The sequence below is a fragment of the Jatrophihabitans sp. genome (genome assembly GCF_036388195.1).
GTDB lineage: Bacteria > Actinomycetota > Actinomycetes > Mycobacteriales > Jatrophihabitantaceae > Jatrophihabitans_A.
Genome location: NZ_DASVSG010000121.1, coordinates 55,696 through 99,901, shown reverse-complemented (window position 1 = coordinate 99,901; position 44,206 = coordinate 55,696). Strand labels below are relative to the sequence as shown.

46 protein-coding genes and 1 pseudogene (1 of these 47 cut by a window edge) are annotated in these 44,206 nt (G+C 69.3%); 32 read left to right on the top strand and 15 right to left on the bottom strand.

Annotated features, from left to right (window positions below):
- From VF612_RS12590 to VF612_RS12550, 9 genes are all read left to right on the top strand, one after another.
- Nucleotides 1–223, top strand: a 223-nt coding sequence (locus tag VF612_RS12590) for a hypothetical protein (protein WP_408660193.1), incomplete at its 5' end; no start/stop codon positions are given.
- The gene (locus tag VF612_RS12585) at nt 220–1,971 is read left to right on the top strand and encodes an AAA family ATPase (protein ID WP_408660192.1); all 1,752 of its coding nucleotides are present in this window, start codon (nt 220–222) and stop codon (nt 1,969–1,971) included. The genes VF612_RS12590 and VF612_RS12585, both read left to right, overlap by 4 nt.
- Nucleotides 1,972–2,063: 92 nt before the next feature.
- Complete coding sequence (locus VF612_RS12580; RefSeq protein WP_408660191.1) at nt 2,064–2,354, top strand: multiubiquitin domain-containing protein; 291 nt, start codon at nt 2,064–2,066, stop codon at nt 2,352–2,354.
- Nucleotides 2,355–2,356: 2 nt separating this feature from the next.
- Nucleotides 2,357–2,764: an E2/UBC family protein gene (locus tag VF612_RS12575; protein ID WP_408660190.1), complete on the top strand. Its 408-nt coding sequence runs from the start codon at nt 2,357–2,359 to the stop codon at nt 2,762–2,764.
- A 3-nt stretch (nt 2,765–2,767) separates the two neighbouring features.
- Nucleotides 2,768–4,135 (top strand): ThiF family adenylyltransferase, encoded by a 1,368-nt coding sequence (locus VF612_RS12570; RefSeq protein ID WP_408660189.1) that lies wholly within the window; start codon nt 2,768–2,770, stop codon nt 4,133–4,135.
- A gap of 139 nt (nt 4,136–4,274) precedes the next feature.
- Nucleotides 4,275–4,589: a hypothetical protein gene (locus VF612_RS12565; RefSeq protein WP_408660188.1), complete on the top strand. Its 315-nt coding sequence runs from the start codon at nt 4,275–4,277 to the stop codon at nt 4,587–4,589.
- 168 nt (nt 4,590–4,757) lie between these two features.
- Entirely contained in the window at nt 4,758–5,207 is a 450-nt protein-coding gene (locus VF612_RS12560) for a hypothetical protein (RefSeq protein WP_408660187.1), read from the top strand.
- Nucleotides 5,208–5,221: 14 nt separating this feature from the next.
- On the top strand, nt 5,222–5,425 hold the full coding sequence (locus VF612_RS12555) for a hypothetical protein (protein WP_408660186.1): 204 nt from the start codon (nt 5,222–5,224) through the stop codon (nt 5,423–5,425).
- 323 nt (nt 5,426–5,748) lie between these two features.
- On the top strand, nt 5,749–6,447 hold the full coding sequence (locus VF612_RS12550; RefSeq protein WP_408660185.1) for an SDR family oxidoreductase: 699 nt from the start codon (nt 5,749–5,751) through the stop codon (nt 6,445–6,447).
- Between the two features lie 8 nt (nt 6,448–6,455).
- On the opposite strand, the gene VF612_RS12545 is transcribed toward VF612_RS12550, so the two are convergent.
- The 3 genes from VF612_RS12545 to rfbD all read right to left on the bottom strand — a co-directional run bounded on the left by VF612_RS12545 (nt 6,456) and on the right by rfbD (nt 10,686).
- On the bottom strand, nt 6,456–7,442 hold the full coding sequence (locus VF612_RS12545; RefSeq protein ID WP_408660184.1) for a GDP-mannose 4,6-dehydratase: 987 nt from the start codon (nt 7,440–7,442) through the stop codon (nt 6,456–6,458).
- A 101-nt stretch (nt 7,443–7,543) separates the two neighbouring features.
- Nucleotides 7,544–9,505, bottom strand: coding sequence for a SpoIID/LytB domain-containing protein (locus VF612_RS12540; RefSeq protein ID WP_408660183.1), 1,962 nt, complete (start codon nt 9,503–9,505; stop codon nt 7,544–7,546).
- A gap of 281 nt (nt 9,506–9,786) precedes the next feature.
- On the bottom strand, nt 9,787–10,686 hold the full coding sequence (rfbD, locus tag VF612_RS12535) for a dTDP-4-dehydrorhamnose reductase (RefSeq protein WP_408660182.1): 900 nt from the start codon (nt 10,684–10,686) through the stop codon (nt 9,787–9,789).
- A gap of 285 nt (nt 10,687–10,971) precedes the next feature.
- Here rfbD and VF612_RS12530 point away from each other — a divergent pair, with 285 nt between their 5' ends.
- From VF612_RS12530 to VF612_RS12500, 7 genes are all read left to right on the top strand, one after another.
- On the top strand, nt 10,972–12,756 hold the full coding sequence (locus tag VF612_RS12530) for an LCP family protein (RefSeq protein WP_408660181.1): 1,785 nt from the start codon (nt 10,972–10,974) through the stop codon (nt 12,754–12,756).
- A 35-nt stretch (nt 12,757–12,791) separates the two neighbouring features.
- Entirely contained in the window at nt 12,792–13,514 is a 723-nt protein-coding gene (locus VF612_RS12525; protein ID WP_408660180.1) for a TIGR03089 family protein, read from the top strand.
- Nucleotides 13,515–13,616: 102 nt separating this feature from the next.
- Nucleotides 13,617–14,450 carry a CoA transferase subunit A gene (locus tag VF612_RS12520; RefSeq protein WP_408660179.1) on the top strand — a complete coding sequence of 278 codons (834 nt, stop codon included), beginning with the start codon at nt 13,617–13,619 and terminating at the stop codon, nt 14,448–14,450.
- 7 nt (nt 14,451–14,457) lie between these two features.
- Complete coding sequence (locus tag VF612_RS12515) at nt 14,458–15,102, top strand: CoA transferase subunit B (RefSeq protein WP_408660178.1); 645 nt, start codon at nt 14,458–14,460, stop codon at nt 15,100–15,102.
- Nucleotides 15,103–15,106: 4 nt separating this feature from the next.
- The gene (locus VF612_RS12510) at nt 15,107–16,036 is read left to right on the top strand and encodes a PAC2 family protein (RefSeq protein WP_408660177.1); all 930 of its coding nucleotides are present in this window, start codon (nt 15,107–15,109) and stop codon (nt 16,034–16,036) included.
- A 55-nt stretch (nt 16,037–16,091) separates the two neighbouring features.
- The gene (locus VF612_RS12505; RefSeq protein WP_408660176.1) at nt 16,092–16,631 is read left to right on the top strand and encodes a GNAT family N-acetyltransferase; all 540 of its coding nucleotides are present in this window, start codon (nt 16,092–16,094) and stop codon (nt 16,629–16,631) included.
- Nucleotides 16,632–16,730: 99 nt separating this feature from the next.
- Nucleotides 16,731–17,180 (top strand): lamin tail domain-containing protein, encoded by a 450-nt coding sequence (locus VF612_RS12500; RefSeq protein ID WP_408660175.1) that lies wholly within the window; start codon nt 16,731–16,733, stop codon nt 17,178–17,180.
- 130 nt (nt 17,181–17,310) lie between these two features.
- On the opposite strand, the gene VF612_RS12495 is transcribed toward VF612_RS12500, so the two are convergent.
- Nucleotides 17,311–17,694, bottom strand: a complete 384-nt coding sequence (locus VF612_RS12495) for a VOC family protein (protein ID WP_408660174.1) — start codon at nt 17,692–17,694, stop codon at nt 17,311–17,313.
- A gap of 259 nt (nt 17,695–17,953) precedes the next feature.
- Here VF612_RS12495 and VF612_RS12490 point away from each other — a divergent pair, with 259 nt between their 5' ends.
- From VF612_RS12490 to VF612_RS12465, 6 genes are all read left to right on the top strand, one after another.
- The gene (locus VF612_RS12490; protein ID WP_408660173.1) at nt 17,954–19,018 is read left to right on the top strand and encodes an HNH endonuclease signature motif containing protein; all 1,065 of its coding nucleotides are present in this window, start codon (nt 17,954–17,956) and stop codon (nt 19,016–19,018) included.
- 59 nt (nt 19,019–19,077) lie between these two features.
- A complete protein-coding gene (locus VF612_RS12485) occupies nt 19,078–20,259 on the top strand; it encodes an AAA family ATPase (RefSeq protein ID WP_408660172.1) in 1,182 nt (393 codons plus the stop codon).
- 32 nt (nt 20,260–20,291) lie between these two features.
- A complete protein-coding gene (locus tag VF612_RS12480; protein WP_408660171.1) occupies nt 20,292–20,834 on the top strand; it encodes a hypothetical protein in 543 nt (180 codons plus the stop codon).
- Nucleotides 20,835–20,911: 77 nt separating this feature from the next.
- Nucleotides 20,912–21,181 (top strand): hypothetical protein, encoded by a 270-nt coding sequence (locus VF612_RS12475; protein ID WP_408660170.1) that lies wholly within the window; start codon nt 20,912–20,914, stop codon nt 21,179–21,181.
- A gap of 124 nt (nt 21,182–21,305) precedes the next feature.
- Nucleotides 21,306–21,554 carry a helix-turn-helix transcriptional regulator gene (locus VF612_RS12470; RefSeq protein ID WP_408660169.1) on the top strand — a complete coding sequence of 83 codons (249 nt, stop codon included), beginning with the start codon at nt 21,306–21,308 and terminating at the stop codon, nt 21,552–21,554.
- Nucleotides 21,555–21,863: 309 nt separating this feature from the next.
- Nucleotides 21,864–22,631, top strand: a complete 768-nt coding sequence (locus VF612_RS12465) for a rolling circle replication-associated protein (RefSeq protein WP_408660168.1) — start codon at nt 21,864–21,866, stop codon at nt 22,629–22,631.
- A 226-nt stretch (nt 22,632–22,857) separates the two neighbouring features.
- Here VF612_RS12465 and VF612_RS12460 read toward each other — a convergent pair whose 3' ends face one another.
- Nucleotides 22,858–24,243 carry a recombinase family protein gene (locus tag VF612_RS12460; RefSeq protein ID WP_408660167.1) on the bottom strand — a complete coding sequence of 462 codons (1,386 nt, stop codon included), beginning with the start codon at nt 24,241–24,243 and terminating at the stop codon, nt 22,858–22,860.
- A gap of 603 nt (nt 24,244–24,846) precedes the next feature.
- Here VF612_RS12460 and VF612_RS12455 point away from each other — a divergent pair.
- The 3 genes from VF612_RS12455 (at nt 24,847) to VF612_RS12445 (ending at nt 29,820) form a co-directional block, all read left to right on the top strand.
- The gene (locus VF612_RS12455; RefSeq protein WP_408660166.1) at nt 24,847–26,175 is read left to right on the top strand and encodes an MFS transporter; all 1,329 of its coding nucleotides are present in this window, start codon (nt 24,847–24,849) and stop codon (nt 26,173–26,175) included.
- Nucleotides 26,172–28,052 carry an AMP-binding protein gene (locus VF612_RS12450; RefSeq protein ID WP_408660165.1) on the top strand — a complete coding sequence of 627 codons (1,881 nt, stop codon included), beginning with the start codon at nt 26,172–26,174 and terminating at the stop codon, nt 28,050–28,052. The genes VF612_RS12455 and VF612_RS12450 overlap by 4 nt, the downstream gene beginning before the upstream one ends.
- 91 nt (nt 28,053–28,143) lie before the next feature.
- Nucleotides 28,144–29,820, top strand: coding sequence for a Na+/H+ antiporter (locus VF612_RS12445; protein ID WP_408660164.1), 1,677 nt, complete (start codon nt 28,144–28,146; stop codon nt 29,818–29,820).
- 856 nt (nt 29,821–30,676) lie between these two features.
- Here the strand turns inward: VF612_RS12445 and VF612_RS12440 are convergent.
- Complete coding sequence (locus VF612_RS12440) at nt 30,677–30,793, bottom strand: GNAT family N-acetyltransferase (protein ID WP_408660163.1); 117 nt, start codon at nt 30,791–30,793, stop codon at nt 30,677–30,679.
- A gap of 555 nt (nt 30,794–31,348) precedes the next feature.
- Between VF612_RS12440 and VF612_RS12435 the strand changes: the two genes are divergently transcribed.
- On the top strand, nt 31,349–32,242 hold the full coding sequence (locus VF612_RS12435; protein ID WP_408660162.1) for a hypothetical protein: 894 nt from the start codon (nt 31,349–31,351) through the stop codon (nt 32,240–32,242).
- Between the two features lie 107 nt (nt 32,243–32,349).
- On the opposite strand, the gene VF612_RS12430 is transcribed toward VF612_RS12435, so the two are convergent.
- The 3 genes from VF612_RS12430 to VF612_RS12420 form a co-directional block, all read right to left on the bottom strand.
- A complete protein-coding gene (locus tag VF612_RS12430; protein WP_408660161.1) occupies nt 32,350–33,426 on the bottom strand; it encodes a hypothetical protein in 1,077 nt (358 codons plus the stop codon).
- Nucleotides 33,423–33,971: a sigma-70 family RNA polymerase sigma factor gene (locus VF612_RS12425; RefSeq protein ID WP_408660160.1), complete on the bottom strand. Its 549-nt coding sequence runs from the start codon at nt 33,969–33,971 to the stop codon at nt 33,423–33,425. The genes VF612_RS12430 and VF612_RS12425 overlap by 4 nt, the downstream gene beginning before the upstream one ends.
- A 185-nt stretch (nt 33,972–34,156) precedes the next feature.
- On the bottom strand, nt 34,157–34,834 hold the full coding sequence (locus VF612_RS12420; RefSeq protein ID WP_408660159.1) for a LuxR C-terminal-related transcriptional regulator: 678 nt from the start codon (nt 34,832–34,834) through the stop codon (nt 34,157–34,159).
- A 117-nt stretch (nt 34,835–34,951) separates the two neighbouring features.
- Between VF612_RS12420 and VF612_RS12415 the strand changes: the two genes are divergently transcribed.
- Nucleotides 34,952–35,107 carry a DUF6131 family protein gene (locus VF612_RS12415; protein WP_408660158.1) on the top strand — a complete coding sequence of 52 codons (156 nt, stop codon included), beginning with the start codon at nt 34,952–34,954 and terminating at the stop codon, nt 35,105–35,107.
- 50 nt (nt 35,108–35,157) lie between these two features.
- Nucleotides 35,158–35,475 carry a hypothetical protein gene (locus VF612_RS12410; RefSeq protein ID WP_408660157.1) on the top strand — a complete coding sequence of 106 codons (318 nt, stop codon included), beginning with the start codon at nt 35,158–35,160 and terminating at the stop codon, nt 35,473–35,475.
- 27 nt (nt 35,476–35,502) lie between these two features.
- Here VF612_RS12410 and VF612_RS12405 read toward each other — a convergent pair whose 3' ends face one another.
- From VF612_RS12405 to VF612_RS12390, 4 genes are all read right to left on the bottom strand, one after another.
- A complete protein-coding gene (locus VF612_RS12405) occupies nt 35,503–36,210 on the bottom strand; it encodes a GGDEF domain-containing protein (protein WP_408660156.1) in 708 nt (235 codons plus the stop codon).
- Between the two features lie 118 nt (nt 36,211–36,328).
- Nucleotides 36,329–36,565, bottom strand: a complete 237-nt coding sequence (locus VF612_RS12400) for a hypothetical protein (protein ID WP_408660155.1) — start codon at nt 36,563–36,565, stop codon at nt 36,329–36,331.
- Complete coding sequence (locus tag VF612_RS12395; RefSeq protein WP_408660154.1) at nt 36,562–37,452, bottom strand: SDR family oxidoreductase; 891 nt, start codon at nt 37,450–37,452, stop codon at nt 36,562–36,564. Before VF612_RS12395 ends, VF612_RS12400 begins: the two co-directional genes overlap by 4 nt.
- Nucleotides 37,449–37,880 carry a nuclear transport factor 2 family protein gene (locus tag VF612_RS12390; protein WP_408660153.1) on the bottom strand — a complete coding sequence of 144 codons (432 nt, stop codon included), beginning with the start codon at nt 37,878–37,880 and terminating at the stop codon, nt 37,449–37,451. Before VF612_RS12390 ends, VF612_RS12395 begins: the two co-directional genes overlap by 4 nt.
- Nucleotides 37,881–38,013: 133 nt before the next feature.
- On the opposite strand from VF612_RS12390, the gene VF612_RS12385 reads away from it, so the two are divergent.
- From VF612_RS12385 to VF612_RS12375, 3 genes are read left to right on the top strand one after another with little or no spacing between them, the layout of a single operon-like run.
- Nucleotides 38,014–38,610 carry a TetR/AcrR family transcriptional regulator gene (locus VF612_RS12385; protein ID WP_408660152.1) on the top strand — a complete coding sequence of 199 codons (597 nt, stop codon included), beginning with the start codon at nt 38,014–38,016 and terminating at the stop codon, nt 38,608–38,610.
- 42 nt (nt 38,611–38,652) lie between these two features.
- Nucleotides 38,653–40,098, top strand: a complete 1,446-nt coding sequence (locus VF612_RS12380; protein ID WP_408660151.1) for an eCIS core domain-containing protein — start codon at nt 38,653–38,655, stop codon at nt 40,096–40,098.
- A 50-nt stretch (nt 40,099–40,148) separates the two neighbouring features.
- Nucleotides 40,149–40,619, top strand: a complete 471-nt coding sequence (locus tag VF612_RS12375) for a group II truncated hemoglobin (protein WP_408660150.1) — start codon at nt 40,149–40,151, stop codon at nt 40,617–40,619.
- 11 nt (nt 40,620–40,630) lie between these two features.
- Here VF612_RS12375 and VF612_RS12370 read toward each other — a convergent pair whose 3' ends face one another.
- Both VF612_RS12370 and VF612_RS12365 read right to left on the bottom strand, forming a co-directional pair.
- Nucleotides 40,631–40,843 (bottom strand): antitoxin, encoded by a 213-nt coding sequence (locus VF612_RS12370; RefSeq protein ID WP_408660149.1) that lies wholly within the window; start codon nt 40,841–40,843, stop codon nt 40,631–40,633.
- Between the two features lie 100 nt (nt 40,844–40,943).
- A pseudogene (locus VF612_RS12365) lies at nt 40,944–41,099 on the bottom strand (hypothetical protein); the annotation flags it as partial.
- A 580-nt stretch (nt 41,100–41,679) separates the two neighbouring features.
- Between VF612_RS12365 and VF612_RS12360 the strand changes: the two are divergent.
- Nucleotides 41,680–44,206, top strand: the 5' portion of a protein-coding gene (locus VF612_RS12360) for a CARDB domain-containing protein (protein ID WP_408660148.1). It continues 1,226 nt past the right edge of the window; 2,527 of the gene's 3,753 nt are visible here — the first part of the coding sequence; its start codon is at nt 41,680–41,682; its stop codon lies beyond the right edge, outside the window.

Genomic DNA, 44,206 nt, shown 5'->3' with positions numbered 1-44,206 from the left:
CGGCGACGTGGGCGCGGACGCCGTCGCGGTCGCCGCGGCCGCGGTGGCCCGGGCCCGGCGGACCCGACCCCGGCTGCAGCACCGCCGCGACGCCGTCGCCGCGCTGAAGCTGCTCGACCCGTCCAGCATCGGGAATGTGGTGGCCGAGGTGCAGGCGGGCCGGCTGAGCGGCAACGCCCTGGTCAGCCGGCTGTCGGCCCTGGCCGAGGCGGTCGCGTCATGATCCGCCATATCCGCCTGCAGCGTTGGCGGGCCTACGAGGACCTGGACCTGTGGCTGACCTCTCCGGTGACGTTCTTCGTGGCGCCGAACGGGGTCGGCAAGACGTCCCTGGTCGAGGCGGTCCGCTGGTGCCTGCTGGGCGTGCCCGACGGCCGGGCGGCGGTCCGGGCGATCCGCAGCGGCCACGACACCGCGACGGCGCAGCTCGCGCTCGACCTGCCCGGCCACCCCGACGTCCGGATCAGCAGGTCGCTGTCGCGCACCGGCGCGTCCGCCTTCTCGGCGACCGTGGACGGCCAGGCCCTCGATGAGCGCGGCTTCCTCAGGCTGCTGGCCAAGGCATGGTCGGCCGACAGCGCGGTGATCGACGCGGTGGTGTTCGGCCTGCCACCGGCCGGCAAGGCCACCGCCTTCCCGATCCGGGACCACCTCGCGCAGGTGTTCGGTGTGCAGACGCTGCTGAACGCCGCGGCGGAGCTCGCCGAACGCCGCCAGGCGCTGGCCACCCAGATCCGGTCGCTGCGCGCGGACGTCGACGCCACCGACGAGGCGTTCACGGCCGCGACGCAGGCGGCAGCAGATCTGGAGGCAGCGCTCGCCGCCACGGCAGCGCAGCGGCAGCGGCTGGCCGACGAGATCGCCACCCTGGAGCCCGCGGCCCGGCTGGCCACCCGCTGGGAGCAGTACCGCGCCGAGGCCGCCGCGTACAACACGAAGGCGACCGCGCTGGCGACCCAGCTGGCCGACGTCGTCGACTTCGGCGACCGCGACCTGCTCACCGCGATCGACGAGACCCAGCAGGAGGTGTCCGCGGCGCTGGCCGACACCACCGCCGCGGCCTCGGCGGCCGAGGTCCGGATCGCCCAGTCGGCCTCGGCCGCCCAGCTGCTGGCCGGCGCAGCGGATCAGTGCCCGACCTGCCTGCGCCCGCTGAGCGAGCACGAGCGCGATGCCGCCCTGGCCGCGCACGGCCAGCTGGGCGCCGACACCGACACCGAGGTCCAGCGCCACCGGGAGGAGGCCCGGCAGCTGCGCGCCCGGCTGGCCGTGATCTCCCGGTTCACCACCGCCCTGACCAAGCTCCGGCCGCCGGCCGAGCCCGACGATCCCGATCCCGGCCCGTCCGCCACCGCGGCGCTCGCCGACGCCCGCCGCCGGGATGTCGAGCTTGCCGAGCGGCACGGCGCGATCACCGCCGAGCTCCGGGCCGCCCGGCAGCGGCTCGCCGACCTCGACACCGCCGCCGCCGACCAGGCCACCCTGACCGCGGCGGCCCGCGAGGACCTGATCCTCGAGGTGGCCCAGAACAGCATGACCACGCTGGCCGACCGCTATCTGACCCAGCGGATCAACCCGCTCGCCACCGAGATCAGCCACCGCTGGAAGCTGCTGTTCGGCTCGGAGGGGCTGCGCTTCGGCGCGTCCGGGCAGTTGACCTTCAGCGACGGCGGCCAGGACCTGCTGCTGGAGGACCTCAGCGGCGCCGAGCGGGCCACCGCCCTGCTGGTGACCCGGCTGCTGCTCGCCGCGTCGGCGACCCGGGCCTCGACGATCTGGTTCGACGAGCCGCTGGAGCACCTCGACCCGGCTCGGCGGGCCGCGGTCGCCCAGACCCTGGTCCGCGCCGCCCAGTCCGGAGCGATCGGCCAGATCCTGGTCACCACGTACGAAGAGGGCCTCGCCCGCCGGCTGCAGGCGACCGCGCCGGACACCGTGTCGCTGACGTACGCGCATACCACGACCCGCTGACAAATCCGTTTAGACACGCGGGGTTGCAGAGCAACTGATTCGTTCGACCTACCTGTGAGAGCCCGAGACGGGCGCCCATCAGGAGGATGACGATGACCCATTCGATCTTCGACAGCGGCGTTGGAAGCGTTGACCTCGAGCTGTCGAGCGGCCCGTTTCGCCCGCACGCCGCCTTCGGCTACGACGTCGACGGCACCAGCTACGAGTACGACCAGCCCACCATCACCGGCGCCCAGATCATGTTCACCGTCGGCATCTACCCGCAGCAGGGGCTGATCCAGGTGCTCAACGACGGGTCCCGGGTCACCGTCACCGCGGCCGAGACGGTCAACCTCACCTCCGGGGCCCACTTCAAGCGCCGTCCCCGGTTCAAGCGGGGCTGAGGATGCTGATACCGGCTGACCTGTGGCAGCGCCTGGCGCGGGAGGAGGCGTTGCTGCGCCGAGCGTTCCCCACCGCGACGATCGATGCCGAAGCCCTCGTCCTCACCCTCATCGACCACCGGCTGCCGCCGGGCTGGTCGCACGGACGCACCGAGGTGCTGATCCCCATCCCGGCCAACTACCCCGCCGGCCAGCCGGACAACGTCTGCGCCCGGCCGGACCTGACCCTGACCAGCGGCGCCCTGCCCGGCAACAACCAGGGCGTCCGGACCCATGCGGGCAGGCCCTGGCTGCAGCTGTCCTACCACGTCGATCCCGCCGACTGGCGTCCCCGGCTCGAGCCGGAAGCGGGCAGCAACCTGGCCGACTACCTCGCCGGGGCGCTCAGCCGCTTCGAGGAGGTGAGCTGATCCGTGAGCACCCTGAAGTTCACCGATTCCGATCACTGGCAGGGCATCGAGCGGCACCTGGCCCAGGTCAGCGGCGCGCGCTTCGCCTTCGCCTACACCCGCACCATCAGCAACACCGCCGCCGGGCCGGTGCTGGAGGTCGTGGAGACCCTCCTGGTCGACGAGCTGGACACCACCCGCGGCATCGACGGCTGGTACCTCAGCGACCAGGTGCTCGACCACGTCCACAACCACGCGCTGGCAACCGGCTACGGCATCGTCGAGTTCCACAACCACCACCACGGCCCGCCCGGGTTCTCCCACCTCGACGAGGACGCCCTGGCCCCGACCGTCGACTACTGCCTGAAGCTGCTCGGCGGCCGGCCCTACGGAGCCGCCGTCTGGGCCGACGGCGCCGTGCACGCCGACTGGTGGCGGCTCAACGGCCACGGCCGGGTCGAACGCGGGCAGTTCAGCACGCTGACCGTGCTCGGCGACCAGCTGCGGGTGCTGAACGCCACCCCCACCGCCGAGGAGCGCCTGGCGCGACAGGTGCCGCTGCTGGGCACCCGGGCCCAGGCCGCGATCGCCACCATGCGGGTCGCCGTCGTCGGGGTCGGCGGGGTCGGCTCGCACCTGGCCCAGGGGCTGGCGTACCTGGGCTTGCGCAACGTCCTGCTGATGGACGACGACCTGGTCGAGATCACCAACCTCAACCGGATGGTCACCGCCGGCTATGCCGACATCGGCCAGCCCAAGACCGCAGTGACCCGCAAGCGGATGCGCGCCATCGACCCGCTGGGCGCCGTGGCCACCGCCGGCGGCCTCACCGTGACCGGCGAGCATCCCGAGCTCGACGACGTGGACCTGATCATCGGCTGCGTCGACAACGACGGCCCGCGCAACCGGCTCAACCAGATCGCGGTCCGGACGAGGACGCCCTATATCGACATCGCGACCGGCGTCGACGACGCCACCGAGCCGTTCGCGCTGGGCGGCCGGGTCATCCTCACCGCGCCGCACGGGCCGTGCCTGACCTGCCTCGGCGAGCTGGACGCCGCGGAGATCGCCCGGTGGGCCAAGACCGCCGACCAGCGGGAGCTCGACCGCCTGCACGGGTACGGCAGCGGCAGCAAGAACCCGTCGGTGGTCTATCTCAACGGCCTGACCGTCAACGCCGCGCTGACCGAGCTGGCCGCGTGGCTCTCCGGCGCGCGGCCGCCCGCCCAGTGGCTGGACATCGACCTGATCGGCGATCCGTCCCGGCCGGGCACCCAGGTCGACCCCCGCCAGGTCGCCGGTCCGGATCCTGGCTGCATCACCTGCGCCGGGGGCAATCGCTGGCGGGAGGCCCACCGCCCGCAGCAGGCCGGAGCGGAGCTGAGCCAATGACGTGTCCCTACACCGATCTGCCGGCCTGGTGATGCGCCGTGCAATTGAGGGCAGATGGCTCTGGTCTAGCCGCCGCCCCGCGAACTATTATCGAACGTATGTTCGACCCCCTTCACCCGTCGCCCCCACGAGGTCCCTGATGGATAGCTCTCCCCTCCCCGCCTACGGCGCGGTCCGGTACTGCCCGGCCGGCCACTGGCAGCCCCGCCCGGGCCTGCACCCGCTAGGCAACGCCGTTCCGATGGCCGCCTACCGGGTCAGGCGCGATCCCAACCGCAAGCTCGAGCTCAACGGCCAGCTGACCGAATGGCCGGCCGACCAGCTCTTCGTCCGCCGGTGCACGAAGGTGGTGCGCACCGAGGATCCGAACACCGGACGGGCGGTGTCCATCCTGTGCGGCCAGGAGTGGGTGGAGTCGACCCACGGCTCCACCCAGTACTGGGCCGTCAGCTGAGCGTCATCCACAGGGATGACGCACGTCGCCCGTGGCTCGCTCTGGAGTTGGTAGTTTGCCCTGGTCCTTCGATGACGCCACCCACGCCATCACCGGGCTAGGACGATTAGCGCTACCCACCGGCGCGTCGAGGGAGATGAGTGGCCGTCTATGCAGCCGATGCAGTCCGTGGCCGAATCGCAGGTTCCATCGCTCAGCGTCATCGAGTCTGTTCTGGAGCGTGAAGACGGTTCCTACCGCGATCGAGGCAACAGCCTGGACACCAAAGCCGGGCTGATCCTGAGTGCTGCTGGCGTCATAGTGGCGCTGGTGGGGACGACTGCGAGCATCGCAGCCATCGTGGGGCAGGCTCTGGCCATAGCCGCGGGTGGCGCGGCAGTGTGGGTGATCCTTCCCCGTGTCGACAAGGTGATCGGCCCCAAGGAACTACGCGACCGGCACCTCTCCATGGATCCGGTGCGGACGCGCTTGATCGTCCTCAACACCCGGGTCGTGCTGCACGCGAAGAATGAGGCGCGCCTGGTCACCAAGGCCATTCGGCTGCGGTATGCCTCTGCGCTCTTGCTGGGATCCGCCGTCGCGATCCTGATGAGCGGTATCCTCAGGGCTGCCGGATGACAGGGGACCTCGTGATGAGTAGCGCACAGCCGGAGATCGCCGCGCCCGAGGAAGCGCCGCGGGAATTGCTGCTGCCTGAAGACATCGAGGCGTTGTTTCCTGCTGATCCAGACCTCATGGTGAGCCCGGAGGGCGACGCCCGGGGCCTGAGAGAAGTGAAGGCCGCGGCGCTGGCCCGTCGAGCCGAGCTGGCAGCACGCGCCCGAGCGAGGCGCTGATCCGCTCGGTCAGTTCGTTCCAGGTTCTGCATCCAATAACGGCCGTCCCTGCCGAGCCCGTCAGGCCGGGCGGCACCGAAAGTGGTGCCGAACCCATCGCTGGCTAGGGTGAAGGGGCAGGTCGACGCGTCGGCCCGCTCGGGTGAGCAGTCACCGCTGGGATCATCACGCACGAAGGACCGCTCCTGATGTCAGAACCCGACGGCCACACCACCCCGAACGACGAGATCGGGCAGCCCACCGCCGAGCCCACCGAGCAGCCGGACGAGGACGAGGAGCCCCAGGCCGGCTCCCCCAGCTGAGCCCCCCGGGAGGATCAGCTCGTGACCGGCGCGCTGGTGGTCGGTGGATCGAGCGAGATCGGCGCCGCGATCGGGCGGGAGCTGGCCGCTCTCGGTTTCGAGGTCCGGCTGTGGGGCCGCGACGTCCCCCGGCTGGACGCCGCGGTCGGCTCCATCCGCGCCGCCGGTGGCCGGGCCACCAGCGCCGTCGTCGACGTCAGCGATCGGGCGGCGCTGCGGGCGGCGGCCGAGCAGGCGCTGGCCGGGCCCCGGCTGGGTGCGGTGGTGTGGGCCGCCGGCCTCTTCGACTGGGCCGACGCCGACGTGGCCGAGCCGGACACCTGGGACCGGCTCCTCGACGTCAACCTCGCAGCCGCAGCGGCGGCGACCCGGCTGCTGCTGCCGGGTTTGCTGGCCGGCTCCCCCAGCTCGCTGATCTACCTCGGCTCGGCCGCGTCCCGGCAGCCGTTCCAGCACAACGCCGCCTACGTGGCCAGCAAGCACGGGCTGGCCGGGCTCGCCGGAGCGGTCTGGCTGGACGTGCGCGACCGCGGGGTCAAGGTGAGCCTGATCGCGCCTGGCCTGGTCGCGGCCGGCGCGGGCCTGCGGTCACCGCAGGGCCAGGCCGATCCCGAGCGGCTCCTGCAGCCGGGCGACATCGCGGCGGCGGTCCGGTTCGTGGTGACCTTTCCCGACCGGGGCTGCCCGACCGAGATCAGGCTGGAGCCTCAGGCCGGCTGAGCCCAGCCTCACTTACTGGCCAGCACCCGCTGCTCGGCGAGGTCGGCGTCGACCATCATCTCCACCAGCTCGGAGAAGCTCACCGTAGGCTCCCAGCCCAGCCGCTGGTGCGCCTTGGAAGGATCGCCGATCAGCATGTCGACCTCCGCCGGCCGGAGCAACCGCGGGTCGTGCTGGACGCAACCGGCCCAGTCGGTGATGCCCGCCCGGCGGAAGGCGATGCTGAGGAACTCCCGGATCGAGTGGGTCTGCCCGGTGGCCACCACGTAGTCGTCGCCGTCGTGCTGCTGCAGCATCCGCCACATCGCCTCGACGTAGTCGCCGGCGAAGCCCCAGTCACGCTTGGCGTCGATGTTGCCCAGCCAGATCTCCTTCTCCAGGCCGAGCGCGATCCGGGCCACCGCCATGCTGATCTTGCGGGTGACGTACTCCGGACCGCGCCGCGGTGATTCGTGGGTGAACAGGATCGCCGTGGAGGCGTGCAGGCCGTAGGACTCGCGGTAGTTGATGGTCATGTGGTGCCCGAACGCCTTGGCCACCCCGTACGGCGAGCGTGGCCACAGCAGCGTGGTCTCCCGTTGCGGAACCTCCTGGACCTTGCCGAACATCTCCGAGCTCGACGCCTGGCAGAAGCGCACCTTGGCGATGTCGTCGCCGGCGTAGAGCCGGATCGCCTCCAGCATGTTCAGCACGCCCATCCCGGTGACCTCCGACGTCAGCCGGGCGTTCTCCCACGAGTACGCCACGAACGACATCGCCGCGAGGTTGTAGACCTCATCCGGCTGGGCCTGCTCGTAGGCGCGGATCAGGCTGGACAGGTCGGTCAGGTCGCCGGTCAGCAGCCGGACGCCCGGCACCTCCTGCTCGACCAGGGCCCGCTTCGGGTTGTTCTGGCCGCGGATCAAGCCGTACACCCGGTAGCCCTTGGACAGCAGCAGCTCGGCCAGGTACATCCCGTCCTGCCCGGTGATTCCGGTGATCAGCGCGCTGGGCATGCGGACACCCTCCTCGGGTCGGAGCAGCCGGGCTGGCTGGCCGCTGTCCCCCGCGCCGCGAAGCCCGAGGAGAGGTTACCCGCGGCCGGGTGCTGAGAACATCAGTAATCGCGCCCGATTCCCACGGTGTCCTTGCCGTCGTGGTTCCAGTCACCGGCGATCGGCCGGTCACCCACGCTGCCGAACCGGGTGTACACCGACACCGGCCCGCCCAGGGTGTTCGCCAGCGCGAACCGGGCGACCTGGTAGACCCCGTAGCTGTCCGAGCCGTTGCCGTCCCAGTCGCCGGCCACCGGCTTGGTTCCGGTCATCACCGGACCGAAGACGTACCGCAGCTTCGGCGCGCCCGCCGCGAGCGAGTTCACCAGGTAGAACGTCGCGGTCTTGGGGTCATAGACACCGGGAGTGGCGGTCCGGTTGCCGTTCCAGTCACCGGCCAGCGGGTGCATGCCCGACCCGCCGAGCACCACCTGGATCGCCGGGGTGGTCGGCGGTGGGGTGTTGGTATTGAACAGGTAGAACGTCGCGTTCGAGGGACGGTAGACGCCGATGGTGTCGGTGCCGTTGCCGTCCCAGTCACCGCACACCGGCTTGTCACCCGGATGACCCAGCCGCACCTGGTACACCGTAGAGCCGGCGGCGAAGGAATTGCGGTGGTAGAAGGTGGCGGTGCTCGAGCGCAACACCCCGACGGTGTCGTAGCCGTCGCCGTTGAAGTCACAGGAGACCGGCTGGTCGCCCTTGATGCCGAAGCCGCTCACGACCGCGGTGGTGGGGGTGGTCAGGGAGTTGGTCAGGTGCAGGGTCGGCGCGGTGATCGGCTTGGCCACCACGAACCAGTCCGACTTCAGGCCGAGGGCGCTGCGGAACTGGTTGCCGGTGACGGTGACGGTGCGGCTGCTGCCCTTGATCTCGGCAGTGAGCACCCGGCCGCCGTCGGCGCCGAGGCGGTTGCCGGTGGTGGTGATCGACTGCAGGGTGCCGACCCCGAAGGCCGACGAGATCGTGCTGGCCGGGATCGAGGTGCTCCAGTTGTGGTTGGGCGAGGCGGTGTCACCGAGGTCCTGCACCGCCGGGAAGGTGCCACCTGCGGTCCAGCCACCGGTCGAGGAGCTGAACTCGGCGGACATGATCGTCCCCGAGGAGTTGACGATCACCTTGCCGGCCGTGGTGCTGATGGCGGTGTTGGTGCGGGAGTCCTCGGTGACGACGCCGTTCAGGCCGACCCCGCCGTAGACCTGGCAGGTCTGGGTGTCACAGGTCTTGGCCCAGCTGTACCGGTTCTGGGCCGCCGCGTAGGACCGGGCTGCGATCGCCTGGGCCTGCAACGCGGCCATCCCCTTGCCGCCGGCTGCGTCCCCCCAGGACGCCGGGGACTCCCGCGGGACGACGCCGCGCAGATAGTCCTCCATGCCGACCCAGTTCACCACCCGGGTCATGCCGCCGCCGTAGACCAGCGACAACGCGCCCCGGTAGGTGGTGCGGGTGGAGCCCGAGCAGATGCTCAGCATGGTCGACAGCGCGCCCGGGGTCACCGACGACTTGATCGCGCCGGAGGTCACCGGCTTGGCCGCCGACCACGGCTTGCCGCACCCGGCGCTGGTGAACAGCTGGTAGGAGCCGGCCGAGACGTAGCGCACCAGCGCCGCGCTGCCGCCCGGGATCGCGACCCCGCCGGCGGTGAACGGGCTGCCCGAGGTGACGACCACCTGGTTCTGGCCGCTGTAGGCGGTCAGGTCGACGCTCAGGGCGTTGAAGCTGCGGGTGGCCAGGGTGGTGCCGCCGTAGTAGTGGGACACGATCTGGGTGTAGGTCCAGCCGTAGTTGGTGGCGTAGCCGAAGGCGCCGTACTGGCCCATCCCGCGGCCGTGGCCGTACCCGTGGCCGGTGATCCCGACCATGCCGTTGGGCCAGGAGGCGGCGGCCGGCGCGGGGACCACGGCGGCCAGCGCCCCGAAGGCCAGCACTCCACCGAGGACGGCGGCGGTCGCTCCCCGTCGGGTGCGGATGCCGGCGAGCCGGCTATCGGAGTCGAGCCGGCTAGCTGATCGAATGCTGGTCATCTGAATGTCACCTCGGGTGACCGACCCGAAAGTGCGCTAGGCCGGAATGTCCGGATAAGGGCGGTGGATGCCGCCGGAGCTGTCTTTTCCTACGTAGTACCTATTGGCCGGTAGCCACGCGATCTGAGAGATGTGAGGACTGTAACCCCGCCACCCGGCGCAGCGCACCATATCGACGGCGGCTATTCGGCTGCTTTTCGGACTCAAATCTCCAAAGATTTCCGGGCTGATGCAACCTTGATACGTCTGGCGACTGGTAGGCCTTCGCTGACCGGGACGGCTCAGCCGGACGGCAGGTAGGCGGCGCGGTCCTCGGCGAAGGCGCGCCGCAGCGCTTCTCGCCAGTGCGGCATCGCGGTCAGGCCGGCCGCGCGCCAGGCCTGGTCGGACAGCACCGAATACGCCGGCCGCGGCGCCGGCCGCGGGAACCTGTCGGTGGTCGTCGGACGCACCCGCTCGGGGTCGGCGCCAAGCTCCTCGAACACCGCCCGGGCCAGGCCGTACCAGCTGGTCTCACCCGCTCCGGTGCAGTGATAGATGCCCGGACGGGCGGCGCTGCCGGCCAGCTCCACCAGCCTCCGGGCCAGGTCCGCCGACCAGGTCGGCGAGCCGCGCTGGTCGTCGACCACCTCGAGGGTGTCGCGGGCCTGCTCCAGCCGCGCCATCGTCTTGACGAAGTTCGAGCCGGTGGCGCCGTACACCCAGGCGGTGCGCACCACGTAGCCGTGCTCGGGGGCCAGTTCGCGCACCGCCAGCTCGCCGGCCAGCTTGGTGCGCCCGTACGCCGAGCGCGGGTCGGGCGCCGCCTGCTCCGGGTACGGCTGGTTGGCGTCGCCGGCGAAGACGTAGTCGGTGGACACCTGCAGCAGCCGTGCGCCGGCGCGGGCGGCCGCGGCGGCCAGCAGCGCCGCTCCGCCGGCGTTCACCGCGAAGGCGCGGTCCTCCTCGGTCTCGGCCTGGTCGACGGCCGTGTAGGCCGCGGCGTTGACCACCAGCTGCGGCTGGAAGTCGCCGAAGACCGCTTGCACCGCGGCCGAGCTGGTGATGTCGAGCTGGTCGGATCCCAGCGCCAGCAGCTGCTCGCCGTCGACGCCGGCCGCGGCCAGCACCCGGCACAGGTCGCTGCCGAGCTGGCCACGCGCCCCGGTGATCAGCCAGCGGGTCTGCTGCGGAGCGCTCATCGGCTGCCCGCAACCAGGCGCCGGGACGGGCCGCACGGCTGCCGGCGGGAGACGAGGGCGGGCATGCGCTTCATGCTCGCACACCCGGGGAGGGCCACCCGGGGGCCGGGCGGCTGGGCGGCCGAGCGGCTGGGCGGCCGGGTGGCCGGGCGACATCGCGGGCCGAGGGCCCGCTGGGTGACGTCGCGGGGCCGAGGACCCGCTGGCAACGTCGCGTGGTCGAGGACCCGCTGGGCGTGTCGGCGCTTCTGACGTTTCCACAGTCGATCTCGATAGACTCCGCCGATGCCCTCCCACGATGATCGACCGCCAGCCGGCTGGTCGAATCCGGCCGACGGCGAGTTACCCCCGGAGCTCGACCCGCGGCGTGGACGCCCGCGTCCGGCCGGGCGGCCGGCTGGCCAAGCGGGGGGACGAGGCGGCCAGAACATCGAGGGACGGAGCGCGCGGCCCGGTGACCCCAACGCCCAGCTGCCACCGGAGCTGGACCCGCGCGGGCGCTCGGCCAACCGGGCCCAGCGGGGCGCGTCCCCCGGGCGGCCGGCCATGGGCGCGTCCCCCGGGCGGCCGGCCACGGGCGCGTCCCCCGGGAGACCGGCCACGGGCGCGTCCCCCGCCCGGTCGGCAACCACCGCGGGCCCCCCGCCACCGGGCCGGTCGGGGTCGGACCTGCTGCACGGCGCGACGCTGGGCCTGCGGATCGTGGCGACCCTCTGCTCGCTGCTGGTCCTGGTCGGCAGCGGCTGGGCGTGGGCGACCTACCGCAACTTCAATGCCGACATCACCCGGGTCAACGCGATCTCGGCCAAGGGCAAGGCGGCCAACGGCGGAATCGACGGGCAGGACCAGAACCTGCTGCTGGTCGGCAACGACGACCGCGACACCGCCACCGACGCCGAGCTGCGGGAGCTGGGCACCCATCGTGACGGCGGCAGCTACAACACCGACACCATGATGCTGCTGCACCTGCCGGCCGACGGCAGCAAGGCCACCGCGATCTCGTTCCCGCGGGACTCCTACGTGAGCATCCCCGGCCATGGCAAGAACAAGCTGAACGCCGCCTACCCGATCGGCGTCCAGGCCGCGAAGGGTGACAAGGCCGCCGGCGCCCGGCTGCTGGTCCAGACCATCGAGAACCTGACCGGGTTGAGCATCGACCACTTCGTCCAGGTCGACCTGCTCGGCTTCTACCGGATCTCCAACGCCATCGGCGGGGTGGACGTCTGCCTCAACGCCGCGCAGAAGGAGGTGAAGTCCGGCATCGACCTCAAGGCCGGCCACCAGACCATCAAGGGCGCCCAGGCGCTGGCCTTCGTCCGGCAGCGCTACGGGCTGAAGAACGGCGACCTGGACCGGATCAAGCGCCAGCAGTACTTCCTGTCGGCGGTGTTCCGCAAGATGTCCTCGGCCGGCACCCTGCTGAACCCGATCAAGCTGCAGAACCTGCTGAAGGCGGTGTCGTCCTCGCTGCAGATGGACGACACGCTGGAGCCGCTGAAGCTCGCCCAGCAGATGCAGAACCTGCAGGCCGGCAACTTCACCTTCACCACCATCCCCACCCAGGGATACCGCGATGAGCAGATCGGCGGCCAGATCCAGAACACCGTGGTGGTGAACGCTGCTGAGATGCCCGACTTCATCGACAGGCTGATCGGCAATTCCGGCTCGGCGCTGCAGAAGGCCAAGCCCGCCGCCCCGGGCACGGTGACCGTCCGGGTCATCAACGACACCAACACCAACGGCCTGGAGAAGACCAACGCCAGGGCGCTGCAGGCGGCCGGTTTCAAGACCGAGATCCCGCCCGCGTCCTCGGACGTGGTGGCCAAGACCGTGATCCGGTACGCCCCGGGCCAGGAGTCGGCGGCCAAGGCGCTGCAGGCCCAGGTGCCCGGCGCGGAGCTGGAGCGCACCCCGGACGTCACCTCCGTGACCCTGGTGCTCGGGGAGAACGGCATCCAGGTGAAGAGCCTGATGCCCAAGACCCCGAGCAACACGGCCAAGCCGACGCCCTCCAAGTCGGCGCCGGCGCCGGGCGTGACCACCGCGGCCGATGCCGGCTGCATCAACTAGCCCGTCCCGTCGCTGTGCGAGGAGCTGAGCCGACGATGCCGCACCAGGGACCCGAGCAGCTGTTCGCCGCCCGGCTGGTTGCCGACCCGGGGAGCCCGCTGGTCACCTTCTACGACGACGCCACCGGTGAGCGCGCGGAGCTGTCGGCGAAGTCGCTGGCGAACTGGGTGGCCAAGACCCACTTCCTGCTGGTGGACGAGCTCGGCGCGGCGGTCGGTGACCGGGCCTTCGTCCGGCTGCCGGTGCACTGGCTGGCCGCGCCCGTCCTGCTGGGCTGCTGGTACGCCGGGCTCGAGGTGGTGACCGATCCGGCGACCGCGACGGTGGCCTTCGGCGACGCCGACTCGCTGTCGGCGCTGATCACCCCGGACCGCCTGGACGGGGCGTTCGCGGTGTCGCTGCTCAGCATGGCCAGGCCGTCGCCGCCGCCGCTGGGGATGGCCGACTACTCCAGCTCGGTGCGTCCGATGCCCGACAGCTGGCCGACGGTCCGTGCCCAGGCCGGCCCGGGTGACCTCGCGCTGGCCGGGCGCTCGCGGGCCGAGCTGGCCGAAGCGGCCCGGCAGGCGGCCGAGGAGCTGGGGCTCGGACCCGCCGGCCGGCTGATGTGGACCGTGCCCTGGGCCGCTCCGCAGCACTGGGTGGCGTCCCTGCTGGCGCCGCTGGCGGTCGGCGGCTCGGTGGTGCTGGTGCGCAATCCGGACCCGGCCAAGGCGGCCGCGCGGGCCCAGGCGGAGAACGTCACCGTCAGCCACTGATGCCGTGGCCGGGCACGCTGGTTAGAGTTCGCGTACCTACCCCGTCCGGTCCGGAGCACTCCCGGCCGGGCGTCCGGACGACCTGCTGGAGAGGTGCCGAGCGTGGACAAAGTGGTGGCAACAGCCGCCGAGGCAGTGGCTGACATCGGCGAGGGAGCATCGCTGGCGGTCGGTGGCTTCGGCGTGTGCGGCATCCCGCACGTGCTTATCCAGGCGCTGCTGGAGCTCGGCAGCGGCGAGCTGGAGACCGTGTCGAACAACTGCGGCCTGGACGAGGCGGGGCTGGGCATCCTGCTCGGCGCCAAGCGGATCCGGCGCACCATCGGCTCCTATGTCGGTGAGAACCGCGAGTTCGCCCGGCAGTACCTCAGCGGCGAGCTGGAGGTCGAGCTGACGCCGCAGGGCACCCTGGCCGAGCGGCTGCGGGCCGGCGGCTCCGGAATCCCGGCGTTCTACACCCCGGCCGGGGTGGGCACCATGATCGCCGAGGGTGGCCTGCCGTGGCGCTACCATCCGGACGGCACGGTCGCGCTGGCGTCCCCGCAGAAGGAGACCCGGGAGTTCAACGGGCGGCTGTACGTGCTGGAGGAGGGGATCGTCACCGACTTCGCGCTGGTGCGGGCGGCCCGGGGTGACCGCCACGGCAACCTCAGCTACGACGCTTCGGCCCGCAACTTCAACCCGCTGTGCGCGATGGCCGGGCGGATCACCATCGCCGAGGTGGAGGAGCTCGTCGAGCCGGGCGAGCTGGATCCCGAGCAGGTGCACACCCCGGGGGTGTTCGTGCAGCGGGTCGTCGAGGTGGGCGAGGCCGGCAAGCTGATCGAGAAGCGCACCGTGCGCGAGCAGGCCGATGACACCCGCTCGGGGGCCGGCGACGAAGCCGGGGCGCCCGGCGCCGCACCCGAAGTCCGACGACCGGAAAGCGCAGGCTGATCTGACGATGGCTCTCAATCGCAACGAGCTCGCCGCCCGGGTGGCCCGCGAGCTGCACGACGGCCAGTACGTCAACCTGGGCATCGGGCTGCCGACGCTGGTGCCGAACTACGTCGATCCGTCGATCACCGTGGTGCTGCAGAGCGAGAACGGGATCCTCGGGGTGGGCCCGTACCCCTTGGAGAGCGAGGTGGACGCCGACCTGATCAACGCCGGCAAGGAGACCGTCACGGTGCTGCCGGGGGCGTCGTTCTTCGATTCCGCGCTGTCGTTCGGGATGATCCGCGGCGGGCATATCGACGTGGCGGTGCTCGGCGCGATGCAGGTCGCGGCAAACGGCGACCTGGCGAACTGGACCATTCCTGGGAAGATGATTAAGGGGATGGGCGGCGCCATGGACCTGGTGCACGGGGCGAAGAAGGTGATCGTGATGATGGAGCACCTGGCCCGTGACGGCAGCCCGAAGGTGGTCAACGAGTGCTCGCTGCCGCTCACCGGGGCGGCCTGCGTGCACCACATCATCACCGACCTGGCGGTGATCGACATCGAGCCGGACGGCCTGGTGCTGCGCGAGCTGGCGCCCGGCGTGACGGTGGACGAGGTCCGCGCGGCCACCGAGCCCGAGCTCACCGTCGCGCTGACGTCCGGCTGAGACGATGCTCGACCCGGCGGAGCTGTTTCAGCTGACCGAGGAGCTGCCGGACCTTGACCGGCCGGTCCTGGTGTTGGCGCTGGACGGCTTCATCGACGCCGGCAACGCTGCCCAGCTGGCCCGGGCGCACCTGCTCCGCACGCTGGAGTCCGAGGTGATCGCCACCTTCGACATCGACCAGGTCTTCGACTACCGGGGACGGCGGCCGGAGATGCTGTTCGTCACCGACCACTGGGAGAGCTTCACCGCGCCGGAGCTGAAGGTGCACGCGGTGCGCGACTCGGCCGGCACGGGTTTCTTGTTGCTGGCCGGGGCCGAGCCCGATCTGCAGTGGGAGCGGTTCGCCTCGGCTGTGGAGATGATCGTCCAGCGGCTGGGGGTCCGGTTGGTGATCGCGCTGGACGCGATCCCGATGGGCGTGCCGCACAGCCGGCCGTCCACCGTGATCGCCCGCGGCAGCTCCCCCGACATGGTGGCCGAGTACAGCAACTGGCTCGGGACCGTCCAGGTGCCGGCCAGCGCCGGGCACCTGATCGAGTTCCGGCTGAGCGCGGTCGGTGTGGCCTCGACCGGGTTCGCTGTGAACGTGCCGCATTATCTGGCGCACCTGGACTATCCGGCCGCGGCGCTGACCCTGGTCGAGTGCGTGGCCAAGGCGGGCGGGCTGGTGCTGCCCACCGAGCCGCTGCAGGAGGCGGCGACCGCGAGCCGCATCGAGCTGGACGCCAAGGTGGCGGCGTCGGAGCAGATCACCGCGGTGGTGCGGGCGCTGGAGCTGCAGTACGACGAGATCGTCGCCGGACGCAGCCACGGGCTGGTCGCCGAGGGCGCCCGGCTGCCGACCGCGGACGAGATCGGCGCGGAGTTCGAGCAGTACCTGCTGCAGCAGGAGAATCCCGGGGAGCCTGGACGTTCGGGCGACGACGAGCCCTGAGTTTGCTGGCGGTATTCGCTGGCCTCGTTGCCGGCGTGCGGGGGACGATGCTCCGGTGCGGATAGTTGTCGAGCCCGAGCAGCCGGCCGATCATGCAGCCATCCGGGCGGTGGTGCTTGCTGCCTTTGTCGACCAGCCGGCGGTGGCGGACCTGGTGGACCTGATCCGGGCGTCTGCTGACTATGTGCCAGAACTCGCCCTGCTGGCGCGGGTGGACGGGGCCGTCGCCGGCTTCGTGATGTTGAGCCATGCCGAGCTGGTTTCGGAGTCCGGGTCGCGGCGCCGGGTGCTGACGCTGTCGCCGCTGGCGGTGGCTCCGGCGGTGCAGGGCCGTGGCGTCGGGTCGGCCCTGGTGCGGGCCGGGCTGGCCGAGGCCGAACGGCTGGGCGAGCCGCTGGTGACGTTGGAGGGCAGCCCTCGGTACTACCCCCGGTTCGGGTTCCGCGACAGCCGGGAGCTCGGCATCTCCATCGCGCTGCCGGACTGGGCGCCGCCGGAGGCGGGGATGGCGATTGCCCTGCCGGCCTATGACGCTCAGCTGCGCGGCCGGCTGGTCTACCCGCCGGCGTTCGCCGCCAGTGGCGTCTCGCCCTGAGTCCCTGCCGGGCCGCCAGTAGTGGCCGCGGTTGCCTTGTGACGATGCAAACCGTATGGTTGCTGTTAAATCTTTCTGGCACTTATTCGGGGGAATTCCATGCGTCTACGTCTGCTTGCCGGTGCGACCGTGCTGAGCCTCGCTGCCGCGCTGGTCGGCGCCGCGCCGGCCGAGGCGGTCAATCCGACGCTGCACTTCAGCAAGGCGTACGCGAATTCGCCCGGCACCGACACCGGCACGAACTACAGCCTCAACGGCGAGTACGTCGTGATCACCAATTCCAGCTATACGGCCTCGTTCACCCTGACCGGTTACACGATTTCCGACCGGTCAGCGCACGTGTACCGGTTCGGGACCTTCGTGCTCAGGCCGCGGGCCTCGGTCACGCTGCACACCGGCATCGGCACGAACACCAGCACCCACCGGTACTGGGGCTCCCGGGCCTACATCTGGAACAACACCGGTGACACCGCATACCTCAAGAACAGCGTGGGGACGCTGAAGGATTCGTGCTCCTGGGGAAGCATCGCCAGCTACGTCACCTGCTGAGGTCTTCTCTGCCCGGTAACGATGCAGTTCGTTGGTGGGCCACCTGCCGATCCCAAGATCTGATCAGCCGTCGTCTCTATTGGCCGACGAGTCAGCTCGTCGGCTTGGCCGGATGCCGATCGACACCTGATCAGCCGTGGTCGCGACAGAGGCAGAACGGGTGTCCGGCAGGGTCGATCAGCACCCGGACGTTCTCCTGCGGTTGGTGCGCAGCCACGGTGGCGCCCAGCGCGACCGCGTCGGCGACCGCCGAGTCGAGGTCGCCGACCTGGAAGTCGAAGTGGATCATCGGCCGCTGCTGCCCGTCGACGGGTGGCCACACGGATGGCTGATAGCCGGCCGCCTGCTGGAACGCCAGGTAGATAGGGCCTTCCGGCGCGGCGAGGATGGCGGTACCCGGCTCCTCGTGCCCGATCGGCCAGCCCAGCAGCTCCGAGTAGAACCTGGCCAAGACGTCGGGGTCCGGCGCTTCGATCGCGGTTCCCCACCACATTCCACTCGTTCGAGATCGCATCCTTGCAGCCTGTCGTAGCGGGGTTCTTCTCGTCCAGTCGGGCGCTCATGTCTCGATCATGCACCGCTGTCGGAGGTTCTGGGCCGAGATTATCGACCCTGTGGATAACTGGCTCGGCAGCCTGGAAGTGTCAGACGCCCATCGTAGTGTCTGATGTATGGAGCAGCTTCACAGTGGCCTGGTAACGGACGGTCTGATCGGGTTGATCGCTGCGCTGGCTGACTATCTGGGATCGGTGACCAGTGGTGAGTTGGTTCGGGTGTCTGATGCCGATGTGCTCGCCGAACTCCGGGAGCTGGAGGTGCTGCGACGCCGGTTGACGGTGATCGATCATGCGCTGATCGATGAGCTGGACCGGCGCGGCGTGGCCGGCCGGCTGGTGATGGGCTCGACGGCGGAAGTGCTGCAGGGGGTGCTGCGGCTGTCCCCGGGCGAGGCGAGTGACCGGGTTACCGCGGCGCGGGCCTGTGGGTCACGGACCAGCCTCATCGGTGAGCCGTTGTCGCCGGTGCTGCCGGCCCTGGCCGCCGCCCAGGCCGATGGCGTGGTGTCGGCCGAGCACACCCAGACCATCCTGGCTGCCCTGAAGCGCCTGCCCGCAGCGGTCAGCGTCGAGGACCGAACCCTGGCCGAGAAGCACCTCGTCGAGGCGGCGGCCACCCTGCGGCCGCGCGAGGTGGCCATGGTTGGCAAGCGCATCCTGGCGCACCCGCACCCCGACGGCACCCTGGCCTCCGATGCCGAGCAGCAGCGTCAGCGCAACTTCTCCCTGCACCCGGAAGCCGACGGCAGCTACACCGCCCGGGGACGGCTCACCGCTACCTGCGGCGCGCTGCTCCTGGCCATCCTGACACCCCGCTCGGCACCCCAGCCCACCGGCGAAGCCGGACCCGACCCGCGCAACCATGCCCAGCGCATGCACGACGCGCTAGAAGACCTCGCCAGCATCGCGGTCCGCCGCGACGAGCTGCCCGAGTCAGGGGCGCCGGCCCAGGTCATCATCACGATGACCGCCGACCAACTAGCCACCCGCCAGGGGCTGGCCGAGACCAGCTTCGGGCATCAGCTCAGCGTCGACCAGGCGCTCAGGCTGGCCGACGAGGCCGCGATCAACCTGCTGCTCACCGGCGCCACCGGCGCCGTGCTGGCCCACGGCCGCACCAAACGCATCGCCACCCGCGCGCAAACCCTGGCCCTGATCGCCCGAGACCGCGGCTGCACCTTCCCTGGCTGCGACAAGCCGCCAGAATGGTGCCAACGCCATCACATCGTGGGGTGGGCCGACGGCGGCGCCACCGACCTCGACAACCTGACAAGTCGTTAGTAAACCCTCTCCGCAAGAGCGGACTCCCATTAAGGGTGCGATCTTGCTAGCGTCAGCGTGTGACCGACCTGATTCTGGACGACGACGTCGTGGACGCGCCTGAGGAGCGGTCGCCCATGGACTCGGTTCGGTTCTTGAGTCTAGAAATGAAGAATTTTCTCTCTTATAAAGACTCGACGTTGGATTTTGGTTCGTTCGTCGCCCTCGTCGGACCTAATGCGAGCGGCAAATCCAACGCCGTCGCAGCCATTCGACTGCTTACTGAGATCCGTGCATTCGGGTTGCCGGTGGCAATTAACCGCCGGGGTGGCTATGACCAGCTCAGGCACCGCAGCTCAGGACATCCATATGATCCAACGCTCACACTGCGTTTTGAGCTTGAAGGCAGCCTTGCCAGTTTCTATGAGCTAAGTTTGGGATCGATTGAAGGGGGACGATATCGGGTTAAGCGGGAACAAGCGGTCGTTTACCTTGGACGGAACAAGTTCGAGTTTTCGAGCGACGGCAAGACCGTTCTCGTGCGTGATCAGGAAGAGGGACAGCAGCGCCGCAGCATTGTCGCAGGCGGTCAAAGTGCAATATCGACCAGCGGCTCGGTTGCAGGGTTCGTCGTTTTCGACGTCCTGGGTCGTATCCAAACCCTAGACGTCAATCCGAAATCGGTGGGAGAGCTACAGGAGCCATCCTCCGTCAGCGAGTTTCTGCCCGATGGCTCGAATGTGGCGAGCATCTTTGAGGACTTGAGTCAGCAAGAACGGCGCGAGGTTGTGGAAGACTTAGCCGCGATCGTTCCGGGGATTGCCCGGATCGAAGTGCCGCACCTTGCAGACAAGCTCACGCTTCGCTTCTGGCAAGCGACGGACAAGGGGACGCGCAAGTTTCTAGCAAAACAAATGTCGGACGGCACTCTTAGAATGTTTGCGGTCTTACTAGCAGCTCATCGTTCGGGCAAGAGCGGATTGCTTGTCATCGAAGAGCCCGAAGTTGCGGTCCATCTTGGAGCCATGCGCACGTTGACCGAAATCGTCATGGCGAGATGCGCGCAAGCGCAAGTTCTCGTGACTACGCACAGTGCGGATATAGTTAACGCAATTGCCGTGGACTCGCTCCGAGTAGTATGGACTGAGGCTGGCGCTTCGAGGATCGCTCACGTCGCCAGCCATACACGCGAGACTATTCAGTCAAGTCTGATGACGCCAGGGGAATTACTGTCAGCGGACCTGCTTGACCCCGCCCAATGAGCGCGCAGCCAGGTGATCAGCATATTGCGCTAGTGGTCGAGGGGCGCGGAGATTACGGCGCTGCACCGATCGTTCTACGCAAATACCTGCAGTCAATTGGCGAGTATAGGGATATTTTGGGGTCGCCAGTGAATGTGAAAGGCGTCGGAAATGTAAGCAAGCCGGGTGGGATCGAACGGTTCGTTTCAGCTGTTGGGAACCGACCTGGCTGTCGTGGGGTTCTCGTGATACTTGATAGCGACGATAACGCGGTTTGCGAGTTGGGGCCAACTCTTGCAGCACGGATACAGGACTCATGCGCGTGCCCCGTCGCTGTCGCCCTAGCTGACCGTGACTTCGAAGACTGGATTGTCGCGTCGGCGGAGTCACTAGACCTAGGATTCGGCTGGTCCGATACGTCGCGGGGGTTAACGCTGATAGAAGACGCTCTCTATCCGCGCGCCTACACCAAACCCGTCGATCAGCCGCGGCTCGCGGCCAAGATTGACCTCGACCTTGCAAGGGGCCGAAGCTACAGCTTCAACAGGCTGTTAGAGCGTTTTGATTCACTCGTGATGGGTCTTGACTTGAACTAGCAACATAACTCGGACGAGAACGAGCCCCCGCAGCCCAGCAGCCTCGCACGTCAGGACGCTGGGCGTGCGGAGACGTCATGGTCGAGTTCGTCGGCTTGGTCGGCGGCCACGATCAGGGCGGCGGCAAGTTGGCGGGCGGTGCCGGAGGGCAGGAGGGTTACGGACCGCGCGGTGATGGTTTGCGGTTCGGCGATGACCCTCACCAACTGGTGACCATCGCGGTCCGCGCGGCGGACGGCGAGGTCCACGGTGAGATCGACGGGCCGTCCGGCTTCGTTCATGGCGATCGCCTCGCGGGCAACCGGGCGGGAAACGCAGAACGGCCCATGGTCGCGGCCGGGCGGTAGGTCGCAGAAGCTGGCGTGGGGACGCGGCACGGCGCTGGCCTTCCGATGAGCAGTTGCGGTCCTCACCACAATAGTCAACAAATCTGTACTGCGGTCAAGGTTCGTTGACTGCCAGTCTGAGCGGGTGCCCCGCCGACCCGAGCCCAACCACGAGGCCCTGCGGCTGGAGCTGTCCCGGCTGCGGGCCGAGAAGCACTTGACCTATGACGCGCTCGCGGAGCTGACTGGGCTGTCCCGCACCGTGCTGATCAATCTGGAGCACGGCACGACGCGCGGTTCGCTGGACACCTGGCACCGGGTAGCCCACGGGCTCGGCGTGCCGCTGAGCAGCCTGATGGATCAGCTCTGCCACGGACACCGCCCACCTTCCTAGCGCCGTTCAGGTATTGCACGGTGAGTTACACGTGTGGCATTCTCGTGGTGCGGAGACCGAGAACCGGCGGTCAGATGAAACGAGGGCCCTGGTCCCAGGGCCGATGGCGAGCCGCCGATCTGCGGCAGGGGCACGAGGGGCAGTTGTTCAGGGCGAGGTCCGCAGCACGGCCTGGATGCCTCGTCTCGTGAGGGTCTAGACCCGAGCGCATACACAGATGAGACCGGTGCAGCAGCCCTTGCTCCTGGTCTCGTTCGAGTTGTCGTTCCTGGTCAGGGGTTTCGCCTCTGTTCCGCCGGGAGCTATCCGATGTCTAGCGTCGATCCTGTCGCCACCGTTTTGCGTCGCCCCATCGCGTGCTGGTCGCTGTCGTTCTACCCCGATGCTCGCGAGGCCGGTGGCGCGTTCGTCCCGTCGCGGCCATATGCCCGTGGTGGTGGGGTCAAAGGGCAGGCCCGGCATCCTGAGCGGGCCAGGGTTGAGGCTGCCCGGCGTGCGAAGGGAAAGCTGCGGCGCTATTGCGCGGCGAATCGGCTTAACCGGCTCGGCACCCTGACCTATCGCGGCGCGGGGTGCCATGATCAGCGCGAGGTCCGGGCGCATGTCGGTGCGTTCTTCCGGGCGTTGCGGGCCGAGTTGGACGGCAAACCGGTCGCCTATGCGTGGGTGCCGGAGTGGCACAAGACCGACCACGGCCTACATCTGCATTTCGCGATCGGGCGGTTCATCCCGCGCTCACTGATCGCGGCGTCTTGGCCGCACGGGTTCGTGCATATCAAGGTGCTCGGTGACTTGCCGGTCGGGTCCGGCACGTTGGGTGAGGCGCGTAAGGCGGCGGGGTATCTGTCGAAGTACGTGGCGAAGTCCTTCGCCGATGACGCCCGGATCGACGGGCTGCACCGCTATGACCTGGCGCAGGGGTTACAGCCCCGCGTGCAGCGGATCACCGGCCGCAGCCCCGACGCGGTGATCGACGAGGCCTCGACGCGGCTCGGCTCTGACCCGATCCTTCGGTGGTCGTCTGCCGATGCGCCTGACTGGCAGGGCGGTCCGGCGATCTGGGCGCAGTGGGCCTGACATGCTCGACGGTCAGACCTTCACTGCGGAGGAGGTAGAGGACTGGGTACGGACCACCTGTGCGGCGCAGGGGGTGCCGGTGAAGGTGGCTGATCCGGTGCTGGTTGGCACACTCGGGGCGCTGCTGGGCGTCGATCCAGCTGTGCGGGCGGCGGCGGATGGGAGACGCGCTGCAAGCGGAGCGAGCGCGCCTCGCGCCGCCGCAACCGCTGACCGTGGTGGCGACCTACAGCTTCCAGGCCGGTCGCACCCGAGCCGGGTCCAAGGTGCGAGCGCCGGGCTGCCCGGGGCCGATAACGGCGTGATCCAGCACAGCCTTGATGATCGCGACATGGCGGTCGAGGTTGAGCGAGTCCCACGCTCGGCCTAACGCCTGGCCGTTGCCGATCAGCGACGGCAGCGCATCGGTGTTGTTGGCGCGGGCCAACCGTCGTTCTGCGCGGGTGATCCGGTCCTCGATGAGCTTGCGAGCGGCCAACCACTCCCGCATCGTGATCGACCTGGCCGCATAAGCTTCGGCCAACTCCTCCAACTGCGCGCGGTCTCCGCCGAGTTGAGTCACGACCTCGGCCAGCGCCTCGTCCTGCGCGGTCCGTCCAGCGAGGGTGTCAGCCAACTCCGGAGTGTCCAGCCGGAACAGCACCGCCTTGGCGATCAACTCCTCAACCGGCTCAGCGACCACCGTCAGCCTGCCGCAGCCGCCATGACCCGGCCCGGACAAGCACACATACCGGCGGCGGTCCCCTCGGGCTGCGGAATAGAGCCGGTTGCCGCACTTGCCGCACCGCAACAGACCCGACAGCGCATACCGGCGCGCCGCCCGGCGGCCCGATACCGCCTTCTGCGCCATCAACGCCCGGATACGGCGGTGCTGCTCCTCGCTGATGATGCCCGGCCACGCCGCCGGCCCGACGATGACGCCCTGGTGCTCCCGCAGGCCGGCAATCCGGCCAGAAAGCAGTACCGCCTTCAGGGTGGTAGTGCGCCACGGCTTGCCGGCCACCGTGGCTACTTCGTTGTCCTCCAGCCAGGAAGCCAGCGACCGCAGCGACTCACCGGCGAGGAACCGAGCCGCGAGCTGGCCGATGATCGCGGCCTCGCTCTCGATCACGACCATCCGGGTTTCGTCATAGCCGAACGGGCGAAGCGACCCACCATGCGGCAACCCGGCAACGGCGTTGGCCTGCATCTTGCGCCGCACCCGAGCCGACCGCCTGCCGGACTCCTTCGCCGCGAACGCCGCGAACATCCGCGCCATGAACAGCCCATCGTCGTTGCCTAGGTCGATGTCGGCGGTCACCGTCGCCACGCTCGTGACACCGGCCTTCTCGCACAGCGTCACGAAGTCCTCAAGCTCGGCAGGCTGACGGTGCAGCCGGTCCAGGTTGTAGACGAGCACCGCGTCCCGCTCACCCGCAGCCAGATCGGCCAGCATCCGCTGATACGCCGATCGAGCTTTCCCCGAGTAAGCCGACACATCGTTGTCCACGTACTCCTCAGCCACCACCCAGCCGCGCTCGCTGGCAAGCTTGCGGCAGTCCTCCACCTGGCGCGCCACACCCAACCCTCGACCGTCCTGGTCGCTGGAGATCCGAGCGTAGATCGCTGCCATGCGAGGTGTCGTCACAAGAGGGCAGCTTAACGATCAGCGGCTAACCTCACCCTCATCTGCGGCTATCACCACCGCGAATTCCAACGCGGCGGGTGGAGCTGCCGCATGGTCCACGGCCAACCCCACTGGACCCCGCCCACCTGGATCGACCCCACCCAAACACCCCGCCGCAACCACCGGATCACCAGGCAATGAGCACAATCACCGGACGACGAGCGCGACGGCTGGCCCGAACACCCGGTAAGCCGCTCCTCAACCTGGAGCACGGGACGACGCAAGGCCCGCTGGACACCTGGTATCCAGTCGCCGCGGACTCGGCGTGCACTCGGGCGGCTCGTCGTCCTCTGGGAATGCGGACCAGCGGCGAAGTCTTGACGTCGATGAAGCCGCCGCACTTGCCCTTAGCCAGGAGGAGCGCCGCACGTGTCCACCATTCTCACCGGCGACCCGAGGCGCCCTGCTGCCACCATTCCCAGCACCCTCACCCACGACAACGGGGTGCTCTAGATGCGGCGGCCGACGACGACCACGGCGGCGGGATCTGGCGCCACGCCGACCGAAAACAGCCTGACCGGCGTCATCGCGACCCGGCAGAATGGCCCGGTGACCACCGCTGAACAGTCAGCTGAGCAGCTTCGGCCGAACCCAGCCGACCTCAAACGCATCCGCCGGCTCCACCGCGCGTGGGCGGTCGCGGCCATCACCTTCTTCGCCCTCATCGCCACCGCCGCCTTCCGGTCCAGCACCGGGGCGCTGATCGTCCCGATCGAGCAGCAGTTCGGCTGGTCCCGGTCCACCACCTCGTTCGCGATCACCGTCAACCTGGTGGTCTACGGCCTGACCGCCCCGTTCGCCGCCGCCCTCATGCAGCGCTTCGGCATCCGCCGGATGGTGGGCCTGGCCCTCACCCTGGTCGCAATCGGCTGCCTGGCCACCACCGTGATGTCCTCGTCCTGGCAGCTCGTCCTGGCGTGGGGCTTCGCCATCGGGATCGGCACCGGCTCGATGGCCCTGGTGTTCGGCGCGATCATCGCCGACCGGTGGTTCGTCACCAACCGCGGCCTGGTCGTCGGCATCTTCTCCGCAGCCTCCTCGACCGGTCAGCTTGTCTTCCTGCCGATGCTGGCCTACCTGATCAACTCCCACGGCTGGCGCACCGCGGTCCTCCTCGTCGCGGCGTTCTCGCTGCTGCTCGTGCCGTTCGTGATGTGGCTGCTCGCCGACTCCCCCGCCAGCGTCGGCCTGACCCCCTACGGCGCCGAGCCGGACTGGGCCCCGCCGACCGCATCCAAACGCAACCCGGCCAGGGCGGCCGTCGCCACGCTGACCGAGTCCTCGCGCAGCTGGCCGTTCTGGGTGCTGATGGGAACCTTCTTCATCTGCGGCTGGTCCACCAACGGCCTGGTCGCCTCGCACTTCATCCCGGCCGCCCACGACCACGGCATCCCGGGCACCACCGCCGCCAACCTGCTCGCCCTGATCGGCATCTTCGACATCATCGGCACCATCGGCTCCGGCTGGCTCACCGACCGGGTCGACCCGCGCAACCTGCTGCTGGCCTACTACGGCCTGCGCGGGCTGTCGCTGCTGATCGTGCCGTCCGTGCTCGGCTCGACGGTGAGCCCGCCGCTGTTCCTGTTCATCGTCTTCTACGGCCTGGACTGGGTGGCCACCGTGCCGCCCACCGTGGCGCTGTGCCGCGAGCACTTCGGGGTGGAGAAGTCCGGGATGGTGTTCGGCTGGGTGTTCGCCTCCCACATGATCGGCGCGGGCCTGGCCGCCTCGTTCGCCGGCGCGGTCCGCGACGCCACCGGTGACTACCGGATCGCCTGGCTCACCGCCGGCTTCCTGTGCGTCGCCGCCGCCCTGGCCTTCTTCACGCTTCGCCGGCGTGGCGATTACGCAGCGGTTGGGGCACTATCCGCTACATGAGCTATGCGGGGGACTACCAGCTGAGCCTGACCGATCCGGATCGGTTCTGGTCCCGGGCGGCCACCGCGATCAGCTGGATCCACAAGCCCGGCACGGTGCTCGACTCGACCGACGCCCCGTTCTCCCGCTGGTTTCCCGACGGCACCGTCAACACCTGCTTCAACGCCCTGGACCGGCACGTGGTGGCCGGCCGCGGCGAGCAGGCCGCCCTGATCTACGACTCCCCCGTCACCGGCACCCGCAAGGAGTACAGCTACACCGAGCTCACCGAGCTGACCGCGAAGTTCGCCGGGGTGCTGCGCGCGCTCGGCGTGGACCAGGGCGACCGGGTGCTGATCTACCTGCCGATGGTGCCCGAAGCCGTGATCGCGATGCTCGGCTGCGCCCGGATCGGCGCGGTGCACTCGGTGGTGTTCGGCGGCTTCGCCGCCACCGAGCTCGCCGCCCGCATCGAAGACGCCCGGCCCAAGGTGATCGTCTCCGCCTCCTGCGGGGTGGAGCCCAGCCGGCTGGTCGAGTACAAGCCGCTGCTCGACCGTGCGCTGGAGCTGACCCGCCACCAGCCGGAGCGCTGCGTCATCCTGCAACGGCCGCAGGTGCAGGCAGCCATGACCGACCGCGATCTGGACTGGCGGGAGCTGATGCGCGCCCAGCTGATCGCGCCGGCCGAGTGCGTCGAGCTGAAGGCCACCGATCCGCTCTACATCCTCTACACCTCCGGCACCACCGGCCGCCCGAAGGGCATCGTGCGTGACAACGGCGGCCATGCGGTGGCGCTGCGGTGGTCGATGGCCAACATCTACGACGTCGGCCCGGGCGAGGTGATGCTGACCGCCAGCGACGTCGGCTGGGTGGTCGGGCACTCCTACATCGTGTACGCGCCGCTGCTCACCGGCGCGACCACCGTGCTCTACGAGGGCAAACCGGTCGGCACCCCGGACGCCGGGGCGTTCTGGCGGCTGGTCGCCGACCACCGGGTCAAGGTGCTGTTCACCTCCCCGACCGCCCTCCGGGCCGTCAAGCGCGAGGATCCGGACGGCGAGCTGATGAAGCAGTACGACCTCAGCTCGCTGCAGACGCTGTTCCTGGCCGGTGAGCGGCTGGACCCGGCGACCTACGAGTGGGCCAGCGCCCGGCTCGGCATCCCGGTGGTGGACCACTGGTGGCAGACCGAGACCGGCTGGCCGATCGCGGCGAACCTGCGCGGCCTGGAGCCGATGCCCATCAAGCCCGGCTCGGCGACGGTGCCCGCGCCGGGGTACGACGTCCGGATCCTGGGCCCGGACGGCCAGCAGCTGCCGCCGAACCAGGAGGGCGCCATCTGCCTGAAGCTCCCGCTGCCGCCGGGCGTCAGCCAGGGCGTCTGGGGCGATGACCAGCGCTACGTCCAGAGCTACCTGTCAGCTCATCCAGGCTTCTACCTGACCGGCGACGGCGGGTACCTCGACGACGACGGCTACCTGTTCGTGCTCGGGCGCACCGACGACGTGATGAACGTGGCCGGCCACCGGCTCTCGTCCGGGCAGCTGGAGGCCGCGCTCGCCGGGCATCCAGCCGTCGCCGAGTGCGCGGTGATCGGCGTCGAGGACCCGCTGAAGGGCCAGGTGCCGCGCGCCCTGGTGGTTCCCAAGAGCGGCTGGGACGGCTCGGCCGACCAGCTCGCCGCGGAGCTGAGCGCCCGGGTGCGCGACGAGGTCGGGCCGATCGCGTCGCTGTCGCGGGTGGACGTGGTCGCGGCACTGCCCAAGACCCGGTCGGGCAAGATCCTGCGCGCGACGATGCGCCAGCTTGCCGACGGCGGCGACCCGGTGGTGCCGTCCACCATCGAGGACGTCGCGGTCCTGGACGACCTGCGGGCGGTGCTGCGCCCCGCCTGACCTGCCTCGCCAGCCGCCCGGGACCCGCTCGAAGGCTCAACTGTCGCGTCCGGACCGGTAAGTTGGTCTCTCCAGGACGGGAGGTGAGCCAGTGGAGCAGCTCGCCTTGGTGGCCGCCGTCCTGTTCGCGACCGCGGTGCTGATCCCCGTCTCGTCCAGGATCAACCTGCCCTGGCCGGTGCTGGTCACCCTGTTCGGGATCGTGCTGGCCGCGATCCCCCAGGTGCCGCAGGTATACATCGAACCCGATCTGATCCTGCCGCTGGTGCTGCCGCCGTTGCTGTACGCCGCCGCGCGCAAGACGTCCTGGCGGTTCTGGGCCGCCAATGCCCGGCCGATCCTGCTACTGGCGGTTGCCCTGGTCATGGTGACCACCGCCGCGGTCGCCTACGTCGCGTCCGCGGTGGTGCCCGGCATCACGCTGGCCGGCGCGGTGGCCCTGGGCGCCCTGGTATCCCCGCCGGACCCGGTCGCGGCCGTCGCGATCGCCGGCAAGCTGCACCTGCCCCGCCGGCTGGTGTCGATGCTCGAGGGGGAGGGCCTGTTCAACGATGTGGCCGCCCTGGTGCTCTACCAGGTGGCGATCGCCGCGGTGGTCGGCGGCTCGATCACCCCCGGCCAGGCGGCGACCAGGCTGCTGCTGGCCGCCGTGCTGGCCCTGGCAGTCGGCTTCGGGTTCGGCTGGGGCATCACCCGGCTGATAGCGGTGCTGGGATCGGGTGACCCGCGGCCGCAGGTGTTGCTGTCGGTACTGGCGCCGACCGCCACGTACGTGATGGCCGAGGAGCTGCACGGTTCCGGGGTGCTCGCGGTGCTGGTGTACACCCTCTACTCGGTGTCCCGGCCGATGGACGCTGCGGACGCGCAGGGCCGGTTGACCACCGACGTGTTCTGGTCGATGACCGAGACCCTGGTCACCGGGATCGCGTTCGGGCTGGTGGGCCTGGAGTTCCAGACCGCGTTCCAGGCGATCGGGGCGCGCTGGACGTCGCTGGTCGAAGAGACGGCCGCCGTCGTCGGCGTGGTGGTGGTGGTGCGGCTGCTGTACCTGCTGCCCTCGGTGCTGCTGGCCCGGCGGTTCTACCGCCGGTTGCAGGCCGGCGCCCTCGACGACGCGCTCAGCGGCCGGAGCGCCAGCCGGCGGCTGCGGCGCCAGCGTGACACCGACGTGCCGATCGGCTGGCGGGAGACGGTGGTGGTGTGGTGGGCCGGCATGCGCGGGGTGGCCACCGTGGCGCTGGCGCTGGCCATCCCGACCGTCACCGATACCGGCGGGCCTTTCCCGGCCCGCGACCGGATCCTGTTCATCGCCTTCTCGGTGGTGCTGGTGACCCTGGTATTGCAGGGCCTGACCCTGCCGACCGTGGTGAAGCTGTTGGGGGTACGCGCAGGCACGCGCGACAACGAGGACACCGAGACGGCGCTGATCGAGCGGGCCGCGCACGCCGCCGCCGAAGCGCTGAACCGACTGCAGGACGAGGTGGACTTCACCGTCGAGGTGTGGGACCGGCTGAACGCGTTCCCGACCGACCTGCTGGTCCGGCTCAACGCCCAGCTCGGGACCGACTCCCAGCACAGCGAGGTTGCCGGCCGGGCCACTGGCCGGGGCAAGTTCCTACTGGGACTGCAACAGATGCTCGGGGCCGCGCGGGAGGAGCTGCTCGCGGCCCGGTCCGAGCGAGGCGTGGATCCGGAGCTGGTCGACCAGCTCGTCCGCCGTCTCGACCTGTACAGCCTGCCGGCGCTGCCCGCATCTGAGGGGCACTGAGGAGCCGGTTCCGGTCGGGCGGCCTCCGCTCGTTCGCCGATGACGGTCGCCGGTCCTGCTAGCGGTGCCGGCGGTACCCCATTGCGTGGGCGTTTATGTACTCACTGGACGGCCACGACACCCTCGCCGACCTCGAACTGATCGCCGATTACGGTCGTCTACCACCTGTTCCCGGCCCGCGGCGAGGGCGGCGGTGACCGGCCTCTCGACGGAGCCCGGCGCCCGGCCCGCAACTGCCTGCTGTCATAGCACCAAGGTGGCTCGGGACGGGTAGCAATTCGATCATCGCGCGCCCACACCTGTAGGTGATCGATCAAGACCAGAACGATATCTGTCAAAATGCCACATAACGGTGACATAGGGTGATACCTGCGCTAGCGTGACCACCCTGACCTAGGTGCAGATTCCCCATCGTTGAAGGAGAGGCAACAATGCGAAGAGTGTCACGCACAGCTACTGCCGCGCTGGCGGCCGTCGGGTTTATGCTCGCACCTGGAATAGTCGCCGCATCCGACGCGTCGACACAGTCATATAATTGCCGAGAGGTAATAGCAAACGACATCACGTTCTTCGCATCCTCCACCGGCGGCGCCACGACGTCCCCGTTTACCCTTTACAAGGGCGAACGTTATAAGAGCTGGGGCGTCTACGATGGCCGCTTCAGGGCTCAGACTTGGGACAACTATTGGGGCTACACGACCTCCAATAGCAGTTGGGTGAAGCTTGTCCCCGATTACTACTGCCAATTCTGAGCGGTGCGGCAGTCGTAGGCCGACGTGACACGGTGGCGCCGTCGCAATGACGGTGCCACCGTGCGCGTTCGACCGCGCCAGGCAGCGTGGCGCGGTGATCGATATCAGCCCTCGATCGCCGGGTCGACGAACCGCAGGATCAGCCGATCATCCAATGCCCTGAAGCCGATTCGCTGATAGATGGCGTTGGACGTCGGGTTGGCCTCATCGGTGAACAGCACGACCTGGCGTGCCGCAGTCCAGCGCGTCCTGGGTGCAGGCCGCCGTCAACGCACCAGGGCGCGCCGTCGTCGTACGGGTAGCTGTCTCCATCCTCGCCGTCGGGGATGGGTCGCCAGGGCTGCTCGGGTGTCGGCGCCTACTCCAGGGGTCGCCGGTAGATTCGCTCATTGGGTCGGGCTCCTGTCACGTAGGGGTTCGGCCAAGGTCCCGGCCTGGTGCTCGCTACACCGGCCGGGGCCGCCTCGCTTACTTGCGCGCACCTGGAACGTATGCGCAACCGACGACGAAAAGCAGCCCTAAACCCCACCTTTCCTCAAACTGACCCACTACCCCACGCAATCAGCTTCTGCATGATCAGAACTCCCATGCTCTCGGGCGGGCAATGGTCGAGACCTGCTTACCAAGGATGTCAGGCTGCTCCTGACTGCCCATCATGTCTACCAACTTTGCCGATCTCTGCACGTCAACAGCATCGAACGGGCCGATGGCAGACTTCGATAGTCAGCGAGAACGGATGGGTTACTCGGTGTCGAGGCGAGGTAGGAGGACAGGCGATGCCACCACGGCGCAAGAAGGCCAGCGGCTTGACCGAGGAGGACGTGGCCCGGCTGCGCAGCCAGCTCGACGCGGGCCGGCGGCCGCGGGTGGCGCTGTCCGGGCCGCAGTTCGAGACGGGCGCCTCCGGCTCTGTCGTCCGGATCGGTGACCCGGCCGTGGACGGGGCCGACTTCCTGACCGTCCGGGTCAAGGTCAACGGCGTCGCCGACGAGCTGGCCTTCGCGCCCGGCGAGCTGAGTATCGGCAGGGGGCCAGCTGCTGGGTCTGCTCGGGCCGGGTCGGCACGCGCTGGGTCTGCTCGGGCCGGGTCTGCTCGGGCCGGGTCTGCTCGGGCCGGGTCGGCTCGGGACGGGTCACCCAGCGGTGGTACCCGGACCGCCAAACCGGCCGCATCCAACTCGCCAGCCGCGAAGCCGGCGGCATCCGACTCGCCAGCCGCGAAGCCGCCGACTCCACCGCCTGGTGAAGGCGGCGAGTCACCGGCCGCCGTGCCGAACGCAGCCGCTACCGGCCCGGCCAGTTCGCAGGCAGCAGGTTCGGCAACGCCAGCAGCGGCCCCGGCGACCCAGTCAGCCCCGGCCAGCCAAGCCACGGCCGGTCGCCGTCGCAAGGCTCCGACCGCCCCGGCGATCAGCGTGACGATCAGCTCGACCGGGGCGTCCTGGTCGGTCAGCGCCAGCCGCGGCGCCCGGTCGATCGCCAAGGGCGTCCCGGTCGCGCCGGGGGTGGTGACCGCGGTCGCCGAGCTGCTCGACCAGCCGGCCTTGTCCGAGGCGGTGGCCGAGATCAACGAGACCGCCCGGCTGCAGGCTGAGCAGCGGGCCGAACAGCTGCGCGCCGAGCTCAGCGACCTGGAGGCGATGCTGGCCACCCATCGCACGCCGCGCTAGGACACGGGCCACCCATCGCGCGCCGCGCTAGGACACACGGCGCAGCGCCGGACCCGCGGTGCCGGCAGGCCCCTGCAGATCCGGCGCTGACCCCCCGTGGGCCCGGTTCAGGTGTGCACGCCCTGGATGGCGAACCGCTCCACCTGCTGCAGGTGACCGCCGGTGCTGGCGACGATGGTCAACACCCCGCGCTGTTCGAAGGAAACCTCCCCCGTGGTCCATGCCGCGCCGTCGCCACCAGCAGGTACCTGGGCCAGCGTGGCGCGGTCGGTCTGGCTGGCCAGCACCGACACCACGATGTTCTCGTCCACCCCGGTGATGTGGCCGCCGACGGTCATCGGCGAACTCACTTGCGATCCGTAGGCCGGCTGCTCCAGCGTGAACGTCGTGTCGTCGCTGCCGACCACCTCCCACGGCGAGTCGCTGGCGGTGCCGTACTGGACCAGGTGCAGCGTGGCCGCGGTGTGCGAGACGCCGTCGGGATCGCGGTAACCGACGCCGATGTGGGCGCCCAGGTCATCGAAGAACGTCCCGGTCACCTGGTCGATCTCGGTGAACCCCAGATAGGAGCGGGTGAAGTCCAGCGCGGTCTGCTCGGGGTCGAGGTGCCACGGCTGCGATCCGCCACCCTCGGTGCGCCACTGCTCGGCCTCGGCGTAGCTGCCGAACGGCCACAGCGGCTGGTAGCGCTCGTACACCGGCGGGGGCGCCTGCGACGGCGTGCCGGTCGGTGACGGGGACGCTGACGGGGCGGCCCCCGTTGCGGACGGGGTCTGGGTCGCCGACTGCGAGGACGCGGGACGGCTCTCCGTAGGCCGCTGCGTCTGCGACGGTGACTGCGACTGTGGCTGCGACGGCGACGGCGACGGCGACTGCGACTGCGACGGCGCCGAAGTAGATGCCGACGGTGCCGGCGCCACCCCGCTGGGCGAGGGGGGAACCGACACCGTCGGCGTGGTTGCCGGATTGGCGCGGTCTGAGCGGCTCAGCTGCACCGCGGTGACGGTGGCAGCGGCCACGATCCCGACGATGGCAGCGGCCAGCAGCGGAGCGGTCCACCGGACACGAGCGGCCTGTACCCAGCGGCGGCCGACGGGCGGCGAGGCCGGTGACAGGTCGGCCTCGGTCAGCGCCTCGGCCCGGGCCCGCAGAGCGGCTGCGATCCGGTCGTCGACGGTGTTCATTCGGCACCTCCCAGTGCTGCGGCGATCGCGTGGCGACCGTGGAATGCGTTGGATTTGACGGCGCCGAGCGAGATGCCCAGCGTGGCCGCGACCTCGGCTTCGGAAAGCTCGGACCAGTAGCGCAACACGATCACCTCGCGTTGCCGGCGGGGCAGCCGTTGCAGCGCCGCGATCACCTCGCGGTGCTCCTCGGCCAGCAGCACCCCCCCGTCGGCGCCCTCCACCGTCAGGCTGTCGGCATCCGGATAGGGATTGCGGCGGACCGTGCGCCGGCGTCGCAGCACCGAGCGCGAGCCGTTCAGCACGCAGGTGCGCAGGTAACCGACCGCGGCGTCGCGGTCAGCCAGCGCCGGCCAGCGCCGGTGCAGGGCCGCGTAGGCCTCCTGCACCACGTCCTCGCCGGTCTCGACATCGTCGACGAGCAGTACCGCAAACCGCACCATCGCCAGCCGATGGGACTGGAACAGCGCGGCCACCGCCGAATCGGCATCGGCCATCGGCGAGAGCTCCGGCACATCCTCGTTGCGCACCATCGTCGTCCTCATGGCCACCGTCCCCGGCTCGGCGCACCACCCCATACGTGGTGCTACCTCCAAAGACGCCTGGCCGGGGCAATGGTTGCATCCGGCCGACACCTGCTGCCCATGAATTGCCGGCGGGCTGATCCGGCTGGCCTGCTTTTCCGCGCTTGCCTGTCGAGCTGGCCGCTGCCAACCGGCGGGCTGCGGTGTCAGGGCCCGCCGCGCCAGTGCTCGATGCGGTGCCGGTCGGGCGTGAAACCGTGCTGGACACCCCAGAGGACGGCCTGGGTCCGGCTGGCAACACCGATCTTGCGGTAGATGGTGCGGATGTAGGACTTCACGGTGTTCGGGCTGAGGTAGGTCAGCCTTGCCACATCGGAGTTGCTCTTGCCCTGGGTGATCAGCGCGAGAATCTCGGCTTCCCGGTCGGTCAGCCCTTCGCGCCGGCCCGGCCAGTCCAGGCCCGGTGCGCTGCGCGCCCGCTGCGGCGGATCGCTGATGACCACCTCGCCGGCATGCACGGCTTCCAGCGCCGCGACCAGATCGCGAGCAGGCAGGGTCTTCGAGAGATACCCGTGCACTCCTTGCTCGCAGGCGCTGGCGATCAGATCGGGATGGAAGTTCCAGGTGTAGACCACGACCCGCCGGGCCCGGGGGTTGTTGATCAGGACGGCTATCTCGTCATGGTCGGACTCGGGCTGGGCGAAGGAGTCATACAGCGCGATGTCGACGGTGTCGGTGACAGCCTCGTTCGAGTCGATCTCCGCGATCGTGATCCGGTCGGCGTATTGCTGGAACATCTGCGCGACGCCCAGCAGCACCACGTCGTAGTCATCGACCAGCGCCACGGTGATCGCTGATGTCGTGGTAGGCGGGCTCACGGTCATGACTGGGACCATAAACCTCCCTAGGGGTGTACCGCACCGACCCTAGGGGTGGTCCAGTGGAAGTGCTGGAACGCGGGCCGACACTGGCGCCGCATCACCCACCGTAGGGAGACGATCATGATCGTCCTGGGCATCATCCTGCTCATCATCGGCTTTGTCACCGGCATCTCGATCCTGTGGACGCTGGGCATCATCCTGGTCATCATCGGCCTGATCCTCGCGGTGCTCGGCGCTGCCGGCCGCGAGGTCGGCGGCCGGCGGCACTGGTACTGAGCGGCTACCGGCGAGCGAGCGCGGCTGTGTACCGCATGCCGTACTTTGCCGTGAGGCCGGTCGCCTCCGGACGTCCCTACCACGTCGTGGCGTGCCGGGGCCGGGTTCCGAGCGCGCTGGGCGACTTCGAGGGCGAGTCCGAGTTCACCCTCTCGACCGGAACTCAGACGATGGTGGTCAGCGGGGTCGGCGCGGCCCATGGCGACTGGGTCCGCTTCCATGAGAAGGACGGCGCGTCCGACGGCAAGGATGTCCGGGTCTGGCACATCACCCAGGAAGCGGATGGCGGCTTCACCGCGGCCACCGGGCCGTCAGCCGTGTTCACCCTCGGCTGGCCGCTCGACCGGAGTTGCGTGCCACCCGCCTGACCCGCGGCCCTGGTCGCAAGCCGGTGCTCAGGGCAGTGGCGCGCCGGACCGCTTGGCCTGGTACATCGCGGCGTCCGCGCGGGCCAGCAGGCTTGCCGGGGTGTCGTCCGGGACGGCCGTGGCGTGGCCGAGGGAGGCGCTGACCGGCAGCGGGCCGCAGCTCAGCTCGAAGGGCGGGGCGAAGACGTCCCGCAGCCGGGCGAGCAGCGCATCGAGCCCGGCGCCGTCGGCCGACTCGGCCAGGATGACCAGCTCGTCGCCGGACAGCCGGGCGAGCAGGTCGGTGGCCCGCACCGTCTCCAGCAGCCGTAGCGCGACGACGCGGAGCAGCTCGTCGCCGACCGCGTGGCCGTGCGTGTCGTTGACCGCCTTGAACCGGTCGAGGTCGAGGAAGAGCACGGTGGGCGCCGCCGAGCCGCGCTTGTGCTTGGCCAGCGCCAGCGCCAGGACGTGCTCGAACAGCGCGCGGTTCGGAAGGCCGGTGAGGTGGTGCCGGGTGGCGGCGTGGCCGAGCCGGGCGGCGTCGTCACGCAGCTGCAGCACCAGCGCCACCTGCCGATCCGCATCGATCAGGTTCACCGCCGCCGTCGGGGTGCCGCAGACGAACGCGGCCAGCCGGGCGAGGGTGTCCAGCTGGTGGCTGCGCGGCTGGTCCAGGACCTTGAGGGTGTGCAGGGCAGCCAGCCGCGACAGCTCCGCCTGGGTCGGGCCGTCGGCGGCATGGAACGCGCTCACTCCCGCATCATCGTCCCGGCCGGGCACTTCCTGAGCAGCTCGGAGTGCCGCGATTGCGGGCGCGCTCATATCCAATCGGCTGCAACCAGGGCGTATCGCCACCCAGCTGCGCGACGGCTCAGACGGCCACCGTCAACGAGGCGGTGTACCCGCCGGACGCCGAGCCACTCATCGTCGCCAGCTGGTGGATGCCGCCGTCGTTGCCGAACACCATGTCCGAGGTCAGCGCGATTCGCGCCAGGTTCTGCACGCTCTGCTCGTAGCCCGGGGTCGCGTACACCGCGGCGCACGCCTCTTCGGGCAGCGCCAGCTGCGACGTCGCGACGATCTTCCCGGGCGCGGTGGCGTACCTCATGCCAAGCCGGTGCTGACGCGGGCCGTCCGGAGCACGTCGTCGATGCTCAACGCGGGGACGTCGGGAAAACGTTCCCGGAGCGGCAGCGGGTCGAAGCTCATATCGATCGTGTTCATCACCACCGCGGCGGCGGCCTGCCGGGCGAAGCTGGGCCGAACCGGTCGGGCCAGCAGCGACATGGCCCTGAGCGCACCCAGCGGTACGTGCTTGATCGGACCGCTGCGTCCGGCATCGGCCAGCAGCCGCTCCGCGATATCGGTGAAGGTCAGGTTCTCACCACCACCGACCGTGATCTGCGGGCCGATGCGGGGGTCGCCACCCACGGCGAGGCAGACGAACGCGGCCACGTCCTCGGCTGCAACGAAGTTGATCGGATTGCGGCCTGGGCCCAGGACCAGTGCCGGACCGCCGCTCGCGAGCTTGCCGCCGATGATGGTTAGCCAAGTCTGCAGGAAGGCAGTCGGCCGGACGATCAGGCCGGTCAAGGGGGCAGCCTGCAACTGCTGCTCGGCGGCGTACTTCATCCGGTGCAGCGACATCGGATGGTCCGGTGCGGCGCCGGCCACCGAGACGAGCACGAAGCGGGACACCCCCGCCGCGGTGGCCGCCGCGATCAGGTTCTGATTGCCTGCCCGATCGACGGCCTCAGGACTGGTCCGGCCCTGCCCGGCGAATCCGTGCACGGCCGAGACCACGCACGCGCAGCCCTGAACGGCGGCCGTCATCGACCCGCGGCGCACGTCACCCTCCACGATGTCCACTCCGGCCGGAAGACGCCGCGCCCGCTGCCGATCCCGGGTCAGCACCCGTACCTGTTGCCCGGCAGCGACGAGCCGGTCCACCACCTTGCTTCCGAGCAGGCCGGTTCCACCGGCGACCAGGATCATGCCGGCCGGCCCGCTGCTGGTGGAGTCACGGCCCGGCGCACCGCGTCGTCCACGGTGCCCGACTGGCGCTCGACCGGCTCGAGGTAGAACCTGGCGGTGCTGATCAGCTCGCCGTCGACGCCGAAGATGATCACTCCGCGCATCTCATGGGCGGACCCGTCGGGCCGGGTGCCGGTCATCTGCCACTCCGACCAGACGGTGCCGGCGTCCTCGGCGGTGGCCAGGACGCGGGCCGTCACGTCGGGCACGCCTGCCAAGATCTGCGCCCAATTGCGGCGCACCTGCTCCTTGCCCTCGAAGCCGCGCGCCGGATGTGCCGGTGTCTGGTTCAGGTATCCCTCGGCGAAGCAGTCGACGATGGCGTCCAGGTCGTGCTCGTTCGCCGCCTGCGCCAGCCGCTGAACCACTGCTACCGGACTCGTTGCCATCGACGGCTCCCGCCTGGATCATATTTGTTACAGTGAGCTGTAACTGAAATGAGTATGGGACGGGTTCATGACGGACGTCAAGCGGCGCTATGACTCCAGCCGGCGGCAGCAGCAGGCGCGCCGTAACCGCACGGTGGTGCTGGACGCGGCACAACGCCGGTTCCTGCGAGAGGGATACGCCGCCACGACCGTCGCCGCCATCGCCGGCGATGCCGGCGTGTCGGTGGAAACGATCTACAAGGCGTTCGGCGGCAAGGCCGGTCTGGTCTCGGCCATCTGGCAACGCGGACTGGCTGGGCAGGGACCGGTCCCGGCGCCGGAGCGCTCCGACCGGATGAGCAGCAGCGAGGCCGATCCACGCGCGATCATCGCCAACTGGGGGAAGCTGACAGCTGAGGTCACGCCGATGGTCGCGCCGATCCTGCTGCTCATCCGGTCAGCAGCGGCGACCGATCCGGACATGGCAGCGCTGCTCGCCGAGACCGACGCCCAGCGCCGCGCGCGGATGCGCCACAACGCCCAGGCGATTCGGGTCCATCTCCGCGCCGGGGTGACCCTCGCCAGCGCGACCGACATCCTCTGGACGTACAGCTCCCCCGACCTCTACGACCTGCTGGTACTCAGAGGCGGCTGGTCACTGCCGCGCTACAGCCGCTTCCTGGTGGACAGCATGATCGCCGCATTGCTGCTCGCCCAGCCCTGGAACCGACAACAGCCGCCGCAGACGTGAGCCTGGTGTTAATCTGCAGCCACCCCGATTGCTGGAGTGGCCATGTCGACCCGCGTCCTGCCTGCGTCCCAGCGCGCCGATCGGCACGCCGCGGACGAGCACGACTCGGACCCGGTCGACTCGCCGGCGCCGCTGCAGGACCAGCCGTGCCCGGTGCCGCTGCCCGGCCTGGCGCTGCCCGCCGGCCCGCTGCTGGCCCGGTCGAGCGCCGAGCACCCGCATGATCCGCTCGGCGGCGGGGCCATCCCGCCCGAGGTGCTCTCGGCGCTGCGCCGGCGCAGCGGCACCGGCCAGCCGCTGCCCGCCCAGATCAGCGAGCCGATCGGCGCGGAGCTGGGCCACGACCTGTCCGGCGTGCGGGTGCACGTCGACCCCGAGGCCGACCGCATCGCCCGGTCCGTCCAGTCGGTCGCGTTCACCTACGGCACGGATGTCTACTTCGCCTCCGGCAGCTATCGTCCGGACGACGCCGGCGGCCAGCACCTGCTCGCCCACGAGCTCGCCCACGTCGCCCAGTCCGGAACCTCGCAGCAGGCGGGCACGGTCGGACGGGCCGACGACCCGGCCGAAGCCGCCGCCGACCGCACCGCGGACCGGATCGTCGGAGCGTTGCGCCGCCGGGCTGCCATGGTCCCGCAGCCGGATGCGGCCCGACCGGGTCCCGGAGGGGTCGATGCGCTGCGCCGGCAGGCAACTCGCACCGGCAGCTCGACGCTGCGCCGGGTCATCACCTGGCAGGTCGACAGCGAGAATGCCTACGCCCGCGACCGCTCCGGGTTGCTCGCCCGGCTGACCGAGCAGTTCCCCACCGTCGACGGCGCCGTGATCACCACCCAGCTCGACGCGATCGTGAACCTGAAGGCGAAGTGGACGCCCGCCCAGGCGTACCAGGGGATCAAGAGCTGGATCATCCAGAACTACTCACCCGCGCCGACCGTCTACGGCGGCACGACCGGCATCGGCACGGACGAGGCCCGCAACTACTTCGTCTCCAACTTCAAGACCTTCGCCGAAGTGATCATCGACAACACCCATGCGTTCAAGTTCACCAACCTGACCGAGGAGGACCTGCACGCCGAGGACAGCTTCATGCGCGCCATCGACAAGTTCATCGTCGAGAAGGGCTGGCACGAGGACTTCCGCGGGAACCACACCGTCCTGCTGCGCATCAACAACAGCCCGTGCACGCGGTGCGCGGAGCGGCTCTACAACTGGAAGTTCCGCGACATCTTCGTCGACTTCGACATCCAGTTCGCCAACATGTACGAGAAGGGCGACAACTTCCACAAGGCGACGACGCAGCTCCGCTCGGGCGGCATCACGATGAGTCTCTACAGCGTGACCGCGAACCTGCAGCACCTGCTGAAGGCCGACGAGCTCGCCCAGCGCAAGCCCAAGGACAACCGCGAGGCGCTGGACTTCGCCCTATGGCTGAAGCAGAACGAGCCGAGCAGCGGCAGCGGCGACACGGAGATGGGCGGCCAGTAGCCAGCGCCTGCCTACCGTGCCACGATGTGCCGAACGGGAAGGCGAGCTCGATGGATGCCAGCGCTGTGCCGACGCTGTTCGACTGGGCCGGCGGGCAGGTCGCGATCAGGCGGCTGATCGACAAGTTCTATGACCGGGTCGAAGCCGATGCGCTGCTGAGCCCGTTCTTCCCTGGTGGAGTAACCGAGGACCATCGCGAACACGTCAGCCGCTGGTGGGCCGAGGTGTTCGGCGGCCCTGCCGTCTATACCGAGCGGCTCGGCGGGTATGAGCGGATGCTCGCCCACCATCGCGGCCTCGACATCACCGGCGAGCAGCGGCTGCGCTTCGTCACCACCATGAGCCGGGCCGCCGATGACGCGGGCCTTCCCGACGACCCGGAGTTCCGGGCCGCGCTGGTCGGCTACCTCGAATGGGCAACGCGGCTGGCGCTGGCCAACTCCCAGCCCAACGCGCAGCCACCGCCACAGGCTCCGGTGCCCCGGTGGGGCTGGGGAGTCGCGCCGCCGTATCAGCCCTGATGGGCTAGCGCCTACCGCGCGGGTGGGTTGTCCTTCGGGGCATCGGGCGCGAGGAAGTCCGTGACCTTGTCGCCGGCCGAGTCGATCTGGCGGCCGTGCTTTCCGCCGGTCCGCTTGTTGACCACCCGGCCCGCCTGGTCAAGCGCCTTGCGCACCTTGTCCGGGTTGGCCTGCGCGTAGCCGCGTGCCCGCTGCACCAGCTTTCCGATGCCACCTATCGCCATGATTCCTCCTGCCAGATCTGTTCTCGCATGCTCCGGCTGTTTGGAGGCTCGTCGCATACTAGCTCGCTCAATGAAGACAGCCCTGCTTTGATCGTTCAGGTCATTCCCACTCGATGGTGCCGGGCGGCTTGGACGTCACGTCCAGCACCACCCGGTTGACCTCGCGCACCTCGTTGGTGATCCGCGTGGAGATCTTCTCCAGCACGTCGTAGGGCACCCGGGTCCAGTCGGCGGTCATCGCGTCCTCCGACGACACTGCCCCTGGACATCCTGCGTCCGCCGAAGCCGCGCGAGCAGTTCTCGCTGCGTAGCGACTCGATCTACTACGTCCCCGGCGTTCCTTACCAGGACATGGCCACGGGCGAAGGTTCGCCCACAGCTATCCATTGTGCGAACGTTCGGGCTGTGGGTTCTGGGAGAACTGGACGAGATCGCGTTTCGAGACTGATCGATAACTCCTGAGTAAATTGCTCGAACGTGCCATTGATCCGCGGCACGCCGCAACGTCACAACCTCAGCGTGAGGATACCGCCGTCACGGTCATCTCTTGTCTGCGACCGGGAAGAGCACCTCCATTGCCAAGATCGCATGCCGCATCGCTAGCGCAGTTCGACGGACACCTGGTCGCGAAGTTACGACTAGCTCCGCCCGGACGGGTTGTGACAGCGGTCGACCACCACGCTGATCGCCGTCCGGCCAGCTGTGTGGTCGCACTAGGCAACTCGCGGAAGTCAATTTCTCATGGAGTTTACGTGCTGTCAGGTACGGTTCGGCAGTTTGTCAATTCTGCGGCTGCACATCCCCCATAGCGCTTTTCCCTCGGAGGATTTCCGGTCATGAACCGAACGCGCGCTTTACTGGCGGTCACCGCCGCCCTGGCCACTACTTTTACTCTTCTGCCTGGCGCCTCAGCGTCGAATCCGTCGTCCGGCGGCCTTACTCCGCCGGCCGCCGACGGGTCGAACTCGGTGACTTGGACCGGCGGCCCGTACACCGGGTTCGTGAACGGGCCGGAGGAGTGCACCGACCTCACCTGTGACACCTACACGTTGAACTTCGAGGCGCCGGCGGACTACTGGAACTCCCACGACGGCAGCGTGACCGTGGGTATCAAGTGGGGCCTGCCTAGCGATGACTTCGATCTGTACGTCTACGACTCGGCCGGAACCAAGATCAAGGACTCGGCAGCTCCGCTCACCACTTCCGAAAGCGTTGATCTCGGCCAGCTGCCGCCGGGCGCGTACACGGTCAAGGTCGTGCCGTATCAGACTGCGGGCGGGTCGTACTCGGGGACGGCGACGGTCAGCGCGTTCGACATTCCGACCGCTATGAAGTTCCCAGAGGACCGTTCGGCGGTGGAGAAGCAGCTCGTCCAGGACTACCCGCTGAACATCGTTTTCGTCGGCCGCACGCCGTCCGCCGCGGAGGTCGCCGACTTGAAGTCGCGCATCCCCACGCACTACCGGCCGCCGGTGTCGAACAAGTCGGCCAACGCGTGCGAGCTGTCGCAGGTCGGGGCGGGCTTACTCAACTGGAACAAGTGCAAGAGTGCCAGCGACGATGCGCCGTACTTCCTGGGAGTCACCTACCGGTACCAGGTCAACGTCCTGGTGGCGTCCGAGGCTTACACCAAGTCGCTGTTCCAGGTGGCCAAGAACAACACCGCCCAGGCGCAGGACTACCGCAGCGGCAAGGCGCGAGGCCAGAACCAGGCCAAGTATGACGCCGCGTTCGGCAACTACCGGATGCTGGCCAAGGGTGGGGACGTTGCCTACAAGGTCACCGCGCCGACGAAGACGGACCTGATCGACGGCTACGCCATCGAGGACTGGATCTTCAACTCCCGCCTCGACGCCACGAACAGCTGCGCCTTCAAGAACGCCGAGACCGGCGCCTGCGTCGCCGCCTCGGTCGTCAACCCGGATCCGAGCGCGTACCACGACCCGTTCTACGACAAGAACGGCCTCAACCTCGACCGGATGCCGCAGGGGCTGAACAACGGCTCGTCCTACTTCTTCCTCGACACGTTCACGCCCAGCTACGCGAAGAACTACTTCCGCCCGAACGCGTATCACACCTACGGCACGGACCGGGTCATCAACGGGACGATCATCCCGAAGCCGATCGAGCAGGGTGGGTCGTGGCGCATCACCGACCCGGACACCAAGGCCTGGGACGGCGTCGACTTTGCCCGCACCTGGGGTGGGCGGTACCGCTTCCACTTCGTCGACCTCGGTGCCGCGCCGAACGACTACGAGGATGCGTCGTGGGCCAACTATGGGGTGGGGATGTCGAGCGACTACCCCCACGGCGACCCGCCGGTCTGGCAGTACACGGCCGACCCGCTGTGGACGCAGTCCGGCGAGAGCTGCCTGACAGCGGGTCCCGGGGTGCCTGGCGTCGGTGACCTGCCGTGGCGCAACGACACCCCCTGCCGGATGATGCCGCGCCTCGCGCGCGATGTCGCCTACGGCCTGTTCTTCCGGTCGACGTCCGGCTACCTGTATCGGCCGATCCCGCGCGGTGACGTCAACTGGCTGGCGGTGTCGAACTGGACGGACTTCTACTCGCGTCCGCAGTGGGTGAACGGCCAGCTCACCAACGGCGGCGGCGTCTACGGCACCTGGTGGACCAACTCCGACCTGCTCTACAAGATCGACTCCGTCAACGCCACCACGCACGACGACACGCTGCGCTGGCTGTCCTCCGCCACGCCCTACGCCCGCTGGGTGGGTCGCAAGGATGAGGTCATCCCGCTTTACGACCCGACCAACAACCAGCCCACGGGGCAGCACCTCAACGTGGCTCCCAAGTACGAGGACCTGCCGGCGCCCTCGCACCACGTCAAGGTCACCGCCACCGGCACCGATCTTGTTCCGGAGCCCCTCTACAACGGCGAGCATGTGCACACCCACTACGGCGTGAACCTGACCGAGGTCTCGAACACGCTGGAGAAGGCAAAGGCCACCGGCGCCGACGCGACGCACGACGTGACCGGCACCGGCACGTACGACGACGCGGTGAACGGTTCCGTCGTGCGCGACTACATCGACTCACACCCGCACGGCATCGCCGACCACGTGGAGGGCATCAACACAATCCCGTCGATCAACATGACCTGGGAGAAGGCCTACACCTGGTCGCTGCCGGCCATCGTCGGCGGCATCGCCTTCTACACCGAGGACGGCGAGGCCTGGGGCGTGCTGAACAACGTCAACGACCGGATCAAGGCCAAGCTGTCGCACTACCCGGCGGTCCAGCCGGGCGACGCACCCGGTTCGAAGCGATCGCTGACGGATCAGGCGCTGCCCACGCAGGACCCGGGGGGTGGCATGTCCTACACCGTCGAGCACGAGGCCGCAC

Bases quoted from the DNA above. Each gene is read 5' to 3' on its own strand.
- VF612_RS12585 (WP_408660192.1), top strand. From the start codon at position 220: ATGATCCGCCATATCCGCCTGCAGCGTTGGCGGGCCTACGAGGACCTG.
- VF612_RS12580 (WP_408660191.1), top strand. From the start codon at position 2,064: ATGACCCATTCGATCTTCGACAGCGGCGTTGGAAGCGTTGACCTCGAG.
- VF612_RS12575 (WP_408660190.1), top strand. From the start codon at position 2,357: ATGCTGATACCGGCTGACCTGTGGCAGCGCCTGGCGCGGGAGGAGGCG.
- VF612_RS12565 (WP_408660188.1), top strand. From the start codon at position 4,275: ATGGATAGCTCTCCCCTCCCCGCCTACGGCGCGGTCCGGTACTGCCCG.
- VF612_RS12555 (WP_408660186.1), top strand. From the start codon at position 5,222: ATGAGTAGCGCACAGCCGGAGATCGCCGCGCCCGAGGAAGCGCCGCGG.
- VF612_RS12545 (WP_408660184.1), bottom strand. From the start codon at position 7,442: ATGCCCAGCGCGCTGATCACCGGAATCACCGGGCAGGACGGGATGTAC.
- VF612_RS12540 (WP_408660183.1), bottom strand. From the start codon at position 9,505: ATGACCAGCATTCGATCAGCTAGCCGGCTCGACTCCGATAGCCGGCTC.
- rfbD (WP_408660182.1), bottom strand. From the start codon at position 10,686: ATGAGCGCTCCGCAGCAGACCCGCTGGCTGATCACCGGGGCGCGTGGC.
- VF612_RS12530 (WP_408660181.1), top strand. From the start codon at position 10,972: ATGCCCTCCCACGATGATCGACCGCCAGCCGGCTGGTCGAATCCGGCC.
- VF612_RS12525 (WP_408660180.1), top strand. From the start codon at position 12,792: ATGCCGCACCAGGGACCCGAGCAGCTGTTCGCCGCCCGGCTGGTTGCC.
- VF612_RS12515 (WP_408660178.1), top strand. From the start codon at position 14,458: ATGGCTCTCAATCGCAACGAGCTCGCCGCCCGGGTGGCCCGCGAGCTG.
- VF612_RS12510 (WP_408660177.1), top strand. From the start codon at position 15,107: ATGCTCGACCCGGCGGAGCTGTTTCAGCTGACCGAGGAGCTGCCGGAC.
- VF612_RS12500 (WP_408660175.1), top strand. From the start codon at position 16,731: ATGCGTCTACGTCTGCTTGCCGGTGCGACCGTGCTGAGCCTCGCTGCC.
- VF612_RS12495 (WP_408660174.1), bottom strand. From the start codon at position 17,694: ATGCGATCTCGAACGAGTGGAATGTGGTGGGGAACCGCGATCGAAGCG.
- VF612_RS12475 (WP_408660170.1), top strand. From the start codon at position 20,912: ATGGTCGAGTTCGTCGGCTTGGTCGGCGGCCACGATCAGGGCGGCGGC.
- VF612_RS12465 (WP_408660168.1), top strand. From the start codon at position 21,864: ATGTCTAGCGTCGATCCTGTCGCCACCGTTTTGCGTCGCCCCATCGCG.
- VF612_RS12460 (WP_408660167.1), bottom strand. From the start codon at position 24,243: ATGGCAGCGATCTACGCTCGGATCTCCAGCGACCAGGACGGTCGAGGG.
- VF612_RS12450 (WP_408660165.1), top strand. From the start codon at position 26,172: ATGAGCTATGCGGGGGACTACCAGCTGAGCCTGACCGATCCGGATCGG.
- VF612_RS12435 (WP_408660162.1), top strand. From the start codon at position 31,349: ATGCCACCACGGCGCAAGAAGGCCAGCGGCTTGACCGAGGAGGACGTG.
- VF612_RS12430 (WP_408660161.1), bottom strand. From the start codon at position 33,426: ATGAACACCGTCGACGACCGGATCGCAGCCGCTCTGCGGGCCCGGGCC.
- VF612_RS12425 (WP_408660160.1), bottom strand. From the start codon at position 33,971: ATGAGGACGACGATGGTGCGCAACGAGGATGTGCCGGAGCTCTCGCCG.
- VF612_RS12420 (WP_408660159.1), bottom strand. From the start codon at position 34,834: ATGACCGTGAGCCCGCCTACCACGACATCAGCGATCACCGTGGCGCTG.
- VF612_RS12415 (WP_408660158.1), top strand. From the start codon at position 34,952: ATGATCGTCCTGGGCATCATCCTGCTCATCATCGGCTTTGTCACCGGC.
- VF612_RS12400 (WP_408660155.1), bottom strand. From the start codon at position 36,565: ATGAGGTACGCCACCGCGCCCGGGAAGATCGTCGCGACGTCGCAGCTG.
- VF612_RS12395 (WP_408660154.1), bottom strand. From the start codon at position 37,452: ATGATCCTGGTCGCCGGTGGAACCGGCCTGCTCGGAAGCAAGGTGGTG.
- VF612_RS12390 (WP_408660153.1), bottom strand. From the start codon at position 37,880: ATGGCAACGAGTCCGGTAGCAGTGGTTCAGCGGCTGGCGCAGGCGGCG.
- VF612_RS12380 (WP_408660151.1), top strand. From the start codon at position 38,653: ATGTCGACCCGCGTCCTGCCTGCGTCCCAGCGCGCCGATCGGCACGCC.
- VF612_RS12375 (WP_408660150.1), top strand. From the start codon at position 40,149: ATGGATGCCAGCGCTGTGCCGACGCTGTTCGACTGGGCCGGCGGGCAG.
- VF612_RS12370 (WP_408660149.1), bottom strand. From the start codon at position 40,843: ATGGCGATAGGTGGCATCGGAAAGCTGGTGCAGCGGGCACGCGGCTAC.